Below are 57,671 nucleotides of genomic sequence, written 5' to 3' on the forward strand. Positions count from 1 at the left end.
GATCAATCTTTTCCCAATCTTCTCATATAGCCACTCTTGCGCTAGCGCGACCCAATTATTGATTTCACCTGAGTTATAGAGGTCACCACTTGGAGCATCTCTCAGCGTGACATACACAACATGGATTTGAAAACCTTGGATATCGTCGGGCCTGTCCTGCGTGGTCTCTGGCAGAACTACCGGGTTCTTTAGAATATTGAATTGAAAAAAAATATCTGGACTAGGAGTCGATACCAGTTTGCTGTTTTCTGAGAGCCTAATCTTGCAGGAACCGGGCGCGAGAAGGGACAGCACATTTTTGGTCAAGTCTGTAGTGCAGATACTTGGAGTTTGACTTGTTACAAGGATCGGAATACCCAAATAATCTGGATCGAAGTAGTTCAAAGAAATGCTGCTCAGGCTTAGAGGAAGGGAAGATGCGATTTGCGGTGGTAAGAGAGTTAATTGCGAACTTGATTTGAGAGGGACACGCAATTGAATTGTCCCAGATCGACCGCATGTATTTCCTGCGTACGATACAAAGGAAATCTGTGAGTATTTGGATGTCAATTTACTTTGATAAGTTAGATTTTTTCGATTTTTGGTGATCGTGAATTTCTTCCAAGCTGACCAAGGTTCCCATTTTTTGTTGATTTTATTGTAGAGGGATGTTGCCCACAAAAAATGTGTCGGCAGTTCTCCAGTTGGCGCAACCGTCAATTTAATTGCTGGACCACCAGTGCGTGCCCACGAGGTAAGGGATATCGGGCTCGCGGGCGGTTTTTTGCAGGCAAAAGCCGAAGGCAAGTCGTTAGTCAGAATTGGGAAGAGGCTCAACAAGAGCGTCAAGGCCACTAAATGTGTCAGGCGGAGAGAAATTCTAATTTCCATTCTTCATTCACCTCTAACTCTCTTTCATCCACAAGGCTAATTTGAAGTCGTTGGGAAGTCCATGGAGTAGGTGAGTGTCAGCACGAAGATTGAATCGTGCCAAGAAATACATTCCTCAGGCGCCACGCCTCTCATTTGATCATCTAACAGTTACTCAACTTCGCAAAATAGAAGAGCACTGGAGAGTCTTGCGGTACGTTTGCAACAAATGATGACCAACCTAACCCCTCGACGTGTCCATCACGTGGCTCCAAATGAAAATGCAGACCTAAGGTCATCCTGCCCCCGCTACCACTACCGAACAATGGCCCCCGCATTATGCGGAGGCCATTGTTCTTATCTTTGATTAGAGTGTTTTTGAATCTGCCCAAACTCATTTCCCATTTTCAATAGGAAACCTCAACTTGAGTAGGGGCGCCCAAGTACATATTCCTGAATTGCTAATACGGCAGCCCCCCGGCACCACTCCGTGTTGTCGCCAGATGTAGTTACAAAACTTATCGTTTTCGCTCGTGGATCTCTGTGCTCTCTTATTCCTTCCTGAATTGATGCGGATGCCGTTTCCACAAGACCGACTCCTTCGCCGCCTAGAATTATCAGTTCTGGAGAAGTTAAATTTGCAACGGCAGCAATAAGTTTTCCGAGTCCTCGGCCAGCATCATCTACTACTCTCCTTGCGACTGGCTCGCCGGATGTTGCCATGTGAAGAATCTCTTCGTAACCCAACTTGCGATTAAGTGTATTTTCTACTGCCTGGATGATGGCACCTTGCGTCAGTACGGTGCGGGCGCAGCCTTTATGCCCGGATGGGCAGAGTGGTCCAAATGGATCAATCGGCCAATGACCGACGAGGCCTAAACCGTAGTCTTCATCTACAACGATTTGGTTATGAATAACTAGGCCAAATCCAACTCCAACTCCCAAAGTAATTACGGCGAATCTGGATAGACCACTTGCAGCGCCAAACCAGTGTTCGGCTTCAGTAAATGCAATGACATCGTTATTGATGACAGTCGGTATACCTGTCAGTCCTTCTACCATGGAGCCAAGAGGTACATTTTCCCACTCTAAAAAGGGTGCGCTGAGTACTTCGGATTTATCGTTCACTAACCCACCGATACCAATTCCAAGCGCGGTTATTTCATCCACTTGCTCAGCTAGTTCGCTTGCCAACGCGGCAATCTGGTCTGCCACGACTGCTGGTGCTTGGGAGGCAAGTCGCCTGTAGCCTTGCCCTACAACATTTGCTCGTAAATCTGTCACAACCGCAGTGACATCTTCGCCGGTCACTTTCATTCCTATGAAATGTCTAGACCCCGCCACAACATCTAATGGTTTGGAAGGTCTTCCTGTTTTCGAATCTGAGCGGTCCTCGGAATTAATTTCTACAAGAAGTCCGGACTCAATTAAAGGAGTGCTGAGGCGCGTGAGTGAGCCTGGTGATAAATCCAATCTGCGGGCTATGTCTATTCGAGAAATAGGGCCATGCAGAAGTACTTCCAACGCCACAGCACGTGTCTGTGCGGACTGCGGGATCCAAGGCGGAGCGGCTATTTTCAATCTGGACCACTCCTCACTGCCCAATATGCGAGGCGTAGGGCTGAAGCCTCCCATAGTTGGTTATTTCCGTCAATGAAACAACAAGCCTCTGATTGACGTCATATGGGGGCTATTGACAGGTACTTATTTCCACTGTAGAAATAAGTCACTCGTTGCATTCACCCCTCCCTAGTGTGAATGTGATTCGCTTCATACACATGACAGGAGAAGCACATGCAGAATAGTAAGGACAAACGAAGGGGAAAGGTCTCGATTGCTTTATTGACGATCGGGACCCTGATTTCTGTGGTCGGGGGTTTGGCCGCGGCCTCTGAAGCCAATGCAGCACGCAAGAAAGTCACCATCACTTTTTGGACCTCTTATTCAGCCTCAGAAAGTCCAACTCTTGAGAAGACGCTTATCCCAGCTTTTGAGAAAGCCAATCCGAACATCAAAGTTAAACATGTTGCTTTTAGCCACGATGATCTATACCAGAAGCTCTTAACAGGGGTCCTGTCAAAGACTCTTCCTGATGTGGTCCGCTCTGATGTGGCTTGGGTACCTACTTTCGCGCAAGGCAAGATATTCGCCAAGTTGGATGGACGCGGCGGCATGGCCGGCTTTACCAAGTTGTCCAAGCTTGTTTTCAAGGGTCCGTTGTCAACCAATTACTACGCTGGTCATTACTACGGACTTCCTCTTGATACGAACACTCGCGTTATGTTTGCAAATATGGACGCATTCGCGAAAGCTGGAATCACGACGCCCCCAAAGACATTTGCCGAGATGTTAGCCGATGCACCACTCCTCAAAGCTCAAGGAATTCAACTCTATGCCGACGGTGGAACTGGCGGTTGGAATGTACTGCCTTGGATTTGGTCAGCAGGCGGCGCTATCACAAATGCTACTAATACAACTGCTAAGGGTTACATAAATGGAGCCAAGAGTGTTTCGGCAGTCCAATTCCTAACAGATCTCTACAAGCAAGGTGCCATCTCAGACACCATGCTCGGCGCCTCCGGTGGGATCAGCGGTTTTGATGGCGTACCAAAGGGCAATTATGCAATGACATTGGATGGTCCTTGGATGAATCCAATCTGGGGCAGTGTTTACCCTGATTTCAAGCCCGTTCAAGCTCTCGTTCCGGCCGGTGCGGGGGGAAGCATCAGTGTTGTAGGCGGCGAGGACATTAACGTCATCGCGTCAACCAAAAACAAAGCCGCTGCTCAACAATTTGTTCGCTTCATGCTTTCGAAGAGTGCTCAAACCGCACTTCTAAAAGCGGGACAACTTACTGTTCTGCAGAGCCTCAGAAGTCAAGTGACTGCAATTCATCCATATTACTCAACATTCTTGGAGCAACTGGCAACTGCGAAGGCTCGTACGCCTGTTCCTAATTATCCAAAGATTGATCAAATCATTGGAACCCAGGTTGCTCTCGCGATGCAGGGTAAGAAAACTGCACAGCAAGCAATGAATGAGGCAGCGGCGCTAATTGAACCTCTCCTCAAGTAAAAAGGTGAAATCAACATTGGTCAGCACCTCGGTGCTGACCAATGTTGTTCATCAAAAACCTAGGTTGACCAAGGCTGGGATAAGCCCCTACCTATTTCTAGCTCCTGGGTTTCTACTTTTCTTGTTAACAATCATTTACCCAATGTTCAGAGCGTTCCAGATTAGCTTGTACGAGTGGAATGTGATGCCAGGGAATCCAAATCAATTTGTAGGGCTACAACAGTATGTCCGAGAGTTTCATGACCCGGTTTTTTGGCGGGCGTTAGAAAACGCCTTCTTTTACATGATATTTACCGTGCCCTTGCAAATTATGATTGGTCTTGCGATTGCTCTTCTATTGGCTCAAAAGTTCCCAGGCAGAGGTCTTTTTAGGGCGCTTTTCTACCTCCCAGTGGTGACTAGTTGGGTTGTCGTTTCTTTACTTTTCAAATTTCTCTTCAGTACAGATTACGGTTTCGTTAACTGGGTATTGTACAACGGGCTGCACATCACCTCGCATGATATTGGCTGGCTTGATACGCGCTGGCCTTCAATGATCACAATAGGCCTGCTAGGTGTTTGGAAAGGCGTCGGGTGGTCCATGCTGATCTTCCTTGCAGCACTCTTGAGCGTCCCCGTGGAGTTGACCGAGGCAGCCGCAATTGATGGTGCAGGTTCATGGCGATCATTTAGAAGTGTCACGCTCCCTTCTATTCGCTTAACTCTTGGATTTGTAACCATAATGCTGGTGATAGGCAGTCTTAACGTTTTCACCTCGGCATTCATTATGACCGGGGGCGGACCACAGCAAGAGACAGAAGTCGTTCTCAGTTACATGTACCACCAAGCGTTTCTTTTCCTCGACTTCGGCTATGGCTCGGCACTCGCTTTCACACTCGCCATGATCGTTTTTGCTATTTCCTTTGCTCAAATGCGCTTCTTTAGAGGCGGAGTAGCGAGGATCATTCGATGATAGTTGGAAGCAGAAGGAAGAGAAGAGCGACGCTCACTACGCGCTATGCAATTCTCATCGCTGGATCTGCCGTGATGATTGTCCCTTTCCTGTACCTCTTTGCAACATCTTTTAAACCACAACTCTATCTTTTCGAGATGCCCCCCCAATTTATCCCGGAGCATCCGACCACTAGTAATTACACAGAAGCGTGGACTTCAAATAACTTCGGTCACTATTTTGCGAATTCAGTGTTTGTCTCAGTCGTCGCCACAGCCCTATCTGCTCTTCTTTCGTCGATGATGGCCTACGCATTTGCCAGGTTCAGCTTCAAAGGCCAAAACGTTATGTTTTGGATTCTCTTAATTGGGTTGATGGTGCCTGGGATGATGCTTTTGATACCCCAATACCTATTAGCCAATCAACTACATCTACTTGACTCACTCTTAGGGCTCATCGTGTTTTACGTAGCAACAACGTTGGCGTTCAATACTTTTCTTCTTCGGGGATTCTTTGAAGAAATACCGTGGGCTTTAGAGGAAGCCATGATCATGGACGGGGCGGGGCCTTTCCGGCGTTACTGGAAACTGATTTTGCCACTGTCTCGTCCGGCTCTAGCAACAGTTGCTATTTTTACTTTTCTGGCCTGCTGGGATGAGTATGTGTGGGCTCTAATAATTATCAACAATCCCGACAATAGGACGCTTCCCATCGCTATTTCCTTATTTCAAGGACAACATCTAACAAACTGGGGGTTGGTATTTGCTGCATCAACAATTGCGATCATTCCGGTAATTCTAGTTTTCGCCATATTCCAACGACAGTTCATTCGCGGTCTTTCCGGCGAAGCCTTGAAAGGATAATGATGTTTCATAAGTATTTAGACCCCTCAAGTTTGAATGATGGAGGTCTTGGAGTGCGTAGTGTCCAAGTCTTGCTTGAAGGTCAGTCACCAAGTGGGGCATTTGTAGCTTCTCCCAATTTTGCAAGTTATCGCTTTTCATGGTTGAGGGACGGCGCATACTGTGCGAAAGCAATGGATCTGGTTGGCAACACAGAATCCGCCACCAAATTTCATCGCTGGGTTGAAAATACGTTAACTAGACAGATACCAACTGCGGAATTGTTAATAGCTCGACTCAATAATGGTGAGACTCCGGCCATGAGCGAAATGCTCCCTACTCGCTACACGCTTGATGGCGTATTGGAGAAGTTCGGCGAAGTAGAGAATGTTGCTTGGCCAAACTACCAACTTGACGGTTACGGCGTTTGGCTTGACGAACTAAGGAGACATCACCAAATCCTCGGAACAACCGACTTCAATAGGGAAGTCGTCGATCTAATTGCGAGATATCTTGCCGCTGCGTGGAAGACTGATTGTTACGATTGCTGGGAAGAATTGGGTGATGGTCAACACGCATCCACAATTGCGGCTGTTGCAGCCGGATTAGAAAGCGCTGGTTATTTGCTGAATGAAGACAAGTATCTGCGCGAAGCACAAGAGGTACGTGACACCTTGTTCAAAAAATTCATCAGGAACGGAAGATTCTGCAAGGGACTTAACGATGATCGCGTGGATTCAAGTTTGCTCTGGTTAGCTCTTCCATTCCGAGTGGTCGAACTTGACGACCCGGCATTTGTGAAGACCGTTGAAGAGATTAGATCTAGTCTGCGGGGTTCTACTGGTGGGACTTATAGGTATCTTGGTGATACTTACTTTGGTGGCGGAGAGTGGTTCTTATTGACCAGTTGGCTTGGTTGGTATGACCGCCTAGCAAATAACTCCAGTGAGTTTGAACATTCAAGAAAATGGATGATTGAGAAAGCTACACAAAATCTGGAACTGCCTGAGCAGAGTAGCGCGGGTACTCAAGAACCAACGATGATCGACCCTTGGGTAAGGCGTTGGGGGTCAGTCGCGACGCCATTACTTTGGTCGCACGCAATGTACCTAATAATGTCAGAGGGAGAGCGCTAGTGAACCTAATACCGTTAAAGGCCTCGTATTTGCCTAGCGATCCAATTGGAATCGAGTTGAAACTTTCCCATAGCGAGGAGGACGGAAAGTATCTCGTGCAACTTTGGCACTTGGACACCTTGATTTCGGAACGAGTGAGTGCGGACCATAAAGTTGTGTTCGACTCACAGAAATTTGGCGGATACGGCGTCAAGGTACTTGATCCATCTGATAAAACGAGGTGCGTCGGGAGTACATCAATTGATGTATTGAATACTCCATTTGAGAGACCGCGCTACGGTTTTGTCGCTGAATTCAGCGAAGGTCGCAGCCCCGAACTGCTCGCGAGAACCGCGAGAAAACTGCATCTGAATATGATCCAATTCTATGACTGGGCTTTTAAGTATGCTCAATTGGTACCTGATACGGACAAGTATTTAGACCCTCTAAATCGAGAACTTTCGCTTGCAACTGTGAGAGGTATGACCAGCGCCTTAGCTAATGTTGGAAGCAAGTCCATGGGATACGCCGCGGTGTATGCCGTAGGTGGAACAGAGTGGGATCAGTGGAAGGACGCCGGGCTCTTTAAGACTGACGGTCAACCGCATCGATTCACAGATGACCTCTTGCTTGTAGTAGATCCATCAAATGAGAAGTGGATGGAACACTTCACGAGTGATCTCAGTCATTCTATGCAAGAAGTCGGTTTTGATGGATTCCATTTGGATTCATATGGCTGGCCAAAGAAGGCATTCAGGTCCGATGGAACGATCTGCGATCTCAACCACGCCTTTTCGAATTTGCTCGCAAGAATAAGGAGAAATGTGCCCGACTCCTCCTTTATGTTCAATAACGTAAATGACTTTCCTACGTGGTCCACCACGCAAACGGACCAAGACGCTACCTATATTGAAGTATGGGCTCCGCATACGGCTCTTCGGCACCTTGGACTGTTAATTGACCGTGCTCGCGCCTGCAGGCCGGGCTTCCCACCGATTCTCGCTGCATATCTTTCCGTTTATTCAAAGGCTCCAGTTTCCGAGGCCGATGATGCAGCCCGACTTGTAATGGCAACCATTTTTTCCCATGGCGGCACTCATCTGCTCAATGGAGAGGATGACGTCGTGCTAGTTGATCCTTACTACCCAAAGAATCACAAAGCGGACGAGTCTACAATTGAAATGATGAGGAATTGGTATGACTTTCACGTCAGATACGGGGATCTTTTGCTAGCACCTGAAGCCATAGACGTCACGCGGTCGTACACGGGCGGGATAAATGAAGATTTGATCTTCGCGACTCAAGGAGGCCAGGCGCTCGTAACTGATCCTGAGCCGGACGCGGTTTGGGTTAGAGTTGTTAGCACAGACTTGGGATTGGTAGTCCACCTAATTAACCTCATAGGACAAGAGGAAACGGATTGGGATCGCAGAAAGAACCCGATTCCAGACGTTAAGGGATTGCGACTCAGAATGCTCAAAACTCTTGGAGTGGATTCGCCGTATCTCGTGGATCCGGAACAATCACCATGGCCTCAACATCTTGATATTAGGGACGATGGAAGCGACTATCTGGAAATTGACATTCCAGATATTGGGGCTTGGGCAATGGTTGTTCTCCCCAATTCAGAGAGATGGAAAGTTGTCTGAGGTACTAGGTTATTTTTCCATGCCCTGCCAACGTCTCCAACGGCATCCAGTTTGACCTCTTGAGGAGCCCTTCGCCTGGCGCCGAATGAGATTGGAGGCCTGAGGTCATCCTGCCCCCGCTACCATGTACCGAATCAAGGTTCTCGCCTCAGGCGGGGGCCTTTTTCGCGGCGTTTTGCTCCCATTCTTGGTCTTCGCGAGAGGCAATGTCGTTGAGATCACCCCGAGGGATAACTATGTGACCTTCTGGAAAAGTGCCAAAATGGGTGAAGTGTGATCGCCTTGTTTCATTGCGTGACAGGGAGTGACTGTTGGGGGAGCGCGTTTGGAAGACGTGGAACAGGTTAAGCCACACAGTTAAGGTAGCGGGATATGAAAAACATTCGTAGAAGTCATGTGCTCTCATCGGGAAGATCTTCCGCTCTATTTTTAGTCCCACTTATGGTCGCACTCAGTCTCGTTCTTTCTTCACTGAGCCCATTTGTGGCGAGTAGTTCCGCCGCCGACTCTGCCAAGACGTGCATGGCCGATAGAAGCCTGGACTCAATAAACATTGGAAAGTATTTTGCATCGTTTCTCACTCAGGCAAAGAAGGATTGGCGCAAGGACGCAAATATCTCGAGTGTGCGGATGGATGATCGTTCGGGAAAGAATTTTGACGCCCTATGTACTCTAAATATCTATTCGTCATGGATGATCGTTCTCTACTCGGTTTCGGCAAAGGCCGAACAAGTTGTCTATATGGATAGCCAGAATAAGACCGACGCAGGAATTCCCAGACTTTTGTATAGCGTGAAGAAAGTTGCATCGAGCGGCACGACATTTACGAATAAGACCATAGCCGACATAAAGAAAGAAGGCGGCTGGGTCTTTGATGTTTATCCACGTCCGGAGAGTGCGGCGCAAGAGAAGAAGGGTCCGGCCAACTTGTTCCTCACATGGAAAATGACGTTAAGTGATGTGGTTCAGAAATTCATTGATCGAACAAGAAACGAAACAATCAGCGCATATGGCTGGAGTATCTATATCGGCAAGAGATCCCTTAAGACCAGTAGTCCGTATGCAAATATATATTGGCAGAACGGCAGCAAGAAGCAGGCTTACTACGTCGAACCAGTTACATTGAAGACTTATCTAGTGAAGTACTAGACAGTGACGTGACGACTACTTAATACGGAGCGAATTGGTAACGACGAAAAGACTGGAGAAAGCCATCGCGCCTGCGGCGTACATAGGTTGAAGCGCACCCAAAGCTGCAATCGGTATTCCAATGATGTTGTAGAGGAATGCCCAACCGAGGTTTCCGCGTATCACTCGGAGGGTCTTCGTAGATAAATTGAGAGCATCAATGATGCTTGCCAGATCTCGGCGCATCACAACGATATCTGAGGTAGCAATGGCGGTATCTGTGCCCGTTCCCATCGCAATACTTAGATCCGATGTCACAAGGGCGGCGGCGTCGTTGACGCCATCACCAACCATCAGAACACGCCGACCTTGAGCTTGTAATTTCTTCACGTGCTCGACTTTGTCCTGGGGGAGCGCGCCGAAGATCACGTGATCAGGAGCGATGCCAACTTTTTCGGCCACCGACATCGCGACTCGTTCGTTGTCGCCCGTGACCAGCCATGGATCAACGCCATGCTCTTTCAAATTGAAAATAGTTCGCTGCGCATCGGGCTTGATCTCGTCCCCTACTGCAAAGACCGCGAGGGCAACTCCATCCCATGCCAGGACTGAGACTGTTAGTCCGTCTTCCTCTGCATCATCAATGGCAAGTTGAATTTCTGGATCAAATGGAATGGCGCTAAAAGCGACTGCTTGCGGAGAGCCGATAATGACAGCCGGAGAGAGGGAGCCAAGTATCACTCTTCCTGCCGACCCGGATCCTGGCGTACTTTCGAAACTTGTGACAGGACGTTTTTCGATTCCCTGGACCTTGATGGACTCTGCGATTGCGCTAGCCACTGGGTGGTCGCTCTCGTTCTCAATTGAGTAGGCAGTGGAAAGGATGTCAGACTTATTGAGATAAGGCGCGAACTTAGGACCTAATGCTTTGCCGGCAGTAGGCACTACGACGCTCCAGATTACTGACATTTGCCCACTTGTTAGCGTTCCAGTCTTATCCAAAATAACCGAGTCGATTTTTCGAGCCACCTCAAGAACGCGCGGTTCACGGATAACGATGCCCCGTTGCGCACCTCGACCCGAGGCCACTAATAGTGCGACGGGGGTTGCTAATCCCAACGCGCATGGGCAGGCAATGACGAGAACGGCGATGGCGGATGAGATTGACTCGGTCAGAGAATGATCTGTTAAGTGCCAGGCAAAGAAAGTACCCAGCGCAAGCAAGGTAACAACTGGGACGAAGACCGCACTGATTCGATCGGCCATCCGCTGGATGGGCGCCTTAGTACCCTGCGCGCTCACGACCATTGAAGTGATGCGCGCCAATTCTGTGTCCGATCCAACTCGCGTCGCTCGGATGACAAGGCGTCCATTGCGATTAAGTGCTGACCCGATGACGAAATCTCCGCGATCAATATCGATTGGCTTGGATTCACCAGTTAGCAGAGAGTTGTCGACCGAACTCATTCCCGAGACGACAATGCCGTCCGTGGCGATTCTCTCCCCAGGTTTTGCCAGAAATTCATCACCCACAACAAGCTGATCAATCGGAATTTTGACGATTTTGTCATTGCGACGGATAGAGACTTCTTTGGCTCCGAGTGCCAGAAGCGCGGACAAAGCACTACTGGCACGCCTCTTTGCGCGCGATTCCAGGAATCGACCGGCAATAACAAAAAGAATGATCGTGGCTGAAACCTCGGCGTAAACATCGCCGACCCCAGAAATATTTGCATAGATAGACCAGCCAAAAGCGGTCATAGAACCGAGCGTAATAAGAGTATCCATCGTGGGGTGCTTGATATTTCGAATTCCTGCGCGATGAATTGGCCAGGCAATGAGGAGGACCACTGGTGTACTTAAAGCAATGACAAGCCAAGAAGTGGGTGAGTACTTTGGGTAAGCAAGATGGAAAGTGTCGAGTTGGGCAAGTATGAAACGGTCAATCGCGGGGTGCCAGCTCATTGTCATGGAAATCGCGAGAACGGGTATGGTGAAGAGGGCTGCCAAAATCAATGCCCACGCTGACTTTTTACTGTGCAGAGCAATCTGGCTATTGTCCGCAATTTCTTCGGCGGAGTATCCAGCCGACTTAATCGCCTTAATGAGTTCCTTGGAATCCATTTCTGCAGGAGCCATGATGTGCGCAGTCTCCGAGGCAAAATTGACGCTGGCGCTTACTCCGGGAATTGCATTGAGGGCTCGCTCCACAGTTGCGACACAGGACGAACACGTCATTCCCTCCAGACGCAGAGTCATGGGCTCGAGGGCTGTTCTGTTTACGTCACTCATATGATTCATTCTCTATGCGAATTTAGTTGATCGAGGATGCTTTGATGGAGGAGCCCGTTTGTCGAGAGCGCACTTCCATGGTGCGGTCCAGGCTTTCCACTTACTGAGGTGAATTTCCCCCCTGCTTCACGGACGATGATGTCCAAGGCGGCCATATCCCAGAGTGCTAGCACTGGCTCTGCAGCGACATCAGCAGAACCTTCTGCGACGAGCATGTGGGACCAGAAATCCCCGAATCCGCGGGTGCGCCATGCTTGATTAATGAGGTTGTCAAATGCGGGTCTGCGCTCACCCCATCCCGCAAAGTCGGAGTACACAACAGATGCATCTTTAACGTCAGAAACTTTCGAAACCGAGATTTTTCGAGGTGCTGTTCTGTTGAAGATCACATGGGCGCCCAGTCCTTCTGCGGCATACCAACGCCTACAGAGTGCGGGAGCACTCGCAACACCGACAACTACCTCACCGTCTTCGACGAGTGCGATCAATGTCGCCCAACTTGGAACGGCGCGCATAAAGTTTTTGGTCCCGTCAATGGGGTCAATCACCCAGTAGCGAGATCCCGTGCTCTTGGTTTCGCCAAACTCTTCTCCGACAAGTCCGTCCTGGGGGCGTTGCGACTTCAAGATGTTCCTTATTGCCTCTTCAGTCGCCTTATCAGCGTCGGTGACGGGGGTGTTATCGGGCTTGGTCGTGATGACGAGGTCCAAAGACTGATATCGAGAAGCGGTGATCAGATCTGCGGCGTCCGCAATCCGCAGGGCAAGAGTCAGGTCTTCTTGACGTGTGTATTTATGCGTACTCATATTGTGCACAGCCTAGCCCAGGCAAAAATCAGCGCTACTCCAACGTCTTGCCGGAAGGTATGTTCATGGTCATACATGGTCATTTGTCTGGCCATATCTGCGTTTATATCTCCAGATTGGTCTCAGACTTAATGTCTAACAGGTTGCGCAGGCTTTCAATGCGGGCTCGCCGCTCAGGGATCGCGATTCCATTGGGTGCTACCCATCTGGTGAGCGCACAGCTCTCCTCGTTATGCGAGCAGTTGGGCATGCAATTGGCGATCACTTCGCGCAGATCCGCGAAGGAGGCGATGATCCGATTGGGGTCGATATGCGCCAATCCAAAGGCACGTATTCCCGGGGTGTCGATGATCCACCCATCACTCAAGGCCAAATGGGATGACAGCGGGAGCGCAATGGCACTCGAAGAAGTGTGACGACCTCGACCAGTCACCTCATTTACCTCACCGATCACTCTTTCGGCGTGAGGAAGGAGGGCATTAATCAGAGTTGATTTGCCAACGCCTGAATGTCCAACGAGTACAGAAGTTTTGCCGTGAATTATCTTCTTGATATGGGTCAGGTCACCACCTTTGAAAGTAGTGATGACTTCAATGTTGAGATTGCGATAGTCATCTAGAAATTCAGGAGGGGCGCCAAGATCAATTTTCGTAACAAGAATGATGGGTTTGATTCCCTCATTGAAGGCGCTCACCAGGAAGCGATCAATCAGACCTCGTCGCGGTTCTGGGTTGGTTGCGGCAACAACAATGATGAGTTGATCAATGTTGGCAACAATTACTCTCTCGACCTTTGCCTGGTCATCCACTGTCCTGCTTAGTGAATTTTTCCGCTCCTTCACGGTGACGATGCGTGCAAGCGAACCCGGCGCACCGCTAGTGTCTCCAACGATTCCGACTTGGTCGCCAACAACGACTGACTTTGGACCTAATTCGCGGGCCGTCATTGCCGTGAGGATTATGCCTTCATCTGTAATACACGTGGTTCTGCCGCGGTCAACTGTGGTCACAAGGGCGTGGATCGCATCTGCATGTGAGGGTCGGTCTTTACTTCGTGGTCGACTACTCCGACTTGGTCGGATTCTTACATCCGACTCGTCAAATTTGCGTTTGGCCATCGAACTCCAGCTACGCGATCAGGCTGGACCAGAGAGCGGGAAATTTTGGCAATGTTTTTGCAGTAGTAGCGACATTTTCAATCTCAATTCCTGGAGTAGCCAAGCCCAGAACCGCCCCTGCAGTTGCTAGGCGGTGATCATCGTATGTGTGGAAGATTCCTCCGTGCAATGGCGCCGGTGCAATATGAAGCGAAGTGGCTTCCTCAGTGACACTGCCACCGAGGGCGTTAATTTCTCGAGTGAGTGCTGCCAGGCGGTCAGTTTCATGAAGTCGTAAGTGACCAATGCCCCGTAAATGAGAAGGCGAGTCTGCCAATGCTGCCAGTGCTGCGATTGCTGGCGTTAGTTCGCCAACATCATGCAGGTCGATATCAATGCCATGAATTTCGCCATCGCCCCGCAGGGTGAGTCCCGATTCATTGACAGCGACGAGTGCGCCCATATCGGTGAGAATTTCCTTGAGTTGATCCCCTGGTTGAGTAGTGCTGACCGGCCAATCTGAAATCGTGATGGTTCCACCACAGACCATGGCAATAGATAGGAATGGCGCTGCATTTGAGAGATCAGGTTCGATCACCAAATCCATTCCGCGCAATCGTGCTGGGTGAACGCGCCAGGTATTTCGTTGCTGATCGACGTCGACTTCCGCACCAAAATCTCGCAACATCGCCACAGTCATTTCAATGTGTGGCATCGAGGGAAGAGATGATCCAATGTGGCGTGCGGAGATTCCCTTCAGAGTGGCGGGACCAATGAGAAGTAGCGCCGATAAGAACTGGCTCGAGGCGGATGCATCAATATCGATTTCCCCACCCCGTAGTTCGCCAGTTCCATGAACAACCATCGGAAGTGAGTAGCGTTGTTGATGTTCAACCACGACACCGAGTTCTTCGAGTGCTCTAATGACGGGAGCGAGTGGGCGCTCGTGGGAGCGCAAGTCTCCATCGAATGAAATCTCTCCATTGGCAAGTGCGGCAACCGGAGGTAGAAAGCGCATCACCGTTCCGGCATTACCTACATCAATCACAGCCGGACCCTGGAGAGCGTTAGGGGAGATGTGCCATTGATGCTCGCCGTTGACGTGAACATCTTCAATTCCAATCCCCATTGCGATCAACCCGTTTTTCATCAGCGTTGTATCGCGCGAGATGAGGAGACGACGCAGAATCGAGGGGGATTCGGCTAGCGAGGCAAGAATGAGGGCGCGGTTGGTGACCGATTTGGAGCCAGGAATCACGACCGTGGAGTGAATCGGCCTTTTTCCCCGAAATGGCGCGGGCCAGAGCGCATGTGCGCTATCTGCTGCGCTGGTCGATTTGCCACCGGCTAAAGACATACCTTGAGCCTACCGTTCTCGCACGCAGACTTGATGCGCCAATTCCGTAACATGCATTGCATGCTCTCCAATGGATATGCGCTCTCTACTCTCGTTAATTCGGCCGCACATGATGGTACTCAATTGATAGAGCTCATCATTCTCGGCGAGCCGGAGACCCTCTTCTAGGGGTAGCCTTGATGACGATGACATCCACCGATCTGGTAAAAGAGAGCACCGAAGAGCGCACCCTTCGGTTCGAACGTGATGCCCTGGCATTTACCGACCAGCTCTACTCTGCTGCCCTTCGGTACACCAAGAATCCGCATGATGCGAAGGACTTGGTCCAAGACACTTACCTGAAGGCTTTTACCTCCTTCCACCAATTTGAGCCGGGCACCAATCTCAAAGCCTGGCTCTACCGAGTTCTAACAACGACTTTTATTAACTCGTACCGGAAGGCGCAACGCCAGCCGATGATTGCCAACACTGAGATTGAAGATTGGCAGTTGGCCGAATCCGCATCGCATACAAGCGATCAAGGGAAGTCTGCTGAAATTACTGCTCTTGAAAATATGCCTGACAGCGACATCAAACACGCGCTTCAGGAGATTCCTGAAGAATTTAGAATTGCTGTGTATTTAGCCGATGTTGAGGGCTTTGCCTACAAAGAGATTGCGGAGATAGTCGGTGTGCCTACCGGCACCGTCATGTCGCGCCTGCACCGCGGTCGCAAGGCGTTGAGATTCCTACTGGCTGATTACGCGAAAGAGCGTGGGTATGGCACTGTAAATGCCAAAGAGGTGGAGTCATGAGTTGTGGCGGAATGCACGAGACTCCTTGCAGTGAGGTACTGAGGGAAGTGACCCTTCTCCTTGACGGTGAAATTAAAGAGCGAGAAAAGATTCATACGATCGAACACCACTTTGAAGAATGCCCCCCATGTCGTGCAGAGATGGAACACGAACGACGGATGCACCAACTGCTTCACGATGTGCTCACTCGCTCGTGCTTAGAGGAAGCTCCGCCAGATCTTCGCGACAGAATTGCATTGCAGATCGAGGCATTGAATCACCCTGGTCTTGATCTCATTACAGAATTTCGGCGCACTGAAATATCGATTCAAGTGGATGATTTTGGTCAAATTGAACATCATGAAATAACGATCGAAAGTACCCAGGAGTTTCGCTTCCCCCGCGAAATCTAGAATATGAATCGCGGGGGCGAGATGATCGGTAGCGTTGGTTTTTCAACCATGCTCGTCCGTCCGGGAGATTGCGCAGTAGCTATCGGCATTGGAGATTTGCCGATAGTTGCAACTTCTCATCTGGTCAATGTTTTGGAGAGCGCGGCTTTGACTGGCATTGCAGATTTTTTGGAGATTGGCGAAACGACTCGATTGACACATTTTGATCTTGAGGTAATCGAAGCAGTGGGGGTAGGTGCGTCTATTCGTGCAACTGCCAAGTGCACAGAAATCGTTGGACGTGATATTCATTTTGAATGTGAGATATACGATGGTGACCGACTCATTGCGCAAGCAAAAATGAAAAGAGCGGTGCTCGAGCGAGTTTCATTCCTCGCACGAACCGCCGCTCAATCCATCATCGGGAACTTGCCATCTACGTCATAAGTCCTTGCTCAATCGGTTAGATCGTAAAAAACTCTGGGACCGTAGTTTTAAAATGGTCCGGTTATTTTTTGGTTGCCCAGAAGATCTCCGCGATCTCGTCGATCTTTCCAAGCAACTTATCTGCTACTTCAACATCGTTGGTGCCTTTGGTACCAGCAGCACCGGCCAATTTGGTTGCGTCGTTGAAGAGGACATGAAGTTGTGGGTATGCCTCAAAGTGATTTGGCTTGAAGTAGTCAGTCCAGAGAACCCAGAGGTGCTCTTTGACCATATTTGAGCGCTCTTCTTTGATGGCAACCGCGCGAGCCTTGAAATCTGGGTCAGTGCTGGCTGCGTACTTCTGCATGCAAGCCTTCACAGATTGAGCCTCAATCTTGGCCTGCGCGGGATCGTAGATTCCGCACGGAAGATCGCAGTGTGCATATACCGTTGTCTTTGGGGTAAACATTTCTTCTCCTATATTTTCTCGGGTTTCCGTTGGCGAACTCTTGGTACTGCTGGGTTAAAATCCTGAGTAGTCGATGTGCATTAATACTCTACTGATGTGAGACTACCCCTCATGACCCAATCTGACATCCCCAAACTTTTTGGCAAGTACGGCACGGTGGCCGTTTCTGGCGATTCGATGCAGCCTACCTTCCGCTCTGGGGACTGGTTACTGGTCGCATGGGGAGGTGCCTACAAACTCGGCGATGTCATTGTTGTTGAGCGAGAAGAGCGACCAGGTGTTTTCCTCATCAAGCGTTTGGAACGCGTCGATGGCGGAAATTTCTGGGTCGAAGGCGACAACAAATCCATCAGCACCGATTCTCGTGAATGGGGACTGATTGCAGAGATGGAGATTGTGGGCCGTGTGGTTACCCGACTTCGCAAATCGCGCGAAGGCCGAAGAAGTCGTAAATGGAGTGGAGAATTTAAGCGCTAGCGGTTGAACGCCTCGATCATCAGCGCCTTGGCCTCTTCGTCGTGGACGTAATGATTTCCGGTTGCCGGACTTGCCGTCGCCCGGCGAGAAACACGGCGCAGTGTTCGATCCTCAAATACTTCAAGAGTGTGAAGTGAAATAAATGGCCATGGACCCTGGTTGGCTGGCTCATCCTGTACCCAGAGCAAGTTGGCACGTGGATGCTTTGCGGCTTCGGCGGCGAGTTCTTGAACAGGAAGTGGATAGAGCTGTTCGACGCGAACAATCGCGGTGCTCTCCTCTCCAAGTTGTGCACGTTCGGCGATTAAGTCGTAGTAGACCCGTCCCGAACAGAAGATGACACGAGTTGCATTTGTTACTGAGTTATCTGGAATTACTGTTTGGAAATGTCCTTGGGTGAAATCCGCAAGGGAGGAAGCGGCCGCGCGCAGCCGCAACATCGACTTTGGAGTGAAGACGATAAGTGGACGTTGCGCTTGATTCATCGCGTGCCAACGCAGCAGATGGAAGTAAGAAGCAGGTGTCGATGGCTGGGCGACGGTCATGTTTGCCTCTGCACAAAGGGTAAGGAAGCGCTCTATGCGAGCAGATGAGTGGTCTGGACCTTGACCCTCGTAACCATGTGGGAGGAGAAGGATCAAGCCGGAACGCTCGCCCCATTTCTGCAATGAAGAAGAGATAAATTCATCGATGATCGTCTGTGCGCCATTGGCAAAGTCGCCGAACTGACCTTCCCATAAGACCAGGGCTTCACTACGAGCAACGGAGTACCCATATTCAAAGCCCATTGCTGCATATTCAGAGAGAAGCGAGTCGATGACAAAGAATTGATTCTCATCGGAGATGAGGCCGCGCAATGGGGTCCATTCGTTGCCGTTTTCTTTATCAACTATGACCGCGTGACGGTTGCTAAATGTTCCGCGTCTGGAATCTTGTCCAGCAAGACGAATTGGCATTCCATCCAGCAGGAGCGAACCAAAAGCCAGAGTTTCGCCCATTGACCAATCAATAGTGCCTTCTTTGAGCATTTCAATGCGCTTGCTCAATTGCGGCATAAGTTTTGGATGGACGTTAAATCCCTCTGGAATCGCGACTTGTGTTTGCGCAATTCGGTTGGCAGTTGCCTCAGTGATACTTGTATCAACATCGTGAGGGGCAGGAGGTTCGGGGGCCGCAAAACCAATTTCGCTATCGGGTTTGAGATTGTGAACGGCCGCAAAGACGGCTTCCAGTTGCTCTTGATAGTCACGAGCGACTTCCAGCGCTTCATCGTGTGTGATGTCTCCACGGCCGATGAGTGCTTCGGTATAGAGGGTACGGGTGGAGCGCTTTGCGCCAATGAGTTTGTACATCAATGGCTGCGTGAAACTTGGCTCATCGCCTTCGTTATGTCCACGACGGCGGTAGCAGATCATGTCGATGACAACATCTTTGTTGAACTGTTCGCGATATTCGAAAGCCAAACGCGCTACCCGGACCACGGACTCTGGATCATCGCCATTGACGTGGAAGATGGGGGCTTGAATGCCCTTGGCAATGTCGGTCGCATACCGGGTAGAGCGCGAAGAAGAGGGCGCGGTTGTAAATCCAACCTGGTTGTTGATGACGACATGGATTGTTCCGCCCGTGCGATATCCACGTAGTTGCGAAAGGTTGAGGGTTTCAAAGACAACACCTTGACCTGAGAATGCCGCATCACCATGGACAAGGATCGGAAGTACTGAGAAGGAACCCTTGATATTGAGGCGATCCTGTTTGGCACGGACCACGCCTTCTAGCACTGGGTTGACGGCTTCCAGGTGTGAAGGGTTTGCCGCGAGGTAGATCTTGGTAGTTGCACCAGTGGCCGAAGTGAAAACGCCTTCGGTTCCGAGGTGATACTTCACATCGCCGGTGCCCTGCACTGAGTTGAGGATGTAGTGACCTTCGAACTCTTGGAAGATCTGGCCGTAAGACTTGCCCGCAATATTTGCCAGGACGTTGAGGCGACCCCGGTGTGACATACCGATACAGACTTCTTCCATGTTCGATTCGGCCGCGGCGGAGATGACCGCGTCCAGAAGTGGAATAACAGTCTCGCCACCTTCCAGGGAGAAGCGCTTCTGACCCACGTACTTCGTCTGGAGGAATGATTCAAATGCTTCGGCGCCATTGAGCTTGCGCAGGATTCGCAGCTGTTCTTCGCGAGGCATCTTGGTAGCCCCGATTTCGACGCGCTCTTGAATCCAGTGACGCTCGATTGGATCTTCGATGTACATATATTCAACACCGACTGCGCGGCAGTACGAGTCACGCAGGATTCCCAGAATCTTGCGGAGTTTCATAAACGCTTGTCCGCCAAATCCGCCAGTTGCGAATTCCCGATCTAGATCCCAGAGAGTTAATCCGTGCGTCACGACATCAAGATCTGGGTGCGACCGCTGCTTGTATTCCAACGGATCGATATCTGCCATGAGGTGACCGTTGGTGCGGTATGCATGAATGAGTTGTTGAACGCGCGCGGTCTTATTGATCTCTTCATCGTGCGCGAATTCAATATCTACGACCCAACGGATTGGCTCGTATGGGATGCGAAGTGCCGCGAAGATCTCGTCGTAGAAACCTTCTTCACCCAGGAGCAACTCATGGATGCGACGGAGGAAATCGCCCGATTGCGCGCCTTGAATAATGCGGTGGTCGTAGGTGCTGGTGAGCGTGACGACTTTGCTAATTGCTAGACGGGCCAAGGTTTCTTCGCTGGCGCCTTGGAATTCGGTTGGGTAATCAAGTGCACCGACACCGAGAATCATGGCTTGACCCGCAACCAGACGTGGCACGGAGTGGACGGTTCCGATTCCGCCGGGGTTGGTGAGAGAGACAGTAGTGCCGGCGTAATCCTCGACCGTCAATGTTCCACCGCGCGCTTTGGACACAGTCGCTTCGTACGCATTCCAGAATTGTGCGAAATCGAGATTTTCACATCCTTTGATGGAGGGGACGAGCAACTGACGAGTTCCATCTGGCTTTGTGAGGTCGATGGCGATACCCAAATTAATGTGCTCTGGGTGGCCGATAGCGGGCTTGCCATCTAATTGCGTGTAGAAAGAGTTCATTTCCGGCATCGCGCGAAGTGCCTTGATCATTGCGTAGGCGATGAGATGGGTGAAGGAGACTTTGCCACCGCGGGTGCGCTTCAGATGGTTGTTAATGACAATGCGGTTATCAATGAGAAGTTTGGCCGGAACCGCGCGCACGCTTGTCGCAGTCGGAACAGTCAGCGAGGCTTCCATGCTCTGCACGACTCGACCCGCAACCCCACGCAAAGGCTCGATCGCCGCAGCTTCTGGTTTCATTACTACAGGAACTGGCTTGACAATTGGATCCGCGGGAGTCGGCGTGGTGGCATCGATTTCGCGAAGAACAGGTTGTGGGGCGACCGGCGCAATTGGTGGCAGTACAACAGAGGCGGCGGGCGCTTCCGGCGCTGGTGTTAGGGCATATTCAACGGAAGCGGCAGTCGCGAGAGGTGTCGGCGGGAAAGGCGTCGTTGGAACTGCGGGAGTTGATTCGGACTTGGGAGTTGGCGGAATGCTGGTGCGCGGGGCTGTAGGTGTTGGCCCCGCCGATTGGGTACTTGAAATGATCGCTTGTGCATTCGCAGCGGCAGACGGTGGGGAGATTTGTGTATCGGCCGGTGAAACCTTTGCGAAGAGAGTTGCCCACGTTGGATCTACTGAAGTTGGATCCTCCAAATACTGCTGGTACATCTCATCAACGAGCCATTCGTTGGCCCCGAATTGTTCGGCGATCTCCTCGCCAAATCTCTGGGCGAATGACGAACTGCCAGGCGTGGGATCCAATGGGTCAGATGCCGACACTGGCGCTCTCCTTACTCGTTAACAATCATTGATGATCTGGAAGAACAATTTCAAAGCGGACATAGCCTACCGACTCTATGTTTCCGGACTAATTCCAGATTGTGATACGCGAGGAGCGATGTGGAGCACAGCGCGCTCGCCGACCTACTCAGGTGTGATGGAGAGGGCCAGGAACAAGGTGACGAGAGCAGTGAGGGCTAATGGGATGGCAAGGGCCCAGAGGTGGGCCTGCATCTGGAAGGTCGAGACTCCCAGGGCAATCAGGTTGGCCAGAATGGCGGGGGATCGGCCGTAGTTCCTTCCCGTCTTGAACCCGCGCGCCGCCGCCGCCAGACCTACGCCCCCGAGGAGGGCAAAAAGGAGTTCGCCGATAAGGGCGGCAGGTGCTTCCGGCGATGAGATCAGACTCTTCACGAGCAGGTAGATCCCTAGGGATAACACCACCGCGGCTTCTATCCGCAGAAGGGTTGCCACGATAGCCCTCCGCCGCGACTTCTTGGCATTCTCTGGGCTCATGGTGGCAACGATAGCAAGGTCGAACAACCTAGATAGAGGTAGCGGTTGATGCGCTCACATGATGGGCTGCGAGACTCCCTCACTCACCTGGCCTCGCCCGGGCTTTTTTACGAGGAACTTCGACGAGAAATTGCTCGAGTGCGACGTAGCGGAGATCTAATTTCGCTCGCAAAGTTCGCACTTCGATCGGATGTGCATGGAGCCGGTGATCCACGCTTGCGTGAGTTCGACATTGAAGTCCTGAGTTTTAGCCATACTCTCAGTCGCCTCACCAGAGCCGAGGATATGTGTTCGCGAATTGGAAGTCTTGAATTTTTGGTACTGCTCCACGGTAGCGACTCTGTTGCTATGGCGCTCATTGAGCGCGTCGCGGTGGCGTGGATTGGAGACCTCGCTGAACACGCCGGAACTGATTATCAGTGTCGGGTGACCCTTGAAAATTCGCACCTCCCACATATTGCTGGTGAGAGTGCACTGGAATTTCTCAATCGCCTTGATCAGAAAGTACGCACGGCTGACATTCCTCTCTAATCGCACAGTCATTAAATGGCACTGTCATTGAACACTTCGCGTTCATCCACCGTTTATCTCTTCCCGTCTAGCCAACCGAAAAAACCGACCTAGGCTCCGCAAATGCCCACCCCAGATATTGCTATGACATTCGGTCCGCTTGCCCCGTTTATGAACGATAGTGAAATCGAGGAGATATGGGTCAACTCACCTGAGCGAATCTTCATCGCGCGAAATGGAAAGAACGAACTGACCAATTTACTTCTTTCAAGTGAGGATGTCCGTAACATCGTCGAGCGGGCTTTGATGTGGAGTGGAAGGCGGCTCGATCTCTCTCATCCATTTGTGGATGCACGCCTGCCGGATGGAAGCCGGTTGCACGTTGTTATCCCTGAAGTGACTCCTGAGCATTGGGCAGTCAATATTCGTAAACATCTTCTCCGGCATCTCTCACTTAAAGATCTATCGTCCCGTGATGCCATGTCGTCGGAGATCGCACTACTTCTTAATCAATGTGTTCGTGCGGGGGTGAATATTCTCGTTAGTGGCGGTACGCAAGCCGGCAAGACAACGCTGCTTAACGCGCTCGCATCTGCGATTCCGGTGCACGAACGTGTCATCACCATTGAGGAAGTATTTGAACTCAAACCCAATTTACCGGATGTAATTAGCTTGCAAACGCGCAGTCCGAATCTACAGGGCGAAGGCGAAATAGTTTTGCGTCGCCTTATTAAAGAATCATTGCGGATGAGGCCGTCGCGGATCATTGTCGGGGAAGTGCGCGAGGCAGAGGCCCTTGATCTACTGATTGCCCTGAATTCTGGGCTACCTGGAATGGGAACCATTCATGCGAATTCAACTCGGGATGCAATTGTAAAATTACAGACCCTGCCGCTTTTAGCAGGAGAGAACATTTCGCAGAAGTTCATTGGCCCGACGGTTGCAGCGGCACTCGATTTGGTTATTCAAGTGGCACTCGATTCCGAAGGACAGCGAAGAATAGTCGAAGTATCTGCGCTCACTGGAAGGATGGAGAACGATCGCATTGAAGTCGAGACACTTTGGATCTGGAATGGAGATAGATACGAGCGAGGCTTAGGCGCAATTCCTCACCCTGAGAAGTTTGCGCAAGCTGGAATTCCAATTACAGATTGGAAGCATTAATGATTTCTTTGACTCATCTTATTGAGCCCTTACTAAGAGTCGGTACATATCCCCTCGTCATTGCATTGCTCAGTTCAACATTCTGCGGCATTGGACTGAGCCTTCTGGCAGCGAAATCTGAGCGCGTGACAGTAGGCAGGCGTGAGCGCACTTCCAAACCTGAAATTTCGAATATCGCGAGAAGGCACCAGGAGAAACTCATTTATTCATCAATTGTTGGATGCAGCGTTACTATCTTTGTTCTGGCTTGGACTAAATCGATCCCCATAACGACGCCTTTTACCATCTTCTCAATTCTGATTTCCTGGGTCTACCTACGCAACAGAAGCAGACGCGCCGATGCTGAGATGTTGAAAGTGTGGCCCGAAGTGATCGACCATTTGATCTCGGCAATTCACTCTGGGCTTTCACTCTCAGAGGCATTGGCGGGGTTAAGCACCCGCGGTCCAGAGATTATTCGACCGCACTTTCAGGAATTTCGAAACGACCTCGTTAATTCTGGAGATTTTGTGCAAGCGATAGTTAATTTGAAGAAGCGACTAAATACACATGGCAGCGATCAAATATTGGAGGCCATCCTCCTTGCAAAATCATTGGGAGGATCCGAGCTACTACAAATATTTAGAACTCTGGGAGATTTCCTGCGGCAAGATTTGGTTCTGCGTAAGGAGATCGAAATTAAGCACGGATGGATAAAGAATTCAGCCCATCTTTCTGCGTTCGCGCCATGGTTACTTCTTCTTCTGCTTTCGTCCCAACCAGGGACCGCGGAAGCTTTCGCCGAGCCCGGCGGGGTATTCATATTGGGACTCGGCCTCCTTCTCACCGGACTTGCCTATGCGTGGATGGCCAAACTCGGACGTTTGCCGACTCAACCTAGGGTCTTTAGATGAATCCGCCATTCTTAAGTTATCAAGTTGTCATCCCCACACTCCTCGGTTTTATTGGTGTTCTCCTTTTGCTTTTAGAGAATCAGTCATCGCGATTCAGTACTAGTCCATTTTTAGATGGAGCGGAGAGCCGATTGGCACGACTCCCGGATAGAACGCGTATTCAGGAGAGACTGGAGAAGATTGGCAGAGGGAATCAATATGCGGAATTTAGAAGTAGGCAGTTCACGATCGCGAGCGCGAGTGCATGCCTTGGCGCCGTTGTGTTCTCCTTCTTAGCGAGTTCTACTTTTGTCACACTTGTAATTTCGTCCGCAATTTTCCTGGGAGTTGGCGTACTTGTTGATAGGCACTTGAGCGTAGAAGTGGTCCATTATCGATTGTCGGTCGAAAATGAATTCGCCGCTCTCATAGAAATGCTGACTCTCTCGCTTTCGGCTGGGGAGACACCACTTTCAGCAATGGCGCGGTTATCGACGCACTCCTCGAGTGCGCTGGGACGTGAATTCAGCAGCGTTGTCGATTCCGTGAAGCAAGGGTCTCCCTTTCACGTGGCCCTGGATGCCATGGGTCGCCGCATCGATTCAGTCTTGATCCGACGATTCGTTGATGCGCTTATTACAGCAATGCTCCGCGGCGCCCCGCTCGTTGACGTGCTACAACGTCATGCGGCGGAAGCCAGACAAAATCAGAGAAATATCCTCATGGATAAGGCCGGGAAAGCAGAAATCTCAATGATGGTTCCTGTTGTTTTTCTAATTCTTCCCGTCTCTGTGCTTTTCGCACTCTGGCCCTCGCTCACCCACTTGAACTTCTTCGCTTCTTAAGCGATCAAACCTCACACGACCACGTTCAACTTGATCAAGAGTCCAACTTGATCGAGATTTGCACACCCTGGCTCGCTAACAATTTCTCGCCAATATTTTTTGTCAACAATGCTCCTTACGACGTAGACCATCTACGCACATTCACTAGGAAGAGAATGAAAATGGGTAAATTTTTTAGAATGAAGGCGGAGATAGCAATTTTCACAGTTGGAAGAAATTTCATTACGATTTTCCTGCGGGTAAGACGAAATTTGAATTTAATTGGCAATGCCATTTGTCATAAACGAGAACTCAATCGAGTGAGGAATTGGCACATCACTGAGGAGGCCATCAGATCCGAAAGGGGAGACGTTCCTGGCTGGGTTCTGGTTGTTCTAATGACGACAGGTTTAGTTACCGCGATTTGGACGATAGCGGCCCCAAGGTTGAGTGCCATCCTTCGGAATTCACTGGATGCAATGAATGGCATTCGCTAAAAGATTGGTGCATGACGAGAGAGGGGTGGTGGAGAGCTCTCTGGTCATGATCCCCCTGGTTCTGCTCTTTCTTATCACCATGGAACTCGTCGCAGCCGTCAACTTCAGAAATATTGATGCCGCTTTTGCACAGAGTGAAGCTTCGGTTCGCGCAATAACCGGTTTGCTTAGCCCCAGCGATGAAGTTGTGATTTTAGGTACAAGTAGTTCAAGCAAAAGTCTACGCATGGTGATTTCACACCGTCGCCGTCCGTTGCTCGGATTTAGTGGGAACTTTCCCTTGGTTTCAAACTCGGATTCCTATTCAACGGATGCTGTCGGGATAGCCGTCATGGAAGAGAATCCGTGATCCGTAATCGCGCACGAACTCTATTCCTGGCCAAATTGGGGTTTCGGAATCACTTGCAATCGGGGAGCGCGGCGGTGGAATTTGTCATTCTTGCCATCCCACTCTTCTTGCCGATAATTATCTACCTTTCGCAATTTGCCGAGGTGAGCAATGCCGAGACGAATGCGAGGTCACTCGTTCGAGAGGTAGTTCGGGCTTATGTTTCGAGTGAGAGTTTGAGTGAGGCGCAAGCGAATTCCAGTTTAGTTTTACATTATGGAGCAAAAAGACTTGGATTTAGCGATAACGAGATTGCCAGTATTAAGATCACGTTTTTGTGTTCCTCTTCACCATGTCTCGCACCCGGAAGTAGAGTGCGCAGCGACTTAGAGTTCGATTTATCAAAGTCTCACCGTCACGTGCGCGTCTCTGCCCAGGAATATGTCTCCCCATGGCAGTAAAATGGCAACCAAAAGAAAAGGGCTCAATTTCAATTCTCACAATAGGTCTTTTCCTTGTGACGGTGTCAACCCTCTTTCTCATTACGGATATAGCATCGATAATCGTCGCCAAGCGGTCTTTGGTACACGTGACCGAGGCCGCTGCGATGCGAGCCACGCATCAATTAGATCTCGGTGCGTACTATCAGGGCACAGAGGCGACAACGATTCCGATCGATTGTGCCAGCGCCCTTTCTGGAGTAAGAGATGAATTGGGTGAATGGATTTCTACTCCTTCGCAATTAAGGAGGGAGGAGTTGCGTCGAGTGGAGATCGTTGGATTTTCCTGCGAAAGCAATCGCATTCTCCTCACGACATCAGCTATAGCGACTCTTCCATTTCGACTACCCGGATCAGCCTTGTCAAACGTTGAAATTCACGCCACCGTCGCTGCGCAGAGCAATAGAAGCCAGTAGGACAGGGAAATCTGATTCTGGGTACTCTTACCCCGTGGCCGCGCGCGAATACGATCTTGAGATAACTGAAATAGACGCCACTCTTGTATCCATTGAGAAGGTTCTCAACCTCCCAAAACTGCGCGACGATGCCGCCAAGTTAGAAGCGGCCGCTGGAGTGCCCAATTTGTGGGATGACCCGGAGAGTGCGCAGAAGGTAACCAGCAAACTCTCCCGTGTGCAGAGCGAGATTAAGCGGCTGGTAGATCTACGCCAACGTGTTGAGGATCTTCCGATTCTGATCGAATTGGCTCAAGCTGAGTCGGACGAATCTGCACTAAAAGATGCCGAGCGTGAACTGGATTCCGCCAAGAAGGCAATTGGCGAATTGGAAGTTCAGACTCTACTCAATGGCGAGTATGACGAACGCGACGCACTCATCACGATTCGTTCCGAGGCCGGCGGGGTTGAAGCTGCGGACTGGGCAGAGAATTTGATGCGCATGTACCTGCGCTACTGCGAGCGCCATAACTACAAGGTCGACGTACTCGAAACTTCCTACGCTGAAGAAGCAGGAATCAAGTCAACAACTTTCCGGGTGAGTACTCCGTACGCGTACGGCACACTTTCGGTTGAACAAGGGACCCATCGTCTCGTTCGCATATCGCCGTTTGATAGCCAGAGCCGTCGGCATACCTCCTTCGCTGGAGTCGAAGTTGTTCCGGTTGTCGAACAGAGCGACCACATTGAAATTGATGAGAAAGATATCCGCGTCGATGTGTATCGCTCATCGGGTCCCGGTGGTCAGGGCGTAAACACCACCGACTCCGCGGTTCGTATTACCCACATGGCTAGCGGAATTGTGGTTTCTTGTCAGAACGAGCGTTCGCAAATTCAGAACAAGGCAACCGCAATGGCGGTTCTTCAATCTAAATTGTTAGAACGCCGCAGACATGAAGAGCAGGCAAAGATGAATGCTCTCAAGGGTGACAACTCGGGCTCGTGGGGAAACCAGATGCGTTCCTATGTTTTACACCCGTATCAAATGGTGAAAGATTTGCGCACGGATTATGAGACTGGAAATACCGGCGCGGTTCTCAATGGAGAGATTGATGAATTCATCGAAGCTGGAATCCGCTGGCGTCGAAGTACGGCCATCCAAAAAGAGGAGTAAGGCAGTCTGCGGTGGCCATTCTTGATGAATGAGGCGCTAGTCCAAAATCGGCTGGATGGCACGACTCCTTAGCATTTCCTGATAATCGATCCCTTTCCACCTACGAATCTCGGCACCGAATGTGAAAACCAGGGCGAAAATGCCCGTTTTGGGGTTATCGGCAAAAATCCATCCCTAAACTAGGGGGATTGTTCATCTCGACTAATTTGGAGTGTCCGTGATCCGGTTTGAGAATGTCAGCAAGCTTTACCCTGGTCAGGAGAAGGCGGCGCTGGATAGCGTCAATCTCGAAGTGCTTAAGGGCGAGTTTGTCTTTCTCGTTGGCCTGTCAGGCTCGGGCAAGTCGACCTTTCTTCGCTTGGTTCTGCGCGAAGACCGCCCCTCGACTGGGACCATCCACGTCGCCGGCAAAGACCTCGGCACTCTCTCCAACCATAAGGTTCCTGAACTTCGTCGTCAGGTGGGCACCGTTTTCCAGGATTTTCGCCTACTTCCCAATAAAACCATCTTTGAGAATGTGGCTTTCACCCTCCACGTCCTGGGTTATTCCAAGAAGGAGATCGCGCGCGAGGTCCCTGAAGTTCTCGAACTGGTCGGCCTGGAGGACAAAGGAGATCGTCGCCCCAATGAAATCTCTGGTGGCGAGCAGCAACGTGTGGCGATTGCTCGTGCCTACGTCAGCCGACCCGCAATTCTGATTGCGGATGAGCCAACCGGAAACCTTGACCCGGCAACCAGTGTGGGAATTATGAAATTGCTGGATCGGATCAATCGTGAGGGCACGACCGTGGTGATGGCTACGCACGATTCGGGGATTGTCGACCAGATGCGAAAACGAGTCATTGAGTTGGATGCAGGCCATGTCATTCGCGATCAGGTTCGCGGCGTTTATGGGTATACGGGTTAAGGGAGAGAGTTCATGCGCGCACGGTTTTTGCTCAGCGAAGTTCGAATAGGACTACGCCGTAACCTCACGATGACCTTTGCCGTTGTTATTACGGTAGCCATCTCCCTGTCACTCCTTGGCATCGGCCTGCTTTCAAATGCCCAAGTGAGTGCGATGAAGGATTATTGGTATGACAAGATCGAAGTATCGGTCTACCTCTGCGGATCTCTCTCCGAGTCGCCTTCATGTACGGGAGTTGTCACAGCGGATCAACGCACCCAGATTCAAGCGGACCTTGAAGCGCTTCCTGTCGTGCAGAGCGTTTACTACGAATCACAGTCAGAGGCGTTTAAGCGATTCCAAGAACGATTCAAGGACTCGGCGATTGCGCAGAATGTGACCGTGGATCAACTTCCGGAGTCTTTCCGCGTGAAATTGAAAGATCCCACGCAATTCCAAGTTGTGGTGAGCGCCTTCACTGGCCGACCCGGCGTTGATGTCGTGCAAGATCAACGAGCCATCCTAGAGAAGTTCTTTAATCTCCTTGGCGTGCTTCGAAACGGCGCGCTTTTGGTCGGCTTGGCATCGGTACTGACCGCCGCTCTGCTGATCAGCAATACCTTGCGGATCGCCGCCTTTAACCGACGACGTGAAACAGGTGTGATGAAACTCGTGGGTGCCACTTCGCTTTCGATCCAACTCCCATTCCTCATGGAGGGAATCATCTCCGCCATTCTTGGGTGGGGGATTGCGACCGGATTGTTGGCAGGATTGAAGAGTGTGATTGATTCCAAGGTCGCACCGCTACTTACCTTTACCAAGTTCTTTGGTTGGGGTGAGGTCTGGGTTGCGTCGGGCTACTTGTTGGCAACGGGCTTGGTGGTCTCGATCTTCGCATCAGTGCTGACGCTTCGTCGCTACCTCAAGGTCTAGGCTGCATGTCTGATGGTAAAAGAGGTCGGTCGTAAATTAATCGCGCAGAACAAGAAAGCGCGCCACGATTACTCAATCGAAGATGTCTACGAGTGCGGGTTGGTTCTTACCGGTACGGAAGTGAAATCTCTTCGACTTGGTCGTGCGTCGCTCATCGACGGCTTTGCCATGGTCCAAGATGGCGAACTCTGGCTTAGCGGTGTCCACATTCCCGAGTACACGGAAGGAACGTGGACCAACCATCCACCACGACGGGATCGCAAACTATTGGTCCATAAAGACGAGTTAGTTCGCTTAGTCGCCAAGACCAAAGAGGGCGGCCTCACCCTGATTCCACTCTCGCTCTATTTCAAAGATGGCAAAGCGAAGATTGAATTGGCCGTTGCCCGTGGAAAGAAGAGCCACGATAAGCGCGCGGCACTTCTCGAGCGTGAGATGGGGCGCGAGGCCGAGCGGGAAGTTTCTCGTCGGCGGTCTGGAAAGTCGGAGGGCCGCTAGAAAACTCACCTCATTAATTGGGAATATCGTGAACTTTTCCAGCGTTTTACTAGTGTCTTGCTTAATAAATCGGAATATGAGTGTGAATTAATCCCGTTACATAATAGATGGATAGTCTCGTATAATTAGAGGCGTGGGGGAAATCTCACTGCAAGACAAAAACTAAACAACTAAATAGTGATGTAGTAACGCTTCAATCCACATAGTAAAACCAAACGGTAAAACCATGGGGGTGAACGGTCTCGACTTTGGATGTTGAGGCAGGGGAAGCGGGCCGAGGAAGCCAGGATGATCTCGTTAACCAATACCCTGCGCAAAAATATAAAAGCCGATAACAATCGCGCTGACTTCGCTCGCGCTGCCTAAGCGCGCTCCCTAGTCCGTTAGCCTGAGTGAGCCTTCGATTCAGGGTCTAACGTCGTCAGAAGGCTTTTCATGGTGTTGGGGTTACAGACAACATCGGAGAACAGTTCTGTAACTGAGTCCGTCGAATACTTGTGTGTAAGAGATTCGGGACTGAGAAAGCGATAAGCGCACTACGCCCGTAGAAGCCCTGTTTTAGTACCGAAGGACCCGGGTTCGATTCCCGGCACCTCCACTTTGACCATGCATATGCCCTTCTGGCACGCCGCAAAGTTATTTCTCTCAGGATCAAGGACCATATTCTTCGCTGGCGCCTGCGAAAACTCTGTGGCTCTTCACAATCGTGTAATGAATCCAATTTCCATAGCGTTCTATTAAGTAGGGCAGGGGAGGAGTAGTTGGAGAAGGCTTGGATCAATCTGTTGATTCGCAGGTTGGTGTGGGTCTTAGCAACTACTTTTCTCTTGTTCCAAATTTAGGGTTGGGCTCTCTAGGTAGAGGTGGATTCCCCAATGAAATCCATTGCGGAGCCCAACCCTGATTTCTTTCCAACCCTGTATTTCTTTCCATGCACCTGTCCATAAGCCCATTTTTGGATTGCTGGCAATACCCTGAGAATTAGAGATTGCTTGTAACGACTCCCCCTTTCACTTCGTTCTACTGCATAGGACTAACGAGAGGAAAGAAATGAATATCAAGACAAAGACCTTGGTGCTGGGCACCGTGGGGGCTTTTGCCCTCTCCTATGCAATTGTGGGCTCCAATGCCTTCGCTGACACGAACTCGGCGCCTGTTCCAGCCGTACCTTCGACCACGGCTACGGCTTCGGCCACTGCTTCGGCCACTGCTACACCCGCACCTTTGGTCTCTCCTATCCCAGCTCCAGCTGGTCTCACTTCCCCTTCGGCTGGAATCACTCAGGATGATGAGGGCGATGACCTAGATGATCTCATTGAAGATGGCCTCGACGTTGCCGAAGGCGAAGACGACGAAATCTCAGATGATGATTCAGATGATCAATTGATTACTGTCGACGTTAGTGGCGGTATCAATCTGAGTAGTGATACGAAAGTTGATCTGGGCGAGGACGATTAGTCACTCGGACTTATAGATCGTAAATAGTTTTAGGGTTGGGCTCTGCACGGAGGGGTGAATTTCCCTATTAATTCATCTCGAGCCCAACCCTAACTTTTTGCTTTCTGTGCCGGATTAAGTTCTGGTGACATGCTCATGGGGTTATTCGCGAGAAGAGTGCCATATCGATCTGAGTGCCATCCTCGCGCGTGACCTTCTTGCGCATTACGCCCTCGCGCTTGTAGCCTGCGGAAATAAGTAGCGCTTGCGAGCCGATGTTGTCGGTGTTTACCAGAGCCTCAATTCTTCGAAACCCTATTGTCGAAAAACCGTATTCGCTGATTAATTTTGCTGCGGTGGTACCAATACCTTGTCCTCGTGAGGGTGCGGCGATCCAATACCCGAGTTCTGCAGTGTGATTCTGCAGACTGATGGTGTGGAAAGAAATCACCCCGCAAAATTGCTCATCCTCGGCTAGTCCCTGTGTGATCGCAAAAAGCAGTTCTTTCTTCTGTAAGAAATGGGTTGGGGCTTGCTCTCGAATAAAGGATGTTGCATGTGTCATGGTGTAAGGAGATGGCACGGTCGTGAAACGAGGAATGACCGGATCCTGGCACGCTTCGTAGATGCTCACAATGTCCTTCTCCTGGGTTGGGCGAAGCGTGATGAGTCCATATGGGAGAGTCGGAATCTCAGTGGGCCACCAGATCATGACTGCAGTATTCCTTAGAGTCACTGAGAAGGTGTGGAATAAATATTGGGAAAGCGGTCAGATCGCTTCCTGTATATCGCGAGCCGGAACCGTGTACTGCTTTCCGTGGGGTGAAGTCCACAGACAAGACCCGTCCGTCTCACTTTTCAGTTGCCAACCTCCATGTGTTTTGAGGCGATGATGGCGCCGACAGAGCGCGCCCAAATTCTGAACGGAAGTTTCGCCCCCGCTCTCCCAACTCTGCGCATGATCTAGATCTCCCGAACGCGCCGGAGCGCGACATCCGGGAAATCGACAGGTTCGATCTCGCGCCAGCAAGAAATCGACCAGCGCCTGAGGCGGTTCGTAACTCTCTCGTCCGAAATCCAGCAGCGCACCAGTGGTTGGGTCGGTGATAAACCGTCTCCATTTACCTTCGGCCGCAAGAGTGCGGGCAAGGGAGGCGGGGATTGCTCCATAGCCTGCGAGCTGTCCAGGGTTTTCAGTCAGACCCATGAGTGTGGGCAGGTCGACGGTGACGTTGATGGTTATGGGACGTCGATGTTGACGCACCTCGGAGGTTTTCTCAGCAAGGACCCAAGCGGCAATAGCAGTAAGAGCATCGGCTCGCTTCATATCCATGCTTCGCCCATCGTGTTGAGATCTAGATTCATTGTCTCGGGCAATACCATCCACGCGACTTATCGTCGAACTATTTTCATCGGATTCGAGAAGAACGAAACTCTCAATAGCCGACATCACCAACTGTGCATCCTCGGCCGGAAGTATTGCAACGATCGTAGACATTCCATCGCTCTCGCGATAGCACGATACTCGCCTGGTATCTCGTGCCGATGTGACAGCATTTTCAAAATCTTCTGGAGCAAATTTGGCAAGTGTCGAGCGAACCTTATTCGCAACCTGCGAAGGAGTGTGGAACTCGGCGTGCGAGAGGGCTTTCTCTTCGATAATGTGAATCGCCAATGGAGAAAGGCCGTCACGAATTGCAGAAGCGGTTTCACGCGCGATAACGGTAGCGTGCGACGGAGAGATTTCGCCGGTCGAAAGAGCCGAACAAGTATTTGGCAGATGATTAACGAGAGTGCGTGCGATATCAATGCGACTTTGAGCGCTTGATCCTGAGAGTCGAAGTGCGGTTGCCACATCTTCGCGTTCTGCCTCATCCACACCGCTCCAGAGATCATCTGCTCGTGATGGCTCGTCTCCTGCAACGGCAACGATCGCCCGTTGCATGGCCGCCTGTAACCAACTGGTCTGGCGCTCTAGTGCCGCCAAGTAATCAATCCGTTCTGATTGAGAGAGCGTAAATGGATCGATTTCGAGAATTGCGGCCAGTACATTAATGCCGGGAGTTTGGTGGAGTAATTGGGCAATTTTCGACCATTCGTTCTCATCAATGACAGGGCTCTTCTCCACCGAATATTTACTGGTGGTTTCTTTGAAAATCCCTGAACTCATAAGTGCAGGGTCCTAGAAGGTACCGACAAATATTCCGAGTTATCCCCAATGGTAATTGCTGTTCCGAAAGGGAATCCGCAAGCGTTCTTCGATTGCCAGAAGCGGTGGACTCCCGCGGTTATCTAGTGCATGCGGTGTTGGCTTAACCCTCGATTAAGCGAGTGGGAGCGTTGTGCACCGCAGGGATAGTACCGAGCTTGCCTTTTTGGAAGTCCTCAAATGCCTGCAGAACCTCAGTTCTTGTGTTCATAACAAAAGGTCCCATCCAGGCAACTGGTTCCTTAATGGGCAATCCACCCAGAATGAATAGATCCAATTCAGGCGAGCGACTTTCCTGCATGTCGGTCGCACGCATAACGATTGAATCACCCTCACTGAAAACGGTGAGTTGACCCATCTGCACAGGTCGTCCCTCTTCTCCCGCGTAGCCATGTCCGGCAAGTGTGTAGACCAGCGCGTTGTAATCCTTGCGCCATGGCAGACGGATTTCGGCACCAGGCTGCACAGTCGCGTGCACCAAAGTTATTGGCGTGTGTGTCGAACCCGGACCCTGATGTCCATCCACCTCACCGGCGATCACGCGAATCAACGCCCCACCATCGGGGGAGGAGAGCAATGCAACGTCACTGGCACGCAGATCTTGATAGGCAGGCGGTGACCACTTCTTGGCCGCTGGCAAATTCACCCAGAGTTGGAAACCGTGGAACAGCCCGCCGCTCATCACCAAACTCTCTGGTGGAGATTCGATGTGAAGAATTCCCGCACCGGCGGTCATCCATTGAGTGTCGCCGTTGGTGATTGTTCCTCCGCCACCGTTGTTATCTTTATGGTCGAAAATTCCATCAATAATGTAGGTAACAGTTTCGAATCCCCGGTGCGGATGCCATGGAGTTCCCTTTGGCTCACCTGGCGCATACTCAACTTCGCCCATCTGATCCAAGTGAACGAACGGATCAAGCTGCGCCATGTCAACACCGGCAAACGCACGACGAACCGGAAAGCCCTCGCCTTCATACCCGGAAGGAGCCGTGGTAATGCTCTTTACTCGACGGGCGCGCAGCGATGTATTCGCGCTGATGCGTGGAAGGACGGTGATGTCCTTGACTGTTACGGCTGGCATTTCACTCTCCCTTGATCCGCTGCCCCAATAGTAGTTGAAAGTTCAACTATCTGCAACCCGCTTGAGGGGTCTCGCCGCGGGTGAGCGACTCGAGAAGTGCACGAGCCGACGTAATCTTTTCAGTCGGCGGTGCACTTCTGAGGAGCGATCATCGGCATCAACCAAGGCTCGAAAGGATGCATCGTCGACTGAAAAGATAACTACACAGTCTCCTCACGCATCCTGTTCTTCGCCCCCAGGCACGGTGACAGATGAGCGACTCAAGAAGGACTAAAGCCGACGTAATCTTTTCAGTCGGCGTAGTCCTTTTGAGGAGCGAGCAGGGTCTTCATCGCCCTCACGCATCCTGTTCTTCGCCGGTTGACGTCGACTGGTGGAGCAAAGCAGAAGGTGCACGAGCCGACGTAGTCTTTTCAGTCGGCGGTGCACCTTTGCGTAGCGACCTTGCGATCGCGGGGGAGTTACAGGTTCTTGAGGGCGCTGACGACCTTAGTCAGCGTCTCTTTGGCATCTCCGAAGAGGAGAGTGGTCTTGGGATCGTAGAGAAGCTCGTTCTCGATACCGGCGAATCCTGGGCGCATGGAGCGCTTGAGGAAGACGACGTTTGCCGCATCGGCAACTTCGAGAATTGGCATTCCGTAGATCGGGCAACCGGGTGAGTTCTTCGCAGCCGGGTTTACGACGTCGTTGGCGCCGATGACGAGTGCAACATCGGTCTGGGCGAAGGTCGGGTTGACCTCATCCATCTCCTGAAGTTGCTCGTAAGGCACGTTGGCCTCGGCGAGAAGAACGTTCATGTGGCCAGGCATACGACCTGCAACGGCGTGAATTCCGTAGGCAACATCAATGCCCTTTGCGGTCAAGAGATCCGCAAGTTCGCGGACAGTGTGCTGTGCCTGTGCAACGGCCAGACCGAAGCCAGGAACAAAGACAACGCGACGTGCGTAGTTGAGAAGAATTGCAATATCTTCTGGAGACCCTGACTTAACCGAACGAGTCTCTGCTTCGTCGGATGCCGCTTGTGGTTTGGCCGTGAATGCGCCGAAGAGGGTCTTGAAGAGCGAACGTCCCATCGCCTCTGCCATCTTGCGAGTCAGGATCGTTCCACTTGCGCCAACGAGTGTTCCAGCAACGATCAAGAGGGTTGTCTGTAGAACATATCCACTCGCCGCAACAGTAAGACCGGTGAATGCGTTTAAGAGTGAGATAACGATCGGCACATCCGCGCCACCAACTGGTAGAACGAAGAGAATACCGAAGAGAAGTGAGAGTCCGGCAAGCACGATGAGAGGAGTGTTTCCTCCCGAGTTGATTACCCAGGCGCCGGCTGCAAAGACTCCAGCGACGTTTGCTGCAATGAGGAAACGTCCACCAGGGAATACGACTGGACGCGTCGTCATCAACTCTTGAAGTTTGGCGAAGGTGATGCACGATCCGGAGAATGAAACGCTACCGACGATGACTGTAAAGACGGTGGCGATAACAACTGCAGGACTCGCTTCGTCTCCAAGTTTCAAATACTCAACGATTGCGACGAGTGCCGCGGCACCACCACCAACACCGTTAAATAGCGCAACAAGTTGTGGCATCTGAGTCATCTGCACCTTACGTGCGGCAGGGACTCCGACAAGAAGGCCGATGAGGACCGCAACTAGAATCAATGGCAAGTTATGAAGCGGCAGTTTGTGATACTCAGGATCGCTTGAATTGCCAGTGAAGAAGAAGACGAGAAGCGTTGCAATCGTGGCACCGGCGGCACCAATCAAGTTACCGCGACGAGCCGTCTTTGGATGCGATAGACCCTTCAGGGCGAGAATGAAGCAGACGGCGGCAATCAGGCCGATGAGGTCGTATAAGTTGCGGCTCATTTTTTCTTCGCCTTAAACATCTCGAGCATTCGGTCAGTGACTACGAAACCGCCGACCATATTGATGGTGGCGAGGACAATTGCGATTAATGCAAGTGTTAGTTCCAGATTGTTGGATGCGTGGTCCGCGACGACAATCGCACCGACCAGGATCACACCGTGGATTGCATTCGCACCGCTCATCAATGGGGTGTGAAGGGTCGAACTTACTTTCGAGACCACTTCAAAACCGACAAAGATTGAGAGGGTGAAAATGCTGAGTAGCGCTAAGCCATTACTCATCATTTCTTGATGGCCTCTTTCCGTTCTCCGTTGTGTGCGACGACCGAGCCGATGATGATTTCATCATCGAAATCTGGAGTGACCACTCCCTCTTTTGTCATGAGAGTAAGTAGGTTCACGACGTTTCGTGAGAAGAGCATGGATGCGTGGAAGGGGAGCTGGCTTGGGACATCTCTGCCACCCCAGATCACGACACCATTTGAATTGGTGATGATTTCACCGGGCTTTGAGCCTTCGACGTTGCCGCCGGTCTCGGAGGCAAGGTCCACGATTACCGCACCTGGCGACATTGAGTCGACCATTGCCTGAGTCACCAACCGTGGAGCTGCGCGACCTGGAACAGCCGCAGTAGTAATAAGGACATGTGATTTCGCGATGTAGGGGGTGAGTAGTTCGCGCTGCTTTGCGGCGCGCTCCTCAGTCATTTCGCGGGCATATCCGCCAGTGCCTTCAAGGGACTCGAGTTCGAGGTTGATGAAGGTGGCACCCATTGACTTCACCTCGTCGGCCGAAGATGGTCGTACGTCATAAGCCGAAACCACTGCTCCGAGCCGACGGGCGGTTGCGATGGCTTGCAGACCAGCGACACCTGCGCCCAGGACGAGGACCTGCGCCGGGGTTACCGTTCCGGCCGCTGTCATTAAGAGTGGAAAGAAGCGCGGCGAGAGTTCGGCGCCGACGATGACCGCTCGGTACCCCGCGCAGAGTGCCTGCGAGGTAAGCGCGTCCATCGACTGGGCCCGTGAAATACGGGGCACCAGTTCTAGGGAGAAGGCGGTGACGCCTGCCGCAAGGGCCGCTTCGATGGAATCTGTTGCCGTGGTTGGCGAGAGGAAGGAGATGGTGATCGCACCCTTCTTCAGGGTTCCGATCTGTGCGGGGGTGAGTGGCGAAACAGAAAGCACCACATCTGCGCCCTTGAGCACGTCTCCTTTAACGACCGTTGCACCAGCGGCTTCGTAATCCGCATCCGATGCTTGGGCGTTAAGTCCCGCGCCGGATTGAATAGAAACTTCAAGTCCGAGGCGAGTTAATTTGTTAATGATGTCTGGAACGAGAGCAACCCGCTTCTCGCCAGTTCTTATCTCCGTTGGAACAGCTACACGCATGGGCTTAACCGTAGTGCTTGAATTTTTTATTGTCATGCATTTTCATGTCTAGCCCGTCACACTAGGAAGCGCTCCTTGCTCACTAAATGGCTTTAAATATGGCTTTTTATCGTCCTTGGAGATCGCCCCGCACCAAATGAAAGAGAAGTGCCTGGATTGTAGTTCGGCGGTGAAGTGCCTCTCGCCAAATCACTGATTGAGGTCCGTCAATCACGCTAGCACTCACTTCTTCGCCACGGTGGGCAGGCAGGCAGTGCATGAATATTGCGTCTTTTGTGCCCAGACTCATCAGCTCTGCGGTGACCGAAAATGGGGCTAGCACTCGCGTCTTCTCAGCCCGCTCCGATTCCGGGTCGCCCATGGACATCCAGACATCGGTGTAGAGCACGCTGGCCCCTTGCGCCGCCGCTCGAGCGTCGTGCGCTACTTCGATCGTTCCACCAGTCTCCCTGGCGATTTCCTGTGCAGTCTTTACGACTTCGGCATCTGGCGCCCAGGCGCCTGCTGGCGTGGCTGCGACAACGTGAGCGCCCATGATTGCGCCCATGATCAGCCAGGCGTGCGACATATTGTTGCCATCGCCAAAGTAGGAGAATTTTCGACCTGAAATATCTGCACCAAAGGTTTCGCGGATGGTCAGCCAGTCGGCCAACAATTGCGTTGGATGATCGTCATCAGTGAGCGCATTTATTACCGGGATTGAAGCAGCCCTTCCCAATTCATCCACATCTGATTGCTTATATGTGCGAACAATCAGAGCGCTGGCAAATTGGCTTATTACTTTGGCAGTATCTGAAATTGTCTCGCCGCGACCCAACTGAAGATCATCTCCACGGATGAATATTGGCGTGCCACCAAGGTGTGCGACGGCAGTCTCGGATGCAAGGCGTGTACGGGTAGAAGGTTTGGTCATATAAATGGCAACCGTGCGATTTGCTAAAGCAGTACTTGCCTTGAGCGGATCTTTCGCAAAATCGGCCGCGCTCGACAGAAGAAGTTCAACATCTGCGCGACTCAGGTCGGCGGTGCGAAGGAGATCTTTCATTTCCTTATCCTAGCCAAGCAAGTATTCTTCCTGTCATGGGAATCTTTCGCCGGTCGCAGCCAGAGAGTGATACCGACCTCTTAATCAGACCCGCAGAGCAGATCGATGAGGGTGATCACGATCGTTTCGCGCATTACGTCAAAAAGGGGCAGATCCTCGAATCCGCAGTCAGCGGGAAGGCGGTAACAGCTCTCTGCGGAAAGAAGTGGGTCCCATCAAGGGACCCCGAGAAATTTCCGATCTGTCCGATCTGCAAGGAAATCTACTCCGGCTTTCGACCCGCGCCAGACGACAAATAACCTTTCCGACATTCGGGCTACTCAGGATGTCTGGGCGAATCTCTTTCTCAGCCAGAGAGAGACGTAAACCAGTCCCACTAATGCGGGAACTTCAATCAATGGTCCAATTACGCCCGTCAGTGCTTGCCCAGAGGTGACTCCCCAGACTCCAATCGATACCGCAATGGCCAATTCAAAATTATTTCCGGCTGCCGTAAAAGCCAGTGTTGCCGACTTTGCATATTTCAAACCAATCCATGCGCCGCAGGCAAATGAGAACGTCCACATAATTGCGAAATAGATAAGTAGTGGAACCGCAATTTTTGCGACCGAGATTGGATCATCCGCGATGGTTCGGCCTTGCAGTGCAAACATGATGGTGATGGTGAAAAGCAGGCCATAAAGGGCAAAGGGTGAGATACGAGGGATGAAGCGTGATTGGTACCAGTTCTCACCCTTGACGCGAAGACCAACTTTTCGGGTGACGAAACCAGCGACTAAAGGGATGCCGAGAAAGATCAGAACTGCCTTCGTTATTTCCAAAGTGGAGAAGCTAACGTCTTGAACATTGAGTCCCAACCAGCCAGGAAGAATCCGAAGATAGAAAGTTCCCAGAAGTGCGTAAGCGAGAATTTGAAAAATTGAATTTATCGCAACCAACAGTGCCGCCGCTTCTCTATCACCGCAGGCAAGTTGGTTCCAGATTAGGACCATTGCGATGCAACGAGCTAGACCAATCACGATCAGTCCGGTACGCAATTCCGGTTGGTGTGGCAGGAATATCCAAGCGAGCGCAAACATAAGTGCCGGACCAACTATCCAATTGAGGAGAAGTGAGGACCATAAGAGTTTTCGATCACCAGTCACCGAACCCATCTCCTCGTAGCGGACCTTTGCAAGAACTGGATACATCATGAGAAGAAGTCCGAGAGCGATTGGGAGCGAAGTGCCTCCGATTTTTATTGAATCCAAAGATCCTTGAATTCCCGGAATGAACTTTCCAAGGATCAATCCCGCAGCCATAGCCAACAGAATCCAAACGGGCAGAAAACGATCTAATCCTGATAATTTTGTGAGCAATGCAGGAGAATCCGAGGGTTCATCCCTTTTCACAGAAACTCCTAAAATAAGAGGTACACGAATGGCACGCTGGATTGATGAGCGTACCCGATACCCTAAAAACCCTCTGTAAACTATCGGTGAACTATGACTGAACAATTGAACTAACTAACTGGAGCCACTTCCGAGTGAGCATGAGTGAGGAGGCGCCGTGATTCGTTTACCAACGGCTCATCGACACTTCCCATCTCATTTCTTTACTCGCCGAGGTACTGCCATTTTCATTTCTGTTGCACTACTTTTCTCGGCCGCTAGCACTCTTGCTGCCCCAGGTAATGCGCAGTCGCCACCGCGGAAAATTCTGACGGGCTGGATTCCTTATTACTCGATGAAGACATCACTTCCAGCGGCCATCGCGAATGGTGACTTAATAAGGGAGGTGATGCCTTTCTGGTTCACGCTTAAGAGTGAAACAAAAATACTAGATCTTTATACGCCGGCTAACCCAAGTACCCCGATGTCGGTGCCTCTGACATCCATGCGCGATTCGGGTTTTTTGATACTTCCAACCATTACTGATGGAACTGGAAAATTGGTCCTTGCCAAACTGATCGCCGATCCAAAAATGCGAACAAAAATTGTCTCGACCATTACAAATTTCGTGCTGACCAACAATTTCGATGGCATCGATCTAGATTTTGAGGGTTTCGCATTTACCGATGGCACCTCATCCTGGCCAGCAACTCGAGTCAATTGGGTCGCCTTCATTAACGAACTTAGTCTGTCATTGCACTCATTTGATAAATTGCTTTCGGTCACAACTCCAGTTCTCTTCAATCCCACGTCGGGAAAGAGAGGCTACTATGTCTATGACTGGGCATCGATTTCACCAATGATTGATCGCTTAAGAATCATGACATATGACTATTCAACGAGTTCACCCGGTCCCATCGGTCCGACTTCATGGGCGGACCTGGCGGTTCAATACGCTGTCTCTGTCGTTCCGGCATCGAAGGTTTACGTTGGCATCGCCGGGTATGGTCGTGATTGGGTGACGAAAGTGGTCGGTGTCTGCCCCAGCAACGTGGCTTCCGCTGTATCCACTTCTTCGCGGGCGGCGACATTTCTTATGAAAGACGCCGCTAATTTGGCCGCTAGTTACGGTGCAACACTTGTCTATAACACTGCCTATAACGAGGCGACTTTTTCATATACCAAGGTCTATTCAGGCACAGCCAGTTCTGGATTAGCGACAACCTGTACTGCCTCGCGAACGGCTTGGTACCAAGACGCACGCGGGTACGCGGCGAGAGCGCAACTTGTTGTGAAGTATCACCTCGGCGGAATAACGGCGTGGACTCTGGGAATGGAAGATCCCACTGCAACTGCGGCGGTGAGACTAGTGGCGCAGTCCATTGCACCTGACGCGGTTGTCAGTGAATTAAGTTCAGATAAGTCCTCTACGGCGTATGGAAGTCCAGTTCTCATTACTGGGCAACTTCTACTACCCGATAAGACGCCAGTGGCTGGAGTGACGGTCCACGTGCTACTTCTTCCAACAGGTGAGACGCAGTGGCGCGAAATACTTGAAACGACGACTGGCTCTGATGGGATGATCTCTGTCCCAATCCTCTTAGCCAAAACCAGCGCGCTACGGATCACCACCGACGCAAGTTGGGAGAGACTGGCATCCCAAAGTGCCGACCTCCCCATAGCAATTGCGCGGCTACTCTCTATCTGGTCACCAGATTCAGCCTTAGCCAAATCTCCGATCGCAATAACTGGAACGATCCAACCGCATGAGGCTGGTGTCGCGGTGACACTTGAAAGACTTACTGCCAGACGATGGCGCACAATTGGTAAGCCAACACTCACTTTAGAAGACGGCACATTTGCCTTCGCGACCACAGAGAGTGCGCGCGGAATCGCGCAATACCGCGTGAAGGTTGCAGGAAATCCAAACGTGGATGGCGCCACTAGTTCTATATTCTCTGTTGTGATTTATTAGAACGCGGTTAGGTGAGGAGTCAGATGCTGAGCACTGAAGCAGCGGTTGAGGAGGCGATTGATGAGTTCACTGATGCATCTTTATTTGTGGATCGCCCATGGATAACCATTGTGTGGGACGATCCGGTCAACCTCATGAGTTATGTGACCTATGTATTTATGACCCTCTTCAGTTATTCAAAGGAGCGAGCCACCCAATTGATGCTTCAGGTTCACAATGAGGGCCGAGCGGTTGTTTCTAGTGGTCGGCGTGAAGAAATGGAGCGCGATGTTGCCAGGCTTCATGAATTCGGGCTTTGGGCGACTCTGGCACGCGATGACAAGTGAGTTGATGAGTCACGATGGGCGCTAGACCTTCCAAGTCTTCCAGGCCCTCCAAAGGTTTCAAAAGAGTAGACGGCGACACTTTTATTGTCGCATTTTCACCCTCCGAGCGAGAAGTTCTTCTCAATCTATCGGGTCAACTTATTGAAATTCTCGCCGAACGAGTTGATGTTGTAGATGAGGATCCACTTGCCGAGATGGTGGGTATCACCGGACATGACTCGCCACCGGATGATGCCGTCTTGCTCCGATTACTCCCTAATGCCTATGCGGATCCGGTGGAGTCAGCAGAATTTCGCCGATATACGGAATCAACCCTTCGTAGCAAAAAGCGAGAGCACGCAATGAATATGCGGACACTTCTTCTAGAGGACGATTCCAATATCTCTCTCAATGGGCAGGGCGCACAAGCGTGGCTCGGAGCAATTAATGACATCCGCTTAGCATTGGGTGTTCGGTTGAATGTTGAAGACAATTCGTACCAACGTTTTGAGCTTCTCTCACCTGAGGATCCAATGCAGGCAGTCTTTGCGGTTTACTCGTGGCTCGGATGGCTGCAGGAGAGTTTGATAAATTCTTTGATGGTTTCTGAGTAGGGGTTGACGGAGATGACATTGGAAATATCGCGTGAATTTGTCGAGTTGATTTTGGAACAATCCCGAGCCGAATATCCAGATGAAGCATGCGGAGTGATTTTAGGACCGCTTGGCTCTGGCCGCACCACGCGGATTAAGCCAATGATCAATGCAGCACATTCCCCAACATTTTATGAATTCGATCCCAAAGACTTGCTAGCGCTCTACCGAGAGGTCGATGACATGGATGAAGAGATCGTCGTCATTTATCACTCACATACGGATACCGTGGCATTTCCCTCTCGCACTGATATTGCCTACGCCGGCGAACCAGGGGCGCACTATGTCCTGGTTTCTACTCGCCAGGAGATTGCGCCAGATACTGAATTTCGCTCTTTTCGCATTATCGACGGCCAGGTGACCGAGGAAGAAGTCTCGATTACCGATTAGGGCAATAGATGCGGAATAATTCCACCATGTCAATCGAAGTCCGCATCCCCACCATCCTGCGCCCATTTACGAAGGATCAGAAGAAAGTCGAAGCCGCGGGGTCAACTCTCTCTGGCGTAATTAACGACCTTGATGTCCAGTACCCAGGTATTGCAGAGCGCTTGCTCGAAAACGGAGCTCTGCGTCGATTCATCAATATCTACGTCAATGATGAAGATGTCCGATACATGGGTGGATTGGAAGCTCCGACAAAGGCGGGCGACTCGATCACGATTCTTCCTGCAGTCGCGGGTGGTTAATTCTGCAAGTGTAGGCTTGCCATCGTGAGCGAGTCCCCAATTGGAGTATTTGATTCTGGTGTTGGTGGTTTAACCGTTGCACGTTCCATTCTGGACCAGCTTCCCAACGAACCCATTCTCTATTTAGGCGATACTGCTCGTGGACCGTATGGACCGCGCCCGCTTGCAGAAGTGCGGACCTTTGCACTTGAGGCCCTTGATTTCCTCGTCGATCAAGGCGTGAAAGTTTTAGTGATCGCATGCAATACCGCGAGTGCCGCGATGTTGCGCGATGCCAGAGAGCGTTATTCAGTTCCTGTAGTAGAAGTTATTCAACCTGCGGTCCGTCGCGCGGTTGCCGCCACACGTACCGGAAGAATTGGCGTAATCGGAACGAAGGCGACGATTGATTCGCAAGCGTATCTTGATGCTTTCGCAGCCGCGCCGCACTTGAAAATAACTTCCGTTGCATGTCCGCTTTTCGTTGAGTATGTCGAGCGTGGCGAGACTTCCGGAAGCGCCATCACTGAGATTGCGCGCGACTACCTTGCTCCTGTGATGGCGCAAGACATCGACACCCTGGTTCTTGGCTGCACGCACTACCCATTGCTTACTGGAGTCATTTCGTACGTGATGGGTAATGACGTCACTCTTGTATCCAGTGCAGAGGAAACCGCAAAAGATTTGTACAGAGTCCTTCTGGAAAACTCATTGATGCGATCCACTCACGAAAAGCCGCCAACGCACAAGTTCCTAGCAACGGGCGATGCAGCGTCCTTTGAAAAGTTGGCAAGACGGTTCTTAGGCCCAGAAGTGGGTGGAGTCGAACACCAAGAGCTCTAAGTTCAATTTCAGATCAAGTAATTCCAATCAGAACGGAAGAGGGAGCGATGACTCGAAAAGACGGTAGAAGTAATGCAGACTTGCGCCAGATCACGATCACACGGAACTGGCTCGATCATGCAGAGGGTTCAGTTCTGGTTGAGTTCGGCAAGACTCGCGTACTTTGCGTCGCCTCATTTACTCCAGGAGTACCCCGTTGGCTGAAGGATTCTGGCAAGGGGTGGGTTACTTCTGAATATGCAATGCTGCCACGAGCCACTCATACTCGGTCGGATCGAGAGAGTGTCAAAGGAAAACTCGGCGGTCGTACGCAAGAGATTTCCCGCCTCGTTGGTCGCTCCCTGCGCTCCATTGTGAACATGAAAGAACTAGGCGAGAACACCATCGTTATCGATTGCGATGTTCTGCAAGCCGATGGCGGAACTCGAACAGCCGCGATCACTGGAGCATACGTTGCACTTGCCGATGCCATTGCTTGGGCTAAGGAGAAGGGTCATATTCCTGCTAAGGCCGAACCTTTCTCTGACTCGGTTGCTGCGATTAGCGTTGGAATTATCGATGGCGTGCCAATGCTTGACCTCTGTTATGAGGAGGATGTGCGAGCGGATACTGACATGAACGTGGTCTGCAGTGGAGACGGTCGATTCATCGAGGTTCAGGGAACAGCTGAAGGCCAACCTTTTGATCGAGCGCTACTTGACTCTCTCTTGGATCTGGCGGTTGCGGGATGCGCGGAGCTTCGCTCACTTCAACGTGCAGCGCTCGCGCAGTAGAGGTCTCACTTTGCCTGCACATCGAATCGTTCTTGCCACCCGCAATGCGGGGAAAATAAAGGAGTTCAGGAGAATTCTCGATGAGATTCACTCGGAATCTATTGATCTCGTAGGTCTTGCGCATTTTCCAGAACTAGAGGACGTGGAAGAGTCAGGAGAGACCTTCCTAGAGAACGCCCTCTTGAAAGCGCGGACCGTATGTGCGCAGACGGGGCTTCCTGCAATCGCAGATGACAGCGGCTTATGCGTAGATGCCCTGAACGGATCCCCTGGAATCTTCTCGGCTCGGTGGTCGGGTGTTCATGGCAATGACCAGGCAAATATCGCGAAAGTACTCAGGCAACTTGATTCGGTACAGGGTCGCGACCGGAGTGCACACTTCACTTGCGTCAGCGCTTTTGTTATGCCCGACGGCTCAGAGACTACGGCGGAGGGCATCCTCGAAGGCCACATACTGGCTGCCCCAATTGGCGATCATGGTTTTGGATACGACCCTATTTTCCTACCACTCGGAAGCACGCTTTCTCTCGCACAACTTGATGCAAGGCAGAAGGACGAGATTAGCCATAGGGGTCAGTCTCTTCGCGCAATTGCGCCACGGGTAGCGGCAATGCTGGGCACCCTGGGGTAGCCTTCTCTCATAAGTGTGCGTGTTCTGAAGTACGTACTACTACCCAAGGAGTAACTGTGGCTGTAAAGAAAGTAACCGCTAAGAAGTCGGTCGCAAAAAAGGCGACGGCTAAGAAATCCATAGCGAAGAAGACTCCCGCCAAGAGGTCGGTAGCAAAGAAAACCGCCGCGAAGAAGAGCGCTGTCAAAAAGTCCACTGCTAAAAAGTCTGCCGCAAAGAAGAGCGCCGTAAAGAAAACCGCCGCGAAGAAGAGCGCTGTCAAGAAGTCCACTGCTAAAAAGTCTGCCGCAAAGAAAAGTTCGGTCGAGAGAATTGTTATCCCTGAGGCACCCATTACTGCTCGAACATCACGTGTCGAAATAGTCTCAACACCATCCCCACTGACAGCACCAACTCCAGTGGCAGTTCCAGCGCCCGTGCAGCCACCGACTCCGGTCAAGAAAGAGAGCGCATCTGGGAGAGTCATATTTGCGGTTGTAGTAGGGATTATTGTCTTGGGGCTGATCGTCTGGGGACAATCAAATGGTTCAAATAAAGACGATGCAGCCAAGCCAACTCCAACCCCATCTGTATCCTCCACTCCAACGTCAACACCAGAAGTAACAGCGACTCCAACACCTACGGCTGTCGTTATTTCTACACATGAAGCTCCCCAAGGAGTTGTTGCACACTACACACCAACTGGTGCGACAATTTTTTGGCGGGTTCCAAATGCATCTGATGGGTTGACCGGATATAACATCGAGATTTCGTTGAGCAACGGACCATGGAAATTGATTTCAACCGTCCCAGCCACTCAGTTTTACTTGGATGTTACAAAGGAGAGCGGCACCGGATGGACATCATTTAGAGTTTCGAGTGTCTACTCAGATGGCGAGGCAACTCCCGCAAAGGCGTTCGGTCTTCCTGGCACTTACTCTTAATAAATTGGGGCAAGCACCTGCATGATTGCGCCAACGTAGGCATTGATACCTGCAGGAAGAAGATGGACTCCATCGGGGCCAAAATACTCTGGGTGACCCTTGGATATGGCGTTCCAATTTACAATCGATGCATTTGGATACTTTTTTGCAAATTCATCAATGAGGGCGTTGTTTGCCGCACGCCATGAACGAGGAACCGCAGTATTCACCATGATGATTTGAGGTTGATCTTTCACCTCTTCAAAGACAGTGCTTACTTCTTCACGGGTAAGGCGGTTGTTATTTCCCAAATCAAGAATGACTGGCGAGTCCCGCATCGTCGATTTGTCGTGTCGGAGTACCTTGATTAATTCCGCGGCCTGCCGTCCTACGCGGGCGTTGATGAGACCAATGGCAGAGTTCTGATCCAGCGTGTTCCTAATTCCAAGGATCACTGAATCTCCCGCAACCCAGAGTTTCGGTTTAGTGGCGACAGTGGACGTAAGGGTTGGAGTAGGTGCGGGCTGTTCCAACGATGTTTTCAACGCTTCCTGCAAGCGTGCACTTTGCATCAGCGCATTCGCACTCACGAGTGAGGTTGCGACGATGAGAATGAGCAAACCAGCCAGCACCGAGCTCTTCTGTCGGACACGGACCTTTTTTGTTCGGTACTTCATCCCGCGGAACCAGGATTCAATCGCTCCACTTCGAACGGGCAGTTCTACCCATCGGAGGGAGATGTCTGCAAGTGCAAAGACAATGAGAATTCGCAATGCATACAGGGCCCATGTGGCACCTGCGAGATCATAGGTGGGGCGGGTTACTTGGAAAATGATCCAATGCCAAAGATAAATCGCGTAGGAGCGCTCGCCTATCCAGAGAATTGGTTTGCTGCTGAGGAGAGGTGCAAATCGAGATGCAGGATGAACGAGAGAAGTAATCATTGCGCAGCCGAAAATTCCCGCCAGGGGAAAGGCGATTTGGTAAAGGGTTGCATCTGATTCTTTAATGAAGAGAAAACAGGCAAGAATGCCTAGCAACCCGATGACACCAATGCCATCAACAAAATCTTGGGCACGTTTTGTGATCTTAGTGCTTAAGTTTTGCGGAATCCAACTGACTGCAAGCGCTGCGCCCAAGAAGAGACCGATGCTATGAGTATCGGTACCAAAATATACGTGACTGACTCTTTGAGCACTCGACGCATCAAGTCGCAACGAGAGCGTAAAAAGAACGGTTCCCGAAATTGCGGCGATCGCGAGTGCAGCACTCGGAATCATCTTCTTTCCAAATCTCTTCAGAACCAGAAGCAAGATGAGTGGCCAGACCAAATAAAATTGACTTTCAACCGCCAAAGACCAAGCGTGCTGCAGCAAAGGAGGCCGGCCTATAGCTTCAAAATAATCTTGATGACGGTATACAAGTGCCCAATTCATCGAGCCGGTCAAGACAAATGGAATGTCGGTCAGAAACCTCTTAATCGTTTCAGGCGCCCAAACACCTACAAAGAGAGCGGTAGATACCATCAAGAAAATTAAGGCGGGAAACAATCTGCGAAATCTCGCTGCGTAGAATCCTCGAAGGTCTAATCCACCACTTCTTTGAATTGAATCAAGTAGAAGTCGCGTGATCACGTAGCCAGAGATTACAAAGAAAAGGTCTACGCCGAGAAAACCGCCAGGTATCCATGAAAAGCCCAGGTGATAAAGCAGAACCGCGATAACCGCAACTGCGCGCATTCCATCAATTGCCGCAATGTGCCGGATACTTTGCTTTGCTGCCACGAAAACTATTTCCGATGTGCGGTGGTTTTCTTCACCACTTTCTTTGTGGTCTTCTTTGGCGCATCCAATGCAGGCTTTGTTCGTTCACTCGCAACGGTGATGGGTGTGTTCTTCACAACGGTGTCATCGCTATTGAGACTGCTAAGCACATTCTTCTGTAAATTGGCTAAGTGAAGAAACGCTGCTTCTAAGCGAGAACGGGACTGGTGAATGGCACTTTCGGCTGCATCAAGTGATTGCACCTGAACTTTGTAGAGGCGCTCGGCTTCGGTAATGACTCCTGAAAGCCACTGGCGATATTCACGGACATCGTGAGTGGCTTCATTGACAATTCGCTCACCTTCGCGCCGAGCCGTGGTGGTGAGATGGGTTGCCTCGCGTTTTTTATTCTCGAGGAGTGTTTCGGCCTCGAGCTCTACCTTTTCCAAGAGTTCTTGTGCTTCGGTCTCGGCGGCGCTGAGGTACTTTCGTCCGCGGGATTCGGCGACCGCGAGAAGTGATTTGGCTTTCTGTTCGGCACCCTCAATCGCTTCTTTTGCTTGTCGGGAAACATCGGTAATCACTCGGTCCGCAGTTGCCTGAGCTTTTGCTTCGCGTAACTGTGCAGATTTGATGATTGTCATGGCAGTCTCGGTGGCCAAGATTTCGAATTCTTCTTTTGAGAGCGCAGTTATGTCTCGACGCGAACGCAGATCGGCTAGTTGAGCCTCAAGTTCTCGGATTCGTTCTACCGAGCCTGGAGCGTTGCTCTCCTCGCCCTTAAACCCGACCCAGTTAAGGAAGGAACTCTTCTCACTCATTGCTTCTGGCTCCTAGTCTGCTCGGTCTTCTGGCTACCTCTAGAGGGACAGGTTAGAGCACAGTAGGGGCTCCTCAAAAGCGGTCCAAAATGACCAACCAGTGAGGCGCCAGAATCTACTTTCGGTAGATGGCTATAGAGACACCGATGTACTGAGAGACCCAGGCGGCGATTACAAAGATATGAAATAACTCGTGAAAGCCAAAATATCTAGCATTTCTCCCGGGGCGTTTGAGTGCATAGAAGATCGCACCCACCGAATAGAGAAGGCCTCCAATGAGAATGGGGAGGAGAACCCAGAGTCCGCCGGCTCGATACATGGCCGGTGCATAGAAGATGGCCCCCCACCCAAGGACCAGGTAGTTGGCGACATATAACCAGCGTGGAGCACCAATCCAGAAAATTCGCACCAGTACACCGATGATTGCGCCAATCCACATTACGGACAGAAGAATCGTACGATCGCGCCCGGTCAGCAGAGTCACTGCATACGGGGTTACCGAACCCGCAATGAGCAAATTGATATTGGCGTGATCCCAACGCCGCCAGAATCTTTTCTTTGAGGGAGACCAAGGAACGCGATGGTAAATCGCTGAAACAGTGAAAAGGGTTATGGCCGTAAGGGAGTACAAGGCCACGGCAAACTTGAACGGTTCCTTGCTCAGGATAAATAGGACAAGTGAGGCAACAAAGACAACCGGTGCGGCCCCTAGATGAAACCAGCCTCTAAGTTTTGGAGGAGCTACTGGTGCCTCATCCTCTACAGGGTTCATGAAAGATAACTGTACGCCCCTAAGGTGGATGGCGAGAGACCGGTCACAAACGAGAAGCCTTAAATCCGGCTTCTAAATCAGCCTTAATGTCCCTGATATTTTCCAGGCCAATGCTCAGTCGGACCAAGCCCGGAGTGACCCCTGCATCTAATTGCTCTTGAGAGCTCAACTGGGAGTGGGTCGTAGTCGCAGGATGAATGACCAGGGATCGGACGTCACCAATATTTGCAACGTGGCTAAAGAGTTTGAGGGATTCAACAAATCGCTTACCCGCTTGCACTCCACCCTTAAGCTCAAATGAAACGACCGATCCTGATCCCTTAGGAGTGTATTTCTTTGCGAGGGCATGCCATGGTGAGGATGCAAGAGAGGCATAGCTCACTGCGTCTACGTCGTCATGCATTTCTAGCCATTGTGCAATCGCGTTGGCATTTTCTAGATGGCGTTCTATTCGAAGACTGAGAGTCTCCAAGCCTTGAGCCAGCAACCATGCATTAAATGGGCTGACTGCAGCTCCAATATCTCGGAGAAGTTGTAGTCGAATCTTGAAGATGTAAGAGAGATTGGCTCCGAATGCCGAACTCACTCCGAGTGCTTGTGCGTAAACGAGACCGTGGTAACTCTCATCGGGTTCATTGAAACCTTTGAATCGATCGGGATATTTTGCATAGTCGAATTTTCCGGCATCAATGATTGCCCCGACTACGGTATTGCCATGGCCAGATAGGAACTTGGTGGCCGAGTGAACGACAACATCTGCTCCATACTCGATTGGGCGAAGAATATACGGCGTCGCAACTGTGTTATCGACGATGAGGGGTACTCCAAAGTCGTGCGCCACCTTAGCGACACCTTCAATATCTAGTATTTCGTTCTTCGGGTTCGCGATAGTTTCGCCAAAGAGTGCTTTGGTATTTGGTCGTATTGCGCTCTTCCATGCATCAAGGTCATTTGGGTCTGTGACGAAGGTGACTTCAATACCGAATTTTGGAAGTGTGTAATGAAAGAGATTGTATGTCCCCCCGTAAAGACTTGGACTAGAAACTATATGGTCACCAGATTCTGCGACATTAAGAATCGCAAAAGTTGTAGCAGCCGATCCAGAAGACAGAAGTAGCGCGGCAACACCACCCTCTAAAGCGGCGAGCCTCTGTTCAACAGCATCTTGCGTTGGATTGTTGATACGGGTGTATATATTTCCAAGTTCAGCCAATCCGAAAAGATTTGCAGCATGTTCTGTGTCGCGGAATTGATAGGCAGTCGTTTGATAGAGAGGTAGCGCCCTGGCACCAGTTGTTGGGTCCGGAACTTGGCCGGCGTGAATTTGTAGGGTTTCGAAGGACCATTCGTTAGTGGCTGACATTGTCATCTCGCAATCTAAGTTGGCGCATCTTGGAGGTGCCGACCTTAGCGATGAATAGCAAAAAGTTCTCACAAGGCCTATGTATATGCGAATGCCGCGCACATGCGTCTTTCAATTAAATACAACGGTTGTAGAAGCGGATGGGCTTCACGACCTCGAGATCTGGTCGCACCTTGCTGAATAGTTGGTGAAGTAAGAAGCGAGTGAGTTAGAAAATTTCCTCAGCAAGTGGCTGCTCCTTGATGTTGCTCCTAAGATTTCGTACCGACCTCAGCATGAGTGGTAGGAGCGATGCGACCAGAGTAATCAGGGCACATCCATAGAGTGTTGTTGAAATTCCGAGCCACTCTGCAAAAGGACCAGCGAAAGCGATACCGATAGGTGCCAATGCATACGAGCCGAGCGCGTCGTAAGAAACCACGCGCGAGTACGACTCTTTGGGAATATTTGCTTGCATTGATGATCCCCAAGCAACCCCGAATATTTCTATAGCAATTCCGGCGATAAATGCGCTTACAAGTACGACTGGCAAGGCGACACCCATTGCGAGGGTTAAATTCCATCCTGATGTAAATGCGATTGCGATCATCCCAAGAACAAGAGGACGCGGGAAATGTATTTTCAGTGCGACCACACTTCCGATCAACATGCCCGCAGTGATTGCGGCCAAGTTGAAGGACCAGTCGCGTGGACCATGCCCACCTGAATTAAATGAGAGTGGCCCAAGCACTGAAATAGTGGCTTCAAAGCAGAGATTGATGAATGTGAATCCGATGACTACTGACACGACCCATGAGCGGGAAATGAATTCGCGCCACCCAATCTTTAGGTCATGGAGCATGGATGATTTTTCTTTTACTTCGATGGAGGGCAAATTGATAAACCAGACCAGGATTCCCGCCACCAGGAAAGTAAGTGAATCAACGAGAAGTGCCCATCCGGATCCAAAGAGAGTAACCACGGTTCCGCCAATGAGTGCTCCAATGATGAATCCGAAGTTGCTCACAAAGGAGATGATTGCATTTGCCTTCTGTAGAGACTCTTTGGGCATTATTTCCGGAAGCACTCCAGACATTGCGGGCCACCAGAGAGCATTCAAGACTCCAAATAATCCACCCATCAGGCAGAGAAGCGGTACCGAGGCGAAACCGAAAATAAAGGAAATCGCGCTAACGGATGCAATGAAACTTCCGATTATGTCTGCTCCACCGACAATTCGATTGCGTTTGAATCGATCCCCAATTACCCCACCGAACAACATAAAGAGAATCATCGGAGCAAATCGCGCTGCCATAACCAGGCTTAAGTCGGTTCCCTTAGCTCCGGGCAAACTCAAGACACCATAAGCCAGCGCGACTGGCGAGAGACCATTTCCCAGGTTGGAAATAAAGCGCGCCGCGATTAGCGGTGTGTATCCCTTGTGGCTGGCTAGGTGGCGGACATCTTTTATCATTCCGGCTCAACAAACTTGAACCTTCTATTTTCATCCAATAACTCGTACCCAATTCTTTGGTAAACACCATTACTTGTCAGATTTTTCGCGTCAGTGAAAAGCATGACACGAGCCCCTTGTTCCACCAGAGTTTGCGAAAGGGTGGCAGTAAGGACGCCTGCATAACCATGACGGCGGTGGGTTGGAGGCGTGTACACAGGACCAATCCTCCCTACCGTTCCACTGGGTGTTTCAACCAAACGTGCATGCCCGGCCATGGAAACAAGTTCATTTTCCACTCGCCAGAATTTCAATGAACCTCGGTTGAGGCCATCTTCAATTGACTCCTCGAGGTTGGGCATTAGGAGGCCAGCCTCATTCCCAAATTCGATATACCAAGCATAGATTTTCTGGTAGTCATCCCGGGTGGCATTTTCCATTTTGCCGGGAACCGACGGAATGTTTAGTTCATTTAACGTGTACAGGAGTTCGTGCCCCGACTCCTCGACCGGGCGTTTGCTCTGACTCGTGCCCGTATTTTGATAGGCCTTTAAGAATTCAGAGACCACCGCGGAGGAGCCGCCAATTTCCGGCAATTCAGGATCGTATAGGGAAACCTCTTGCGCCAACTCTCGCAACGCTTCTTTGGGCATCGGAGTAAAGAGCATTCCATGGGGGGTAGTTCGCATTGCCGCCCCAATGACCTCGCCAGAATCACTGGAGATAATCCACCAGAAGCATTTCTCGTACGTGCGAGATCCGTCTGCGACGGATAAAGCTACGCTTCCAATGATGTTGGTGCGGAAGGGATCCGCCGCTCTGATTGCCTGCGTCTGCCCGAGAAATTCGCGTGCGGATTGAAGAAGGCTGACTTTCATGTGGTAATTATCCGCGAAATATCAATCCCTGTCAGTAGTCTCGTCAAGTTTCAAACGTGTGGTCATCTTCGAGGTTTGAATCGCATTTCTGCCAGGGAGAAGAATCCATATGCAATGATTGCCGCGGCAATCGCATTCCATTTTTCATCAGGGCTACGTGAGGCGAAGTTAACGAAGGCGCTGATAGTGGCGAGGATAAGGAAGATTCTGGAGAGCAAATAACTGTTTTTTGACCAGGCCCCTGCATGTTGGTATAGCGCAACAATAAAGATCAATTCAAAAACGACAACTACTGTTTGGATTCCGTAAGCAAAGCGAAGGCCAATCGGAAGAGAGTCGTAGCCTCCTCCGGCAACTCGTGTCATCAAGGAGGAAACATTAAGGGTCGCACCGACGACGAGATAGAGATTCCAGGCAAGCGCAATAAGTGACGCTCCGAGAATTACCTGTTTTTTCATATTTTTCTCCATTCGCGCAGAACTTACCTCATGAACTCCATGAAAGTGTCATTCGAGCCACTCAAACCTCGCCCCACCCTACGTGACTTCATTTTTTGTCGTTCGTGGGCTACCGTGAAGTTATGACAATGGAGTCACCAATGGCAACCGCCCTTGCCCAATTACGACGGGCAGTAGATCAACTTAAACTCTCTGAAAATGATTGGAACACCCTTTCAACACCGAGGCGTGTCCTAGAAGTAGCAGTCCCACTTCGACGCGATGACGGCCGCGTGGAGATGTATAAGGGATACCGAGTCCAATACTCAACAACAAGAGGTCCTTCTAAGGGTGGAGTCCGCTTCCACCAAGATATTGATCTGGAAGAAACCATTGCACTGGCCATGCTGATGACATGGAAATGCGCGCTCACCAATCTCCCGTACGGGGGAGCGAAGGGTGGGGTGGCCGTTGATGTACACAATCTTTCATTGGCTGAGAATGAACGACTCACCCGGCGATATACCTCTGAAATTCTTCCGATCATCGGACCAGAGCGGGATATTCCTGCGCCAGATGTCGGAACCGATGAACGGAACATGGCCTGGATGATGGATACGTATTCCGTGAATGCAGGATTCTCGGTCCCTGGTGTTGTGACAGGAAAGCCCATTGTTCTGGGTGGATCCCTAGGACGTGCGTCTGCGACCGGTGACGGAGTTGCGATCTCGACTCGTGAAGCATTGAGAGTTCGCGGGATTGATCCTCAGAAGGCAACAGTTGCAATCCAAGGTTTTGGCAAAGTTGGATATTGGACAGCGATTGCTTTGGAGAAAATGGGCTTAAGAGTCCTTGCTGTAAGTGATGTGAATGGCGGCGTAACGGGTTTCTCATCGGTTGCAGATGTATTTGAATATTCGAAGGAACACGGAACTTTGGTGGGAATGCCTGGAACTGATTTCATTACAAATGAAGAGCTGCTGGGCTTGGATGTTGATGTTCTCATCCCCGCCGCACTAGCCGATTCAATTACAGAAGCTACCGCGCCAAGGATCAGAGCTCGAGTGGTTGTGGAAGGAGCGAATGCTCCAACTACGCCTGAAGGTGATGCGATTATGAATTCAAATGGGATTCTCGTCGTGCCGGACATTCTCGCCAACTCAGGCGGTGTCATTGTCTCTTACTTTGAGTGGGTTCAAGATAATCAGAATTACTTCTGGAGCGCCGATGATGTGCACCAGAATCTCAACAAAATTCTGATGCGAGCGATTGTTGAAGTTGAGGCAATGGCATCTACACAGAATGTGACGTGGCGAGAAGCGGCACACATGTTGGGAGTCAGCCGGGTGGCCGAAGCCCATGCACTTCGAGGTCTTTATCCATGATGGGAAAGCGGTCGAGAGCATGAAGAAAGAATGGTCTTTCGAGACACTTCAGATTCACGCGGGTCAAGTACCCGATCCAGTAACAGGATCCAGGGCCCTCCCTATTTATCAAACGACAGCGTATCAATTTCGTGATACGCAACATGCGGCTGATGTATTTGGCATCGCAGAAGCGGGATACGTCTATACCCGCATAAACAATCCCACCCAGGATGTAGTCGAACAGCGTATTGCCGCACTCGAAGGCGGAGTCGGTGCACTTCTTCTGGCATCTGGAATGGCAGCGACCGCCATTGCGATTATGAACGTCGCACAAGCCGGGGACCATATTGTCGCCAGCCCACATGTCTATGGTGGTACATACAACTTATTCAATTTCACTCTTCCAAAGTACGGAATTGATGTCACTTTCGTCGACGATGCGCAAGACATGGATGCTTGGCGTAGGGCGGTTCGGCCAAATACGAAGGCATTTTTTGGTGAAGGCATCTCCAATCCTCAAGCCATCATGATTGACATCGAGGCGATCGCCAAAGTTGCCCATGATGCAGGCGTTCCGTTGATGATAGATAACACGATCGCCACGCCATATATGACGAAGCCAATTGAGTACGGAGCGGATGTTGTCACCCACGCGGCAACAAAATTCCTGTCGGGTCACGGCACGGCAATGGTCGGTGCCATTGTCGATTCGGGGAATTTTGACTACGGCAAATACCCGGAGAGATTTCCCGGCTTTAATAATCCAGATGAGAGTTACAACGGTCTGGTTTATGCGAAGACGCTTGGTGTTGGCTCTGCCTTCGGTGCAAACCTGGCATTTATTTACAAAGCACGTCTCCAATTACTAAGGGATATTGGGGCATCTGTCTCGCCGTTCAATGCTTGGTTATTGGCGCAGGGTTTGGAGACTCTCAGTTTTCGGATGGACCGCCATGTCGAGAATTCACAGGCGGTGGCAGAGTGGCTTGAGAGGCACCCCCAGGTTGAGCGTGTGAGTTATCCAGGGCTGAAGTCATCACCATTGCATCACCTTGCT

58 protein-coding genes and 1 other RNA gene (2 of these 59 only partly in view) are annotated in these 57,671 nt (G+C 50.9%); 35 read left to right on the plus strand and 24 right to left on the minus strand.

The genetic code is table 11. The annotated features are described in order from the left end of the window. Window positions 1-870, minus strand: the 5' portion of a protein-coding gene (locus VMW30_10200) for a hypothetical protein (GenBank protein HUW88723.1). Its footprint begins 843 nt before the window's first position; the window shows 870 of its 1,713 coding nt (coding positions 1-870); the start codon lies at window positions 868-870; the stop codon falls past the left edge of the window. 399 nt (window positions 871-1,269) lie between these two features. Beyond that, window positions 1,270-2,430: an ROK family transcriptional regulator gene (locus VMW30_10205; protein ID HUW88724.1), complete on the minus strand. Its 1,161-nt coding sequence runs from the start codon at window positions 2,428-2,430 to the stop codon at window positions 1,270-1,272. 213 nt (window positions 2,431-2,643) lie between these two features. Between VMW30_10205 and VMW30_10210 the strand changes: the two genes are divergently transcribed. The 6 genes from VMW30_10210 to VMW30_10235 all read left to right on the plus strand — a co-directional run bounded on the left by VMW30_10210 (window position 2,644) and on the right by VMW30_10235 (window position 9,610). Beyond that, entirely contained in the window at window positions 2,644-3,924 is a 1,281-nt protein-coding gene (locus tag VMW30_10210; protein ID HUW88725.1) for an extracellular solute-binding protein, read from the plus strand. Window positions 3,925-3,928: 4 nt separating this feature from the next. Further along, window positions 3,929-4,876: a sugar ABC transporter permease gene (locus VMW30_10215; protein HUW88726.1), complete on the plus strand. Its 948-nt coding sequence runs from the start codon at window positions 3,929-3,931 to the stop codon at window positions 4,874-4,876. Then, complete coding sequence (locus VMW30_10220) at window positions 4,873-5,718, plus strand: carbohydrate ABC transporter permease (GenBank protein ID HUW88727.1); 846 nt, start codon at window positions 4,873-4,875, stop codon at window positions 5,716-5,718. The genes VMW30_10215 and VMW30_10220 overlap by 4 nt, the downstream gene beginning before the upstream one ends. Then, complete coding sequence (locus tag VMW30_10225) at window positions 5,718-6,833, plus strand: glycoside hydrolase family 15 protein (protein ID HUW88728.1); 1,116 nt, start codon at window positions 5,718-5,720, stop codon at window positions 6,831-6,833. The genes VMW30_10220 and VMW30_10225 overlap by 1 nt, the downstream gene beginning before the upstream one ends. After that, window positions 6,833-8,461 carry a glycoside hydrolase family 66 protein gene (locus VMW30_10230; protein HUW88729.1) on the plus strand — a complete coding sequence of 543 codons (1,629 nt, stop codon included), beginning with the start codon at window positions 6,833-6,835 and terminating at the stop codon, window positions 8,459-8,461. Before VMW30_10225 ends, VMW30_10230 begins: the two co-directional genes overlap by 1 nt. Before the next feature lie 372 nt (window positions 8,462-8,833). Further along, window positions 8,834-9,610, plus strand: coding sequence for a hypothetical protein (locus VMW30_10235; protein HUW88730.1), 777 nt, complete (start codon window positions 8,834-8,836; stop codon window positions 9,608-9,610). A 15-nt stretch (window positions 9,611-9,625) separates the two neighbouring features. On the opposite strand, the gene VMW30_10240 is transcribed toward VMW30_10235, so the two are convergent. From VMW30_10240 to aroA, 4 genes are all read right to left on the minus strand, one after another. Then, window positions 9,626-11,881: a heavy metal translocating P-type ATPase gene (locus VMW30_10240; GenBank protein ID HUW88731.1), complete on the minus strand. Its 2,256-nt coding sequence runs from the start codon at window positions 11,879-11,881 to the stop codon at window positions 9,626-9,628. A gap of 5 nt (window positions 11,882-11,886) precedes the next feature. Continuing rightward, window positions 11,887-12,687 (minus strand): inositol monophosphatase family protein, encoded by an 801-nt coding sequence (locus VMW30_10245; protein HUW88732.1) that lies wholly within the window; start codon window positions 12,685-12,687, stop codon window positions 11,887-11,889. A gap of 103 nt (window positions 12,688-12,790) precedes the next feature. Then, window positions 12,791-13,804: a ribosome small subunit-dependent GTPase A gene (rsgA, locus tag VMW30_10250; protein HUW88733.1), complete on the minus strand. Its 1,014-nt coding sequence runs from the start codon at window positions 13,802-13,804 to the stop codon at window positions 12,791-12,793. Window positions 13,805-13,814: 10 nt separating this feature from the next. Continuing rightward, complete coding sequence (aroA, locus tag VMW30_10255) at window positions 13,815-15,140, minus strand: 3-phosphoshikimate 1-carboxyvinyltransferase (GenBank protein HUW88734.1); 1,326 nt, start codon at window positions 15,138-15,140, stop codon at window positions 13,815-13,817. Window positions 15,141-15,325: 185 nt separating this feature from the next. Between aroA and VMW30_10260 the strand changes: the two genes are divergently transcribed. Genes VMW30_10260 through VMW30_10270 form a run of 3 tightly spaced genes read left to right on the plus strand, consistent with a single transcriptional unit; the run spans window position 15,326 to window position 16,752 of the window. After that, on the plus strand, window positions 15,326-15,934 hold the full coding sequence (locus tag VMW30_10260; protein ID HUW88735.1) for a sigma-70 family RNA polymerase sigma factor: 609 nt from the start codon (window positions 15,326-15,328) through the stop codon (window positions 15,932-15,934). Further along, the gene (locus tag VMW30_10265) at window positions 15,931-16,326 is read left to right on the plus strand and encodes a zf-HC2 domain-containing protein (protein ID HUW88736.1); all 396 of its coding nucleotides are present in this window, start codon (window positions 15,931-15,933) and stop codon (window positions 16,324-16,326) included. The genes VMW30_10260 and VMW30_10265 overlap by 4 nt, the downstream gene beginning before the upstream one ends. A 3-nt stretch (window positions 16,327-16,329) precedes the next feature. Continuing rightward, window positions 16,330-16,752, plus strand: a complete 423-nt coding sequence (locus VMW30_10270; GenBank protein HUW88737.1) for a hypothetical protein — start codon at window positions 16,330-16,332, stop codon at window positions 16,750-16,752. Window positions 16,753-16,813: 61 nt separating this feature from the next. Here VMW30_10270 and sodN read toward each other — a convergent pair whose 3' ends face one another. Next, complete coding sequence (gene sodN / locus VMW30_10275; protein ID HUW88738.1) at window positions 16,814-17,200, minus strand: superoxide dismutase, Ni; 387 nt, start codon at window positions 17,198-17,200, stop codon at window positions 16,814-16,816. Window positions 17,201-17,311: 111 nt separating this feature from the next. Between sodN and sodX the strand changes: the two genes are divergently transcribed. Beyond that, entirely contained in the window at window positions 17,312-17,677 is a 366-nt protein-coding gene (gene sodX, locus VMW30_10280) for a nickel-type superoxide dismutase maturation protease (protein ID HUW88739.1), read from the plus strand. Here the strand turns inward: sodX and VMW30_10285 are convergent. Together VMW30_10285 and VMW30_10290 are read right to left on the minus strand one after the other, a co-directional pair. After that, a complete protein-coding gene (locus VMW30_10285; GenBank protein ID HUW88740.1) occupies window positions 17,674-21,465 on the minus strand; it encodes a multifunctional oxoglutarate decarboxylase/oxoglutarate dehydrogenase thiamine pyrophosphate-binding subunit/dihydrolipoyllysine-residue succinyltransferase subunit in 3,792 nt (1,263 codons plus the stop codon). The two genes, sodX and VMW30_10285, sit on opposite strands and share 4 nt — an antisense overlap. A gap of 213 nt (window positions 21,466-21,678) precedes the next feature. Further along, on the minus strand, window positions 21,679-22,050 hold the full coding sequence (locus VMW30_10290; protein HUW88741.1) for a hypothetical protein: 372 nt from the start codon (window positions 22,048-22,050) through the stop codon (window positions 21,679-21,681). A 48-nt stretch (window positions 22,051-22,098) separates the two neighbouring features. Here VMW30_10290 and VMW30_10295 point away from each other — a divergent pair, with 48 nt between their 5' ends. From VMW30_10295 to VMW30_10355, 13 genes are all read left to right on the plus strand, one after another. Then, window positions 22,099-22,581 (plus strand): diguanylate cyclase, encoded by a 483-nt coding sequence (locus VMW30_10295; protein ID HUW88742.1) that lies wholly within the window; start codon window positions 22,099-22,101, stop codon window positions 22,579-22,581. A 102-nt stretch (window positions 22,582-22,683) separates the two neighbouring features. Then, window positions 22,684-23,724 carry an ATPase, T2SS/T4P/T4SS family gene (locus VMW30_10300; GenBank protein HUW88743.1) on the plus strand — a complete coding sequence of 347 codons (1,041 nt, stop codon included), beginning with the start codon at window positions 22,684-22,686 and terminating at the stop codon, window positions 23,722-23,724. Further along, the gene (locus VMW30_10305) at window positions 23,724-24,617 is read left to right on the plus strand and encodes a type II secretion system protein F (GenBank protein HUW88744.1); all 894 of its coding nucleotides are present in this window, start codon (window positions 23,724-23,726) and stop codon (window positions 24,615-24,617) included. Before VMW30_10300 ends, VMW30_10305 begins: the two co-directional genes overlap by 1 nt. Next, window positions 24,614-25,441 (plus strand): type II secretion system F family protein, encoded by an 828-nt coding sequence (locus tag VMW30_10310; protein HUW88745.1) that lies wholly within the window; start codon window positions 24,614-24,616, stop codon window positions 25,439-25,441. Before VMW30_10305 ends, VMW30_10310 begins: the two co-directional genes overlap by 4 nt. Window positions 25,442-25,620: 179 nt before the next feature. Beyond that, window positions 25,621-25,917: a hypothetical protein gene (locus VMW30_10315; GenBank protein HUW88746.1), complete on the plus strand. Its 297-nt coding sequence runs from the start codon at window positions 25,621-25,623 to the stop codon at window positions 25,915-25,917. After that, a complete protein-coding gene (locus tag VMW30_10320; GenBank protein ID HUW88747.1) occupies window positions 25,904-26,266 on the plus strand; it encodes a hypothetical protein in 363 nt (120 codons plus the stop codon). The genes VMW30_10315 and VMW30_10320 overlap by 14 nt, the downstream gene beginning before the upstream one ends. Before the next feature lie 430 nt (window positions 26,267-26,696). Then, a complete protein-coding gene (locus tag VMW30_10325; protein ID HUW88748.1) occupies window positions 26,697-27,161 on the plus strand; it encodes a hypothetical protein in 465 nt (154 codons plus the stop codon). A gap of 34 nt (window positions 27,162-27,195) precedes the next feature. Further along, on the plus strand, window positions 27,196-28,314 hold the full coding sequence (gene prfB, locus VMW30_10330; protein ID HUW88749.1) for a peptide chain release factor 2: 1,119 nt from the start codon (window positions 27,196-27,198) through the stop codon (window positions 28,312-28,314). A gap of 217 nt (window positions 28,315-28,531) precedes the next feature. After that, window positions 28,532-29,221 (plus strand): cell division ATP-binding protein FtsE, encoded by a 690-nt coding sequence (ftsE, locus tag VMW30_10335; protein HUW88750.1) that lies wholly within the window; start codon window positions 28,532-28,534, stop codon window positions 29,219-29,221. 12 nt (window positions 29,222-29,233) lie between these two features. Further along, complete coding sequence (ftsX, locus tag VMW30_10340) at window positions 29,234-30,133, plus strand: permease-like cell division protein FtsX (GenBank protein HUW88751.1); 900 nt, start codon at window positions 29,234-29,236, stop codon at window positions 30,131-30,133. A gap of 12 nt (window positions 30,134-30,145) precedes the next feature. Beyond that, window positions 30,146-30,631 (plus strand): SsrA-binding protein SmpB, encoded by a 486-nt coding sequence (gene smpB / locus VMW30_10345; protein HUW88752.1) that lies wholly within the window; start codon window positions 30,146-30,148, stop codon window positions 30,629-30,631. A gap of 228 nt (window positions 30,632-30,859) precedes the next feature. After that, window positions 30,860-31,232, plus strand: a transfer-messenger RNA (tmRNA) gene (gene ssrA / locus VMW30_10350). Window positions 31,233-31,681: 449 nt separating this feature from the next. Further along, window positions 31,682-32,089 (plus strand): hypothetical protein, encoded by a 408-nt coding sequence (locus tag VMW30_10355; GenBank protein HUW88753.1) that lies wholly within the window; start codon window positions 31,682-31,684, stop codon window positions 32,087-32,089. A 133-nt stretch (window positions 32,090-32,222) separates the two neighbouring features. Here the strand turns inward: VMW30_10355 and VMW30_10360 are convergent, their stop codons facing one another. The 7 genes from VMW30_10360 to argF form a co-directional block, all read right to left on the minus strand. Beyond that, window positions 32,223-32,780 carry a GNAT family protein gene (locus tag VMW30_10360; GenBank protein HUW88754.1) on the minus strand — a complete coding sequence of 186 codons (558 nt, stop codon included), beginning with the start codon at window positions 32,778-32,780 and terminating at the stop codon, window positions 32,223-32,225. A gap of 57 nt (window positions 32,781-32,837) precedes the next feature. Further along, a complete protein-coding gene (locus VMW30_10365; protein HUW88755.1) occupies window positions 32,838-34,238 on the minus strand; it encodes a DUF222 domain-containing protein in 1,401 nt (466 codons plus the stop codon). A 142-nt stretch (window positions 34,239-34,380) separates the two neighbouring features. Beyond that, window positions 34,381-35,358 carry a pirin family protein gene (locus VMW30_10370; protein HUW88756.1) on the minus strand — a complete coding sequence of 326 codons (978 nt, stop codon included), beginning with the start codon at window positions 35,356-35,358 and terminating at the stop codon, window positions 34,381-34,383. Window positions 35,359-35,819: 461 nt separating this feature from the next. Then, window positions 35,820-37,226, minus strand: a complete 1,407-nt coding sequence (locus VMW30_10375; protein HUW88757.1) for an NAD(P)(+) transhydrogenase (Re/Si-specific) subunit beta — start codon at window positions 37,224-37,226, stop codon at window positions 35,820-35,822. Beyond that, window positions 37,223-37,510 (minus strand): NAD(P) transhydrogenase subunit alpha, encoded by a 288-nt coding sequence (locus VMW30_10380; GenBank protein HUW88758.1) that lies wholly within the window; start codon window positions 37,508-37,510, stop codon window positions 37,223-37,225. The genes VMW30_10375 and VMW30_10380 overlap by 4 nt, the downstream gene beginning before the upstream one ends. Beyond that, window positions 37,507-38,616 carry a Re/Si-specific NAD(P)(+) transhydrogenase subunit alpha gene (locus VMW30_10385; protein HUW88759.1) on the minus strand — a complete coding sequence of 370 codons (1,110 nt, stop codon included), beginning with the start codon at window positions 38,614-38,616 and terminating at the stop codon, window positions 37,507-37,509. Before VMW30_10385 ends, VMW30_10380 begins: the two co-directional genes overlap by 4 nt. 106 nt (window positions 38,617-38,722) lie before the next feature. Next, window positions 38,723-39,661, minus strand: coding sequence for an ornithine carbamoyltransferase (gene argF, locus VMW30_10390; protein ID HUW88760.1), 939 nt, complete (start codon window positions 39,659-39,661; stop codon window positions 38,723-38,725). A 35-nt stretch (window positions 39,662-39,696) separates the two neighbouring features. On the opposite strand from argF, the gene VMW30_10395 reads away from it, so the two are divergent. Beyond that, a complete protein-coding gene (locus tag VMW30_10395; protein HUW88761.1) occupies window positions 39,697-39,960 on the plus strand; it encodes a DUF3039 domain-containing protein in 264 nt (87 codons plus the stop codon). Between the two features lie 21 nt (window positions 39,961-39,981). Here VMW30_10395 and arsB read toward each other — a convergent pair whose 3' ends face one another. Beyond that, the gene (arsB, locus tag VMW30_10400) at window positions 39,982-41,052 is read right to left on the minus strand and encodes an ACR3 family arsenite efflux transporter (protein ID HUW88762.1); all 1,071 of its coding nucleotides are present in this window, start codon (window positions 41,050-41,052) and stop codon (window positions 39,982-39,984) included. A gap of 157 nt (window positions 41,053-41,209) precedes the next feature. On the opposite strand from arsB, the gene VMW30_10405 reads away from it, so the two are divergent. The 9 genes from VMW30_10405 to VMW30_10445 are packed head-to-tail and all read left to right on the plus strand — an operon-like array spanning window position 41,210 to window position 47,802. Then, entirely contained in the window at window positions 41,210-43,006 is a 1,797-nt protein-coding gene (locus VMW30_10405) for a glycosyl hydrolase family 18 protein (GenBank protein ID HUW88763.1), read from the plus strand. A 23-nt stretch (window positions 43,007-43,029) separates the two neighbouring features. Next, window positions 43,030-43,332 carry an ATP-dependent Clp protease adapter ClpS gene (clpS, locus tag VMW30_10410; GenBank protein HUW88764.1) on the plus strand — a complete coding sequence of 101 codons (303 nt, stop codon included), beginning with the start codon at window positions 43,030-43,032 and terminating at the stop codon, window positions 43,330-43,332. Between the two features lie 14 nt (window positions 43,333-43,346). After that, window positions 43,347-43,925 carry a DUF2017 domain-containing protein gene (locus VMW30_10415; GenBank protein HUW88765.1) on the plus strand — a complete coding sequence of 193 codons (579 nt, stop codon included), beginning with the start codon at window positions 43,347-43,349 and terminating at the stop codon, window positions 43,923-43,925. Between the two features lie 12 nt (window positions 43,926-43,937). Next, window positions 43,938-44,354, plus strand: coding sequence for a M67 family metallopeptidase (locus tag VMW30_10420; GenBank protein HUW88766.1), 417 nt, complete (start codon window positions 43,938-43,940; stop codon window positions 44,352-44,354). Between the two features lie 26 nt (window positions 44,355-44,380). Then, window positions 44,381-44,653 carry a MoaD/ThiS family protein gene (locus VMW30_10425; GenBank protein HUW88767.1) on the plus strand — a complete coding sequence of 91 codons (273 nt, stop codon included), beginning with the start codon at window positions 44,381-44,383 and terminating at the stop codon, window positions 44,651-44,653. Between the two features lie 24 nt (window positions 44,654-44,677). After that, complete coding sequence (murI, locus tag VMW30_10430; protein HUW88768.1) at window positions 44,678-45,475, plus strand: glutamate racemase; 798 nt, start codon at window positions 44,678-44,680, stop codon at window positions 45,473-45,475. Between the two features lie 47 nt (window positions 45,476-45,522). Beyond that, window positions 45,523-46,248: a ribonuclease PH gene (gene rph / locus VMW30_10435; protein ID HUW88769.1), complete on the plus strand. Its 726-nt coding sequence runs from the start codon at window positions 45,523-45,525 to the stop codon at window positions 46,246-46,248. Between the two features lie 10 nt (window positions 46,249-46,258). Continuing rightward, window positions 46,259-46,879 (plus strand): RdgB/HAM1 family non-canonical purine NTP pyrophosphatase, encoded by a 621-nt coding sequence (gene rdgB / locus VMW30_10440; GenBank protein HUW88770.1) that lies wholly within the window; start codon window positions 46,259-46,261, stop codon window positions 46,877-46,879. Between the two features lie 56 nt (window positions 46,880-46,935). Continuing rightward, complete coding sequence (locus VMW30_10445) at window positions 46,936-47,802, plus strand: histone H1-like repetitive region-containing protein (GenBank protein ID HUW88771.1); 867 nt, start codon at window positions 46,936-46,938, stop codon at window positions 47,800-47,802. Here the strand turns inward: VMW30_10445 and VMW30_10450 are convergent. The 7 genes from VMW30_10450 to VMW30_10480 form a co-directional block, all read right to left on the minus strand. After that, entirely contained in the window at window positions 47,799-49,565 is a 1,767-nt protein-coding gene (locus VMW30_10450) for an acyltransferase family protein (protein ID HUW88772.1), read from the minus strand. The genes VMW30_10445 and VMW30_10450 overlap by 4 nt on opposite strands. Window positions 49,566-49,570: 5 nt before the next feature. After that, window positions 49,571-50,365 carry a hypothetical protein gene (locus VMW30_10455; GenBank protein HUW88773.1) on the minus strand — a complete coding sequence of 265 codons (795 nt, stop codon included), beginning with the start codon at window positions 50,363-50,365 and terminating at the stop codon, window positions 49,571-49,573. A gap of 115 nt (window positions 50,366-50,480) precedes the next feature. Beyond that, on the minus strand, window positions 50,481-51,137 hold the full coding sequence (locus VMW30_10460) for a hemolysin III family protein (GenBank protein HUW88774.1): 657 nt from the start codon (window positions 51,135-51,137) through the stop codon (window positions 50,481-50,483). A 43-nt stretch (window positions 51,138-51,180) separates the two neighbouring features. Next, entirely contained in the window at window positions 51,181-52,500 is a 1,320-nt protein-coding gene (locus tag VMW30_10465) for a bifunctional o-acetylhomoserine/o-acetylserine sulfhydrylase (protein HUW88775.1), read from the minus strand. Between the two features lie 208 nt (window positions 52,501-52,708). Next, window positions 52,709-53,953 (minus strand): MFS transporter, encoded by a 1,245-nt coding sequence (locus VMW30_10470; GenBank protein HUW88776.1) that lies wholly within the window; start codon window positions 53,951-53,953, stop codon window positions 52,709-52,711. Continuing rightward, complete coding sequence (locus VMW30_10475; GenBank protein ID HUW88777.1) at window positions 53,950-54,810, minus strand: GNAT family N-acetyltransferase; 861 nt, start codon at window positions 54,808-54,810, stop codon at window positions 53,950-53,952. The genes VMW30_10470 and VMW30_10475 overlap by 4 nt, the downstream gene beginning before the upstream one ends. Before the next feature lie 62 nt (window positions 54,811-54,872). Further along, window positions 54,873-55,268 carry a hypothetical protein gene (locus VMW30_10480; protein HUW88778.1) on the minus strand — a complete coding sequence of 132 codons (396 nt, stop codon included), beginning with the start codon at window positions 55,266-55,268 and terminating at the stop codon, window positions 54,873-54,875. A 122-nt stretch (window positions 55,269-55,390) separates the two neighbouring features. On the opposite strand from VMW30_10480, the gene VMW30_10485 reads away from it, so the two are divergent. Beyond that, complete coding sequence (locus VMW30_10485; GenBank protein HUW88779.1) at window positions 55,391-56,632, plus strand: Glu/Leu/Phe/Val dehydrogenase; 1,242 nt, start codon at window positions 55,391-55,393, stop codon at window positions 56,630-56,632. A 19-nt stretch (window positions 56,633-56,651) separates the two neighbouring features. Further along, window positions 56,652-57,671 carry the 5' portion of a bifunctional o-acetylhomoserine/o-acetylserine sulfhydrylase gene (locus VMW30_10490; GenBank protein ID HUW88780.1) on the plus strand. It continues 294 nt past the right edge of the window, so 1,020 of the gene's 1,314 nt are visible here — the first part of the coding sequence; the start codon lies at window positions 56,652-56,654; the stop codon falls past the right edge of the window.

Source organism: Candidatus Paceibacterota bacterium, assembly GCA_035530615.1.
In the GTDB taxonomy this organism is placed as follows: Bacteria; Actinomycetota; Actinomycetes; order Nanopelagicales; family Nanopelagicaceae; genus QYPT01.

What these genes read in the sequence shown, in the direction of transcription:
- VMW30_10210 (HUW88725.1), top strand. Translation starts at nt 2,644, where the DNA reads ATGCAGAATAGTAAGGACAAACGAAGGGGAAAGGTCTCGATTGCTTTA.
- VMW30_10220 (HUW88727.1), top strand. Translation starts at nt 4,873, where the DNA reads ATGATAGTTGGAAGCAGAAGGAAGAGAAGAGCGACGCTCACTACGCGC.
- VMW30_10225 (HUW88728.1), top strand. Translation starts at nt 5,718, where the DNA reads ATGATGTTTCATAAGTATTTAGACCCCTCAAGTTTGAATGATGGAGGT.
- VMW30_10235 (HUW88730.1), top strand. Translation starts at nt 8,834, where the DNA reads ATGAAAAACATTCGTAGAAGTCATGTGCTCTCATCGGGAAGATCTTCC.
- VMW30_10240 (HUW88731.1), bottom strand. Translation starts at nt 11,881, where the DNA reads ATGAGTGACGTAAACAGAACAGCCCTCGAGCCCATGACTCTGCGTCTG.
- VMW30_10245 (HUW88732.1), bottom strand. Translation starts at nt 12,687, where the DNA reads ATGAGTACGCATAAATACACACGTCAAGAAGACCTGACTCTTGCCCTG.
- rsgA (HUW88733.1), bottom strand. Translation starts at nt 13,804, where the DNA reads ATGGCCAAACGCAAATTTGACGAGTCGGATGTAAGAATCCGACCAAGT.
- aroA (HUW88734.1), bottom strand. Translation starts at nt 15,140, where the DNA reads ATGTCTTTAGCCGGTGGCAAATCGACCAGCGCAGCAGATAGCGCACAT.
- VMW30_10260 (HUW88735.1), top strand. Translation starts at nt 15,326, where the DNA reads ATGACATCCACCGATCTGGTAAAAGAGAGCACCGAAGAGCGCACCCTT.
- VMW30_10265 (HUW88736.1), top strand. Translation starts at nt 15,931, where the DNA reads ATGAGTTGTGGCGGAATGCACGAGACTCCTTGCAGTGAGGTACTGAGG.
- VMW30_10270 (HUW88737.1), top strand. Translation starts at nt 16,330, where the DNA reads ATGAATCGCGGGGGCGAGATGATCGGTAGCGTTGGTTTTTCAACCATG.
- sodN (HUW88738.1), bottom strand. Translation starts at nt 17,200, where the DNA reads ATGTTTACCCCAAAGACAACGGTATATGCACACTGCGATCTTCCGTGC.
- sodX (HUW88739.1), top strand. Translation starts at nt 17,312, where the DNA reads ATGACCCAATCTGACATCCCCAAACTTTTTGGCAAGTACGGCACGGTG.
- VMW30_10290 (HUW88741.1), bottom strand. Translation starts at nt 22,050, where the DNA reads ATGAGCCCAGAGAATGCCAAGAAGTCGCGGCGGAGGGCTATCGTGGCA.
- VMW30_10295 (HUW88742.1), top strand. Translation starts at nt 22,099, where the DNA reads ATGCGCTCACATGATGGGCTGCGAGACTCCCTCACTCACCTGGCCTCG.
- VMW30_10300 (HUW88743.1), top strand. Translation starts at nt 22,684, where the DNA reads ATGCCCACCCCAGATATTGCTATGACATTCGGTCCGCTTGCCCCGTTT.
- VMW30_10305 (HUW88744.1), top strand. Translation starts at nt 23,724, where the DNA reads ATGATTTCTTTGACTCATCTTATTGAGCCCTTACTAAGAGTCGGTACA.
- VMW30_10310 (HUW88745.1), top strand. Translation starts at nt 24,614, where the DNA reads ATGAATCCGCCATTCTTAAGTTATCAAGTTGTCATCCCCACACTCCTC.
- VMW30_10315 (HUW88746.1), top strand. Translation starts at nt 25,621, where the DNA reads ATGAAGGCGGAGATAGCAATTTTCACAGTTGGAAGAAATTTCATTACG.
- VMW30_10320 (HUW88747.1), top strand. Translation starts at nt 25,904, where the DNA reads ATGGCATTCGCTAAAAGATTGGTGCATGACGAGAGAGGGGTGGTGGAG.
- VMW30_10325 (HUW88748.1), top strand. Translation starts at nt 26,697, where the DNA reads ATGGCAGTAAAATGGCAACCAAAAGAAAAGGGCTCAATTTCAATTCTC.
- ftsX (HUW88751.1), top strand. Translation starts at nt 29,234, where the DNA reads ATGCGCGCACGGTTTTTGCTCAGCGAAGTTCGAATAGGACTACGCCGT.
- smpB (HUW88752.1), top strand. Translation starts at nt 30,146, where the DNA reads ATGGTAAAAGAGGTCGGTCGTAAATTAATCGCGCAGAACAAGAAAGCG.
- VMW30_10355 (HUW88753.1), top strand. Translation starts at nt 31,682, where the DNA reads ATGAATATCAAGACAAAGACCTTGGTGCTGGGCACCGTGGGGGCTTTT.
- VMW30_10360 (HUW88754.1), bottom strand. Translation starts at nt 32,780, where the DNA reads ATGATCTGGTGGCCCACTGAGATTCCGACTCTCCCATATGGACTCATC.
- VMW30_10365 (HUW88755.1), bottom strand. Translation starts at nt 34,238, where the DNA reads ATGAGTTCAGGGATTTTCAAAGAAACCACCAGTAAATATTCGGTGGAG.
- VMW30_10370 (HUW88756.1), bottom strand. Translation starts at nt 35,358, where the DNA reads ATGCCAGCCGTAACAGTCAAGGACATCACCGTCCTTCCACGCATCAGC.
- VMW30_10375 (HUW88757.1), bottom strand. Translation starts at nt 37,226, where the DNA reads ATGAGCCGCAACTTATACGACCTCATCGGCCTGATTGCCGCCGTCTGC.
- VMW30_10380 (HUW88758.1), bottom strand. Translation starts at nt 37,510, where the DNA reads ATGATGAGTAATGGCTTAGCGCTACTCAGCATTTTCACCCTCTCAATC.
- VMW30_10385 (HUW88759.1), bottom strand. Translation starts at nt 38,616, where the DNA reads ATGCGTGTAGCTGTTCCAACGGAGATAAGAACTGGCGAGAAGCGGGTT.
- argF (HUW88760.1), bottom strand. Translation starts at nt 39,661, where the DNA reads ATGAAAGATCTCCTTCGCACCGCCGACCTGAGTCGCGCAGATGTTGAA.
- VMW30_10395 (HUW88761.1), top strand. Translation starts at nt 39,697, where the DNA reads ATGGGAATCTTTCGCCGGTCGCAGCCAGAGAGTGATACCGACCTCTTA.
- clpS (HUW88764.1), top strand. Translation starts at nt 43,030, where the DNA reads ATGCTGAGCACTGAAGCAGCGGTTGAGGAGGCGATTGATGAGTTCACT.
- VMW30_10415 (HUW88765.1), top strand. Translation starts at nt 43,347, where the DNA reads ATGGGCGCTAGACCTTCCAAGTCTTCCAGGCCCTCCAAAGGTTTCAAA.
- VMW30_10420 (HUW88766.1), top strand. Translation starts at nt 43,938, where the DNA reads ATGACATTGGAAATATCGCGTGAATTTGTCGAGTTGATTTTGGAACAA.
- VMW30_10425 (HUW88767.1), top strand. Translation starts at nt 44,381, where the DNA reads ATGTCAATCGAAGTCCGCATCCCCACCATCCTGCGCCCATTTACGAAG.
- rph (HUW88769.1), top strand. Translation starts at nt 45,523, where the DNA reads ATGACTCGAAAAGACGGTAGAAGTAATGCAGACTTGCGCCAGATCACG.
- VMW30_10455 (HUW88773.1), bottom strand. Translation starts at nt 50,365, where the DNA reads ATGAGTGAGAAGAGTTCCTTCCTTAACTGGGTCGGGTTTAAGGGCGAG.
- VMW30_10460 (HUW88774.1), bottom strand. Translation starts at nt 51,137, where the DNA reads ATGAACCCTGTAGAGGATGAGGCACCAGTAGCTCCTCCAAAACTTAGA.
- VMW30_10465 (HUW88775.1), bottom strand. Translation starts at nt 52,500, where the DNA reads ATGTCAGCCACTAACGAATGGTCCTTCGAAACCCTACAAATTCACGCC.
- VMW30_10470 (HUW88776.1), bottom strand. Translation starts at nt 53,953, where the DNA reads ATGATAAAAGATGTCCGCCACCTAGCCAGCCACAAGGGATACACACCG.
- VMW30_10475 (HUW88777.1), bottom strand. Translation starts at nt 54,810, where the DNA reads ATGAAAGTCAGCCTTCTTCAATCCGCACGCGAATTTCTCGGGCAGACG.
- VMW30_10480 (HUW88778.1), bottom strand. Translation starts at nt 55,268, where the DNA reads ATGAAAAAACAGGTAATTCTCGGAGCGTCACTTATTGCGCTTGCCTGG.
- VMW30_10485 (HUW88779.1), top strand. Translation starts at nt 55,391, where the DNA reads ATGACAATGGAGTCACCAATGGCAACCGCCCTTGCCCAATTACGACGG.